Source organism: Aliidiomarina maris (genome assembly GCF_003987335.1).
Lineage (GTDB): Bacteria > Pseudomonadota > Gammaproteobacteria > Enterobacterales > Alteromonadaceae > Aliidiomarina > Aliidiomarina maris.
This window is the reverse complement of record NZ_PIPK01000004.1, coordinates 115,344-173,014: the sequence shown is the minus strand read 5'-3', so window position 1 is coordinate 173,014 and position 57,671 is coordinate 115,344. Positions and strand designations below refer to the sequence as shown.

Below are 57,671 nucleotides of genomic sequence, written 5' to 3'. Positions count from 1 at the left end.
ATCGCTATTGCCTGCTTGCTTATCATGCTCCGCATCTAGCACAAAACTATCGCCCGTACGCAGCACAACTGCTCCGTCGGTGAAGCGCGATACGCGAATTTTAGGCCCTTGCAAATCGCCTAAAATAGCAACATAACGGCCCTGTTTAGCCGCAAGTTCGCGCACTAAGTTGGCACGGTCAATGTGATCTTGCGCCACGCCATGGGAAAAATTTAAACGAACGGTGTTAGCACCCGCGGCGATTAAAGCGGATAAAACCTCTGGATTATCCGTTGCCGGACCTAAAGTTGTAACTATTTTGGTGCGTCGCAGCATGCGTTGAAGCTCCTTCAGTGGCTTGCTTGGTAGTTACTTAATGCTAACATACCTAGACGGATAACAGGTATGACAATGCTGTGAATGAGTCAGAAAGTTGTACCAAAATGTGTGGCAAATGAACGAGGTAGCTATGAGCGATGATATCTGGCGTGAGAAATTAAGTCCTGAGGCATATCGTGTGTTACGTCAAAAAGGCACTGAGCGGCCATTTTCTGGCGCACTGCTGGATGAAAATCGTGCCGGTATGTACCTGTGTGCGGGCTGCGGTGCTGAGCTGTTTTCCGCGGAAACTAAATTCGATGCCGGCTGTGGATGGCCAAGTTTTTACGCCTCGTTACCAGATACCATTGATTATAAAGAAGATACTAGTCATGGTATGCAGCGTGTTGAAATCCTCTGCAAACAGTGCGGAGGGCATTTAGGCCATGTATTTCCGGACGGGCCTGCGCCAACTGGTCAGCGCTATTGTGTAAATTCGGTGTCCATGCAATTTAAAGCGGCTAAAGACTGACAATAGCAGTAGAGCCAAAGCGTCAAATTAAGTACAATATGCAGCGATTTTTTCAACTCAAAGGGTTTTTGGAATGACTGAAGCGCATAACGACAGTACTTTGTCCAGCTGGGAAGAGCGTCAGGAATACGCTGAAATGATGCAGCCACTGATTGGCCGTCTATACCGCACCAAAGGTGTTGAGATTGTAGTGTACGGCCGCTCGCTGCTAAACGGTTCGACCATTGATATTATCAAGACTCACCGCTTAGTGCGTCAGCACGAAGGCAAGAAACTGCGTTTACGTGAAAGTTACCCTTTGCTAAAAGCGATGTCTGAAATGGAGTTGGCGCCTGCGCGTATCGACTTGGGCAAATTAGCTTTTAACTACCTGTTTAAAAACACCAACGATGACCAAAGCGTCGAAGAGTTCTTGCAGGCTGAACTTACCGATATCGTTGGTAAGCCAGATGACATCGAGCCACAAGACGTGGTGTTGTATGGTTTTGGTCGCATCGGTCGCTTACTTGCGCGCCTGATGATTGAGAAAAACGGAAAGAATAATAAACTGCGTTTACGTGCAATTGTAGTGCGCGGTGGCCGTGAGGGTGACCTTGAGAAACGCGCTAGCTTGTTACGTCGCGACTCAGTACATGGTCCGTTTAATGGTTCAATCACCGTGGACCATGAAGCACAGGCTATCAAAGCCAACGGTACCAAGATTCAAGTCATTTATTCTGATGGTCCAGACCAGGTGGATTACACCCAGTACGGTATTAAAGACGCCATCGTGGTAGATAACACAGGTATTTGGAAAGACGAAGATGGACTTGGTTTGCACCTTAAATCGAAAGGTGTGAAGAAAGTTCTATTGACCGCACCGGCCAAGGGCGACATTAAGAATATTGTGCACGGTGTCAACGACGCCGATATTCAGCCTGACGACCTCATCCTGTCGGCGGCAAGCTGCACAACCAATGCGATTACGCCGGTATTGAAAGCCGTACACGATAAGTACGAAATTCAAAGTGGTCATGTGGAAACTGTCCACGCTTACACCAATGACCAAAACCTAATTGATAACTATCACAAAGCCGACCGCCGTGGCCGCTCAGCGCCGTTAAACATGGTGTTAACCGAAACCGGTGCTGCTAAAGCTGTGGCGAAAGCCTTCCCTCAGTTGAAAGGTAAATTAACCGGCAATGCGATACGTGTACCTACGCCAAACGTGTCGATGGCAATCATGAACTTGAACATGGCACAGCCTTCGAGCAAAGAAGACATGAATAACTACTTGCGTGAAGTTGCGTTATTCTCGAATTTGCAAAACCAAGTCGACTACACAGCTTCAACTGAAATTGTGTCGTCTGACTTAGTCGGCAGCCGCTATGCCGGTATCGTTGATTCACAAGCTACTATTGTTGATGGCAACCGTGCGGTTCTGTACGTGTGGTATGACAATGAGTTTGGTTATAGCTGCCAGGTATTGCGTGTCGTTCAAGACATGGCAGGGCAAAAGCTAATCAGCTTGCCACAGTAAATACTGGTCTATGCAAAGCGCCCTGAATAGGGCGCTTTGTTGTTTTAGAGATTGCAATTCATAACATCGAATTGATGACAACAAAAAGGTATTCATATGTTTATTAGTAGTCATTTTGACAGCGGTAATATTGAAGTAGTGCGTGCTGAACAAGCTGATGATATCCGTTTGCGCATTCGTAAAGACAATCAATCAGATTTCTTCCAGTGGTTTCATTTTAAGTTGTTTTCGCAAGCTGATGTGACGCATCGCCTGATTATTGAAGGTGCGAATACAGCGGCCTACCCAGACGGCTGGAAAGGCTACCAAGCCATGGCAAGCTATGATCGTGAACATTGGTTTCGTGTCGATACCAGCTACGATGGCGAGAACCTTACGATTGAACATACCCTTGAGCAAGAAACTATCTACTTCGCGTATTTCGTACCGTACAGCTATGAGCGCCATTTAGATTTATTGCAAGCTGCGCAGCAATCAAGCTGGGTTGAGCAGGAAGTGTTAGGCCAGACCTTGGATGGTCGTGATATCACGGTATTGCGTGTGGGTGAGCCTGCTGAAGGCAAGAAAGTCATCTGGTTAACCGCGCGTCAGCACCCAGGCGAGAGTATGGCTGAATGGTTTATTGAAGGCGCTTTGCATCGTCTGCTCGATGACGATGACGGTGTTGCGCGCTTACTTCTCAATAAAGCCGTGTTCTATGTCGTGCCGAACATGAACCCAGACGGTAGCGTGCGCGGGCATTTACGTACCAATGCCGCAGGTGTGAACTTAAATCGTGAGTGGCAAACACCCAGCGTAGAGCAAAGCCCTGAAGTCTACTACGTGCGTGCCAAGATGCAGCAAACTGGCGTTGATATGTATTTAGATATACATGGCGACGAAGCGATTCCATACAACTTCGTAGCAGGCTGTGAAGGTAACCCTTCGTATTCAAAGCGGATTGAAACACTGGAAAATGCGTTTAAAACTGCTTTATTACAAGCCACACCTGAATTTCAAACCGAGTTTGGTTATGAATTAGACGCACCGGGCGAAGCAAATTTAACCGTGGCGTCTGCAAATGTAGGTGAGACCTTCGACTGCCTGGCGTTCACTGTTGAAATGCCGTTCAAAGATAACGATGGAATCGCACACCCTGAAACTGGTTGGTCAGACGTTCGCAGCCAGCAATTTGGCTACGATACGTTAGCTGCAATTCTCGCGGTGGTAGACAACTTGCGCTAGCATGTCAGCGCACTGCGCGGTATGCTCAACAACAAGTGCATTGAAATGCACAATTTAATAACAATTTATAATCATAAAAATCCAGGGGGCTACCTTGAACATCATCAATAACATGCTGGACTGGCTGGACAGTATACTGGGCGGAGCGTTTTACTTTCCGTTCTTGTTACTCGGCGTTGGTCTGTTTTTCACCATTTACCTGAAGTTTCCACAAATCCGATTTTTCGCCCATGGCTGGCGTGTTGTCACCGGGAAATTCGACCGCAGTCGTGACCCTGGTGATACCACCCACTTCCAAGCGCTGACGACAGCTCTGTCGGGTACTGTGGGTACAGGTAATATCGGTGGTGTTGCATTAGCATTGTTCTTAGGTGGCCCTGCAGCTTTATTCTGGATGTGGGCAACCGCGTTTTTCGGGATGACGACGAAGTTTGTCGAAGTCACGCTGTCACACAAATACCGGGTTAAAACCGAAGACGGCACCATGGCCGGTGGTCCGATGTACTATATGTCGCGCGGACTAAACATGAAGTGGTTGGCGGTTATTTTCGCACTTGCTACCGTTTTAAGTTCGTTTGGTACCGGTAACATGCCGCAAAGTAACAATATCGCGCAGGCGATGGAAGCGACATTCGGTATCCCTGGTATTTGGGTGGGTGGCATTTTAGCGATTTTGCTTGCCTTAGTTATTTTGGGCGGTATTCGTCGTATCGCGGCTGTAACGTCTAAGATTGTCCCACTGATGTCTGTGTTGTATGTATTAGGCGCGTTTGCGGTTATTTTCTACAACATTGAAAATATTATCCCTTCATTTGTCGCTATCTTTGCTGATGCATTTACTGGCACCGCAGCAGTGGGCGGTTTCGTCGGCGCAAGCTTTGCTTATGCATTTAACATGGGTGTTGCCCGTGGCTTATATTCGAACGAAGCAGGTCAAGGTTCGGCGGCAATTGCTCACGCATCGGCACGTACTAAAGAGCCAGCGGAAGAGGGCATGGTGTCGATTCTTGAACCATTTATCGACACCATTATTATCTGTACACTGACGGGTTTGGTTATTTTGGCGTCAGGCGTATGGTATGAGAAACATGAAAACCGTTTTGAGCGCGCTGATATGCGTATCATTTCTGGTATTTACGATGACCAAATTGACGCTGATCGCGCCGCATTGTCGCGCTACTTGAACAACCAGCGCAATGACATCGAAATATTTAGCGGTGAAATTACGGTGGTAAATGGTGCACCGGAGCCGGGCGATTACACTATCTTAAACGCACGTTCAGTAGCTGAAAATGTGCGCATTATGATTGGTGGCGATACCCCATATTCAGGCACGCTGGCGGTGCAAAATGGTCGCTTCACCCGCGACAACATTCAAGTATTTGGCGACTCATTGATTCACTCAGCGGCGCTAACTACGGTTGCGTTTACGCGCGGGTTCTTCGGTGACTTCGGCCAGTATATTGTTGCCGTTGGTTTGTTGATGTTCGCATTCTCAACCGCAATTGCATGGTCTTACTACGGTGACCGCGCGATGATGTACCTGGCAGGACCGCGTTCGGTGATGCCGTATCGGGTGTTGTACGTGGCTGGTTTCTTCGTGGCTGCCATTGCGGATACCACTTTGATTTGGAAGATTGCGGCTGTGGCTATCGTACTGATGACCTTACCAAACCTGCTTGGTATTATGTTGATGCGTAAAGAAATGAAAGAAACGGTCAACACTTACTGGGCGGAGAATCAGCACAAATTGCCAGATAGTAAAACGGACGATAAAAGCTAAGCAAACGTAAAGAAGCTTAAAATGTGCCACACTCTACCTTGAAAAAGCCTAGTGTGGCACAATATCGTTTTACTTAAGTGTGTGATGTATAGGTAAGTGAATGGCCATAGTAAGTTGTCCTAAATGCAACAAGAAAATGTCCGATAAAGCTGCGGTGTGTGCTCATTGCGGGTTTGTCGTAGATAGTCTTGATGCTGAGTCCTTAGAACGTAAAAGACGGCGCCGTAAAGCGGATCATATTCACAAACTTACCACGCATAGCATGCTCGCCATGTTAGTATTTGTGGCGGGTATTGCAGGCATATTTTTTTATCGTGATGAAGCGAGTGTGGACCCAAGCTGGCAATCTCAGGTGGCACTGGTTGTCACTGTGTTAGGTTTCGTTTGGTATATTATTAATCGTATGCGCATGATTGCCGCACGCCGCAAGTAGGCCGATTTACGCTAACATGTCATTCATTAGGTAGCAAAAGTAGTGATGCAAGCTGAACAACTCGTGCAGAATATGGATGAAGCTTTATATCTTCGTCTCAAGGATGCCGTTGAAACTGGGCGTTGGCCAGATGGTCAACCGTTAAGTGCGGAACAAAAAGAGCATAGTTTCACCCTGGTGATGCTCTATCAAGCTCGTAAGCTTGACCAAGACCAGCCATTCTCAATTGCCAAAGACGGTCAGTTTATTGTGAAAAGTAAAGCTGAACTGCGTCAGCAAAAATCCGCTTTGCGCGAGTCTCGCCGTGAGCAACAAATTCCAACCAAGGATATTTCATCTGATGAATAGTGATGATTTTGCGCGTGCAGCTGGTACGCCTACCGACTACGCGCTAATGAGCCAACAAGCCGAAGCCATCACCGCTGGCGAACCCAATTTGTATGCGAACTTGGCCAACCTATCAGCGCTGTTAAATGAGCATTTAGACCATATTAACTGGGTCGGATTTTATTTAACGACTGGCAACGACAATAACGAACTAGTGTTAGGTCCGTTCCAAGGCAAAGTTGCCTGCGTCCGAATTCCATTTGGCCGTGGTGTCTGTGGCACCGCCGCAAGCAGCCAACAAACGCAGTTAGTTGCCGATGTTCATGCATTCCCAGGCCACATTGCCTGCGACTCTGCAAGCAATAGTGAAATTGTGATTCCAATTGTAGTGAATGACCAAGTCGTCGCTGTGCTTGATATTGATAGCCCACAGCACAATCGTTTCAGCGAGCAAGACCAACAAGGGCTTGAGCGCCTTCTTCCGATGTTGCAGCAGCTGGGTTGGTCGTATGGAAAGTAATTTTCAAATTCACCCATATTTAGTCTCAGTCGCAGATATGGAAGAATTTGAGGACGAGGCTGAGTTGGCGGCAGATCAGCTCAACCTGATGCTTCACAATGCAGCAGAGCAAGCCTCAGCGCAGGATTGGTCTGAAGATCACATTGTGGAATTAATCGAAGAACTCTGTTTTATCTGGTTTCGGGAGCCATCATTAACTGAACTGGATAGTGACGAAATAGAAGATTATGTGTCGAGTGTCGTGCGGCGGATGGAGCAGCAGCGCGATGACGAGAACGACAACTTAAACGACGAGTAACAAGGTTTAGTCAATGGAAAACCAGCAAAATATCGAAAAATTGTCCACCAGCAAAGCGGTTATCGCTTACTTAGCTGAACAATTCCCAGCATGTTTCAGCGTTGAAGGTGAAGCGAAACCCTTGAAAATCGGCATTTTCGACGATTTGGCAAGCCGGTTAGCAGACGACCCTCAGGTCAGCAAAACACGCCTTCGCGGTGCTTTACGTCAGTACACTAATTCATGGCGCTACTTACGCTGTGTGACGCTCGGCGCACACCGCGTTGATCTAGACGGTGCTGAAGCCGGTATCGTAGAAGAGGACCATGCTCAGCACGCTGCAGAAACTTTGGCAGAATCGAAAGCCAAAGCCAATGAAAAGCGTAAGCTGCAAGCGAAAGATAAGCCTAAGCAGCAAGACAAAGCTGAGCGCCCACGCCGCTCAAACGCTAAAGCGAATGCCTCGGCAAAACGCAACCAAGCGCAACGTGTCGGCAAATCGACTGCGACGAAGGCACCAAAAGCTGAGGCCAAACCTGAGCTTAAGTTGGAACAATTAAGCAATTCAGGCGTCGAAGTAGGGCAGTCAGTTCATGTGAAGCTTGGTCAATCACCCGTTGCAGGTACTGTAACCGCGGTTGAGAAAGCTGACATTCAGGTGCAACTTGTATCAGGAATTACTGTGAAAGTGAAAGCCGAGAACTTATATACCGAAGCCTAGGAGTTATGCATGAGAAAGCCGTTATTAACTAGTTTGATTCTCAGTGCGCTATTCGTTGCCCCGATAAGTTCGGCGATTAGTCCAAATTATAGTCTGGAAGACCTGCCTAAGTTGGCTGCTGAGTCTCAACATGTAACGGCCAGTAAGCGTATCGCGTCTTATTTTACCCGCTACCATTATTCGCGGGTAGAATTGGACGAGGCGATGAGCGAGCAAATTTTTGACCGCTATTTCCAGCAACTCGACTACAACCGCATGTTTATGCTGCAGTCGGATGTCGACGAGTTTACCCAGTACAATCAACAGTTTCATACCTTTTTACTCGAAGGTAAGCTTGACGTAGCTTACGCCATCTATCAGCGCAGTCTTGAGCGTCGCTATCAGCGTTACGCCCATGCCTTAGCCTTGTTAGACGACGCAGAGTTTGATTTCGAGGTTGAAGGCGAACGCTTTTATTATGATCGCAGTGAAGAAGACTGGGCGACCTCGGAACAAGAGCTGGACGCCATGTGGGAACAGCGTATTAAGCATGACGCGCTGAATCTAGCATTAGCAGGTCGCGAGCAAGATGAGATTATCGAAAACCTTGAGCGCCGGTATCAAAGTGCGATTCAACGTTTGACCCAGTCGCAAAGTGAAGACGCGTTTGCCACCGTGATGAACGCGTTTGCTCGCAGTGTCGAAGCACATACCAGCTACTTGTCACCGCGTAATGCAGAGCGTTTTCAGCAAAACATGAACCTTCAACTCGAAGGCATTGGTGCGGTTTTGCAAGCGGAATATGACTATACCGTGATTCGCTCGCTTGTGCCGGGTGGGCCTGCTGATCAAAGTGGTCGCTTAGCGCCTGACGATCGCATTATTGCCGTTGCCCAGGGCGATAAAGAGTTTGTCGATGTGATAGGTTGGCGTCTTGACGACGTGGTCGACCTAATTACCGGCCCGAAGGGTAGTACCGTGCGCTTGCAAGTGTTGAAGGAAAGCCAAGGCTCAGGTGGCACGCCGGAAACCGTTGAGATTGTGCGCGATAAAGTTCGTCTTGAAGATCGTGAAGCTCGCGCAGAAGTCAAAGTACCGGATGAAGGTGCGTACGCAGGGCATCGAGTCGGTGTGATTGAGATCCCTGGTTTTTACAATAATCTGACTGCGGATGTGTTAAAGCTCGTTAATGAGTTAAAAGAAGACAACATTGAAGCATTGATCATTGATTTACGCGGCAATGGTGGCGGCTCATTAAGTGAATCTATCTATTTAACAGGTTTATTTATTGAAGAAGGTCCGGTCGTTCAAGTTCGTGACAGCAGCGGCCGTGTTGAAGTCAATCGCGACAGTGATGGGCGTGTATTTTATGAGGGTCCATTAACTGTGTTGGTTGATCGTTTCAGCGCTTCCGCCTCAGAGATTTTTGCAGCTGCGATTCAGGACTACAACCGCGGTATCGTGCTGGGCGAACAAACCTTTGGTAAAGGTACTGTGCAGCAGCACCGTGGTTTACAACGTCGCTTTGATTTCTACTCCAACCCATTGGGTAGCATCCAGTATACGATTGCGAAATTCTATCGTATCGACGGTGGTAGTACCCAGCACCGGGGTGTAGTACCGGACATTCTGTTCCCGTCAGCATTGGAGCCAGACGAATTTGGTGAAGCGCGCGCTGAAAATGCGTTACCTTGGGATCAAATCGATGCTGTGGAATATGAACGTTTTGAATGGCTTGGTGAAGATTTGCTGTCAACCTTGACAGAGCGCCACACTGTACGAATTGCTGATGACCCAGAGTTCGCATATGTGTATCAGGATATTGAGCGTTTCCGTGAGCGTCGTGACCGCAACTATGTGTCATTGGTGCAAAGTGAGCGTGAAGCTGAGTCTGACGCAGATACCGAACGTCGCTTACGTCGTATCAATGAGCGCTTGGCACGGGCGGGTAAGGAGCCGGTCGAAGCTGCGGAAGATGCCGATGAACGCTATCGTGAACCAGACCCGTACTTAGACGAAGCGTTGCGAATCACGTTGGATTTTGTCGCTGCACGTCAACAAGACTAGCGAAATACAGTAGTTCAATCATCAGGCCGACATATATTATGTCGGCCTTTTTTATAGGCTTTCGGCGTGAAATATGCTTTTATACTCTCTTTATTAAATACAGAGCGTCGCTGAACGTCCACGCCTCGAAATTAATCATAATAAGATATCACTATGACCTCACATACTGCGATTAGCAGCCGCTGGAGTACCCGTTTATCATTCATGCTAGCCGCGACAGGTGCCGCTGTTGGCCTCGGTAACATATGGAAATTTCCGTATATTATGGGCGAGAACGGTGGCGCAGCTTTCATTGTTATTTATCTGCTGTGTATCGTCGCCCTCGGCATTCCTATCTTTATCGCTGAGTTGCTGATTGGACGTCGCGGGCGTCACTCACCTGGCTATGCAGCGCGTCAACTTGCGGTTGAATCAAAACGTCACCCTGCATGGCAGCTAACGGGTTGGGTCACGATGTTTACCGGCTTCATGATCTTAACCTTTTACGTGGTGATTGCTGGCTGGGCCATGTCTTACGTATTTAAAAGTGCGCAAGGGATGTTTATTGATGCCAATCAGGCTGCGATTACCCAGTTGTATCGTGGCATGGCATCGTCATGGACCGAAATGATCATTTTTACCGCCTTTATTGTGTTAGCCACGGCTATAGTAGTGGGGAATGGGTTCAAGCAGGGGCTTGAGCGCACCGTTCGTTTTGCGATGCCCGTGATGCTACTTTTGCTAGTGGGCTTAGCGTTCTATTCGTCGGCAGTTGGCGATTTTGCACAAGCGGCGGACTTTATGTTTCGTCCTGATTTTAGCGAAGTGACCGCCACTACGGTACTAGTTGCCTTAGGCCATGCGTTCTTCACCCTCAGCTTAGCGTCCGGGGTCATGATGATGTACGGTGCATACCTTCCCGCCAGTACGTCCATTTTAAGTACCTCTGTATGGATAGCGATTGCTGATACCCTAGTGGCATTAATTGCTGGCTTGGTGATATTCCCGCTTGTGTTTGCTTATGGTTTAACCCCAGCAGAGGGACCTGGCCTGATTTTTCAAACTTTACCGTTAGCCTTTGCTAGCATGCCTTTAGGCGTGTTTATTGGTACTGTTTTTTTCATCATGCTATTGTTGGCGGCCTTCACGTCGGCGATTTCAATGGTGGAATCAATCGCTACCTTCGTGGTTGAACGCTTTGATATCAGCCGCTGGGCAGCAGCGCTTAGCACATGCGCAGTATTGTTTAGCTTAAGCTTGCTAACGGTGTTCTCGTTTGCGCAAGCGCCTTGGGCACAATTAGACGTTTATTTATTTGGTAAGCAATTGGATAATTGGTTTGATGTCATTGAGCACATCACATCCAACGTGTTGTTACCACTTGGGGGACTTGCCATCGCCCTGTTTGCGGGCTGGGCAGTGAAGACCCAGTTCATGCAGGCTGAACTTAACACCAGCGCACGAGCATTCAAAGTGTGGCAGTTTTTAGTGCGCTTTGTGGCCCCCGTCGCCATCACTCTGGTGTTTTTACAGTTAACCGGAATGCTTAGATTATAATTTAGGAATATTGCAACATGTCTAACACCACGAAAAGACCGTCATATTTACAGGCGGCGACACCCTTACTGGCATTGATTGTCATGCTGGCCAGTTCAGTCTACATTTTTGGCGCTGATTCGTCGTACGGCCCTAACCAAATCGCGCTGCTGATTGCCGCCGGTATTGCCACTATTATTGCCTTTGTGAATGGCTATCGTTGGGAAGAAGTCGAGGAGGGCATTACCAAAGGTATATCTGTAGCCCTTGGCGCAATTCTCATTATTTTGATGGTAGGTTCCTTAATTGGTACCTGGCTACTGTCCGGTATCGTGCCTACGCTAATTTATTTCGGTTTAGAGATTCTCAGCCCAACCTGGTTCTACGCTGCGAGTTGTTTAATTTGTGCCATTGTCGCGATTTCCATTGGCAGCTCTTGGACAACCGCAGCCACTATTGGTGTGGCATTGATTGGTGTGGCGACAGGGATGGAGCTTTCCCTTGCCATTACCGCCGGGGCCGTGGTATCTGGCGCTTATTTTGGTGACAAGATGTCGCCACTATCTGACACCACCAACTTAGCACCGGCAGTTTCCGGTACTGAGCTGTTTTCCCACATTCGTTACATGACGCTAACCGCCGTACCAGCCTTTGTCATTGCCCTGATTCTGTTCACGATTATTGGTTTTAGTAGCAGTAGTGCGGCGAACTTAGATAGCTTGCAGGTGATGCAGGACGAGCTGCAATCTATTTTCAATATTAATGTCTTCATGTTGATACCTTTGGCTGTGCTTTTCACCATGGCGGTGATGAAAAAGCCAGCATTACCGACGATTTTTGTCGGTGCGCTGTTAGGTGGCGCTTGGGCTTTAATTTTTCAGCCGGATGTCGTCGCGACGCTGGTACCTGAGCGTGCTGCGGGTAACTGGTTTGGACCAATCGCAGCGGTTTGGGTGGCACTCTTTGATGGCACCGTCGTTGCGACCGAAAACGCGGATCTTGAATCCTTACTTAGTGGCGGTGGTATGGTGTCGATGTTGAACACCGTATGGCTCATTGTGTCAGCGATGACATTTGGTGCAGTCATGGAGTGCACCGGACTGTTAAAGCAGCTATTGCGTGGGATGCTGAAGGTTATTCATTCAACCGGTCAGTTGATTACCGCAACCTTATTTACCTGTTTTGGCGTTAACGTGCTAACCGCCGACCAATATATGGCGATTGTTTTACCAGGCCGGATGTTTCGCGAAGAATACGCAAATAGAGACTTAGACCCTCGCGTGTTGTCGCGTACGTTAGAAGACAGCGGCACCATAACGTCCGCACTTATTCCTTGGAACACCTGTGGTGCCTACATGTTTGCGGTACTTGGCGTATTCCCGCTGACTTATGCACCGTTTGCATTCTTCCTGTATCTCACGCCACTCATTGCAATGATATACGCATTCACAAACTTTAAGATATTGCGATTAAGTGACAACCAAGACCGTAACGAGGCTTATTCATAATATGGCATTACCGCAAGCAAAGTACCGTAAAGACTATCAGCCGCCGGCATTTACCATCAGTCATGTCAGCCTTGATGTTGACTTAGATGACCATGCGACTCGGGTGGAAAGCGAGCTGCGCATCCAGCGCCAAGGGCAGCACAATCCGCCTTTGGAGCTTGACGGTGAGGGTCTCACGTTACTTAGCATTGCTTTAGATGGCCGCACTTTAGCAAGCGATGAATATCAGCTTGAAGGCGGTACATTGCGTATAGCAGATGTGCCTGAGCAATTTACATTGCAGATTGTCACCCAGATAGACCCAGCCAATAACAGTGCGCTGGAAGGGTTATATAAATCTGGTGGTGCGTATTGCACCCAGTGCGAAGCCGAGGGCTTCCGGCGCATCACTTACTATTTAGATCGCCCGGACGTGCTGGCGGTATTTACTACGACCGTGCGTGCACCGAAGCAAGGGTTCCCGCATTTGTTGTCGAACGGCAACCCGCAGCAGCGTGGTGATCTTGACGGCAACCGTCACTTTGTCACTTGGCACGATCCGCACCCGAAGCCGGCGTATTTGTTTGCACTCGTTGCAGGCGACTTTGACGTACTTGAAGATTCCTTTCAAACCAGTGAAGGGCGCGACGTTGCCCTGCAATTATTTGTTGATAAAGGCAACCTATCGCGCGCTGAATTTGCCATGCAAGCGCTGAAAGACTCAATGCGATGGGACGAAACACGATTTGGCTTGAGTTACGATTTAGATATTTACATGATCGTCGCCGTCGACTTTTTTAATATGGGTGCGATGGAGAACAAAGGGCTCAACATATTTAATGCCAAGTATGTATTGGCGGATGCCCGCACCGCGACGGACCAAGACTTCTTAGCGGTTGAATCTGTGATCGGTCACGAATATTTTCATAACTGGACGGGCAATCGGATTACGTGTCGAGACTGGTTCCAACTAAGCCTGAAAGAGGGGCTTACCGTATTTCGTGATCAGGAATTTAGTGGCGACATGTCGATGCGAGCAGTGCATCGAATTAATGATGTGCGGATTATGCGCACTCACCAGTTTGCCGAAGACGCAAGCCCGATGGCACACCCCATTCGCCCGGACAAAGTTATTGAAATGAATAACTTCTATACGGTGACTGTGTATAACAAAGGCGCCGAGGTGATTCGGATGCTGCATACACTACTCGGCGAGGAAGGTTTCCAACGTGGAATGCGCTTGTATGTTGAGCGTCATGACGGCCAAGCTGTCACTTGCGAAGACTTCGTTGCCGCGATGGAAGCGGCGAATGATACCGATTTAAGTCAGTTCCGCCGCTGGTATGAACAAGCAGGGACACCACGTGTGACGGTTAGTGACAGTTATGATGTTGAACGTCAGGAATATCGTTTACATTGTCAGCAACACACGCCTAAAACGCCGGGGCAGGCAGTGAAGAAGCCGTTTGTTATCCCCATGCGCAGCTTCTTTTATGATGCCCAAGGTGAGGTGATGACACTGCACAGTGATAGTTTGCAAAATGATGTACTGCAAATCACTCAGAACGAGCAAGAATTCGTGTTTTCTGGGGTCAGCGAGCGGCCAATTCCAGCACTTTTTGTAGGATTTTCCGCGCCGGTACGCATTGACTACCCATATACCGAAACTCAGCGCCTGCATTTATTGGCCCATAGTAGCGATGCGTTTATTGCTTGGGACAGCGCGCAACAGCTGTATGTAAAGGTAATTCAAGAAGCCATTAGTCAGCAGCGACCTGTCCAAATAAGTGATGCGTTTATTAGTGCACTGACCACACAGTTGCAAGATCATGAGACTGACCCAGCGCTACGCGCGCTGTTACTGCAATTACCAAGTGCTGAAGCAGTCGCTGGTGAGTATGAGCAAGTGGATATCGATGCCGTCGCGCAGGCGTGCGAGCAACTTAAACAGTTGCTCGCGTCACGCTTAGCACAGGTGTTAACTTTGTTATGGCAGGCAAATAAGTCGAATGGCGCGTATCAGTTTAATGCGCAGCATATTGCCCAACGCATGCTGGCCAATACGTGTTTAAATTACTTGGCATTGACCCCTAACGCCGAGTTAGATGCAGACTTAATGGCGCACTTTGGCGCTGATAATTTAACCGACCAACTTGCCGCGCTGCAGGCAGCTGTGCACTGCCAGCACCCGCTGGCTGACACCTTGATTGAACAGTTTAGCCAACAGTGGCAAGCACAGCCTTTAGTCATGGATAAATGGTTGGCAGTGCAGGCCAGTGCGCCAAGCGCGGACACACTTGATCGCGTGCAGGCACTGACTCAGCATCCAGCGTTCAATTACGCCAATCCAAATCGGGTGTATTCGTTGATAGCCACGTTCACACATAACTTAGCCGCCTTACACCGTAGTGATGGCGCAGGCTATCGCTGGCTGGCGGATGTGATTCAACAACTGAATCAAAGTAATCCGCAGGTAGCTTCACGCCTGTTGTCGTCGCTGCTGCAATGGAAGCGCCTGGATATTGACCGCCAAGTGTTGGTGAAAGCGCAGCTCGAGCGGTTACGTCAGACCCCGAAACTAGCCGCTGACTTGTTTGAAAAAGTGGAAAGTAGTTTGGCGGTCGAGAACGACTAACATGCGTCAACACAAATTCGCGTTGATTTTCAGTCCTGCCGAGCTTGAGCGGCATTATTATCGCGAAGGATTAAGCAATATTATGGTCACCACAGAGCAGGGCCTTCGAATTCAGTTGGCTCTGCGTCATTTCACTCCATTTATTTCCGACTGGGGTATTCGCGGTTATTTCCTGTTAACACTTGATGAACATAACCGCTTTATTTCTATGCAAAAAATTGCCGATATTTAAGCTTGCGTAAAAAGCTGTATAAGACTCGTCGCACCAGCTAATAAAGCATTGCAATTATGGGCATAACGTCCCAGAATACTTAAATATTGTACCTCCGTGACAAGTTAATTGGGTATGTGGAAATTTGTCACGGCTTTCACTCTCTGCTAGCTCACAAGGAAATTAGCATCATGGCGTTGGTCGACGGTCAACCTCCGGTACTCCTTGAAAAAGTCTCTGAAATTATTCGCAATAAAATGCCAGCTGAAACGGCAGACATCGTTGATATGTTTGCCAAACGGCTCTACCGCACTATCTCACCTGATGATTTAAAAAACCGTGATGAAAGTAATATGTACGGGGCTGTTGTCGGACTGTGGCATAGTTTTGCGAAGTATGTGTCCAATTCAAAAGCAACGATTAAGGTGTATAACCCTGAAGTCAGTAAGCATGGCTGGGAATCACCACACACCATCGTTGAAATAATCCAGACGGATATGCCGTTTATGGTGGATTCAGTGCGTATGGCCCTGAATCGTCATCACATCACCTCGCATTTATTACTGCACACGCCGCTAGCGCATAAGCGTGACAAGTCTGGGCGTGTGACTGAAATTCTGCCAGCAGGTAAAAGTGCCAAGAATACTCAAGTCGATACCGTGTTTTTGATTGAAATCGATCGCCAGAATAGCGAAAAGGAACTTACCAGCCTGAAACAAGAGCTTGTTTCGGTCATGGAAGAAGTGACTTTGGCAGTGTCCGATTGGCAACCTATGCGCACCAAACTTGAGCAGATTGCTGATGACTTAGAGTCACGCAATTACCCGGGTAGCAAAGCCGCGCTGGACGAGTCAAAACGCTTCTTAACCTGGTTAGCGCAAGATAACTTCACCTTGATGGGGTATCGCAGCTACCATGTTGAGCCAGTTAAAGGCGATTACCAACTGGTTCAAGAGAAGGGTACTAGCTTAGGTTTAATGAAAAATACTGAGGGCAAAGCGGCTCTTAAGTTTTCACATATGTCTGAAGATGCCCGCCGTATCGCCCTTGGTGCTGACGATTTACTGTTATTGACGAAAACCAATTCGCGTTCACGCGTGCACCGTCCTGCGCACTGCGACTATATTGGTATTAAGCGCTTTGACCAAGACGGCAATGTGATCGGTGAAGACCGTTTTGTTGGGCTTTACTCTGCGAGCTTCTACAACGACAGCGCGATGGATATTCCGTTGGTGAAGGACAAAATTCAGCGGGTATTGAAGAACTCCAAGTTCGCACCGGGTTCCCATGCTGCGAAAGCGTTGTTGAATATCATGCAAACATATCCGCGTGATGAGATTTTGCAAACCAGCGATAAAGACTTACTCAATATCGGCATGGGTGTACTGCAAATACAAGAGCGCGACATGACCCGTGCGTTCTTGCGTCGCGATATTTTTGGTCGTTTTATTACCGTTATGGTGTACGTCACGCGCGAGCGTTACAACACGCAATTGCGGGTCAAAACACAGTCTATCCTTGCCAAAACCTTAGGCAGTGACGAAGAAGTCGATTTTACCACTTTCTTTTCAGAATCTGCTTTGGCGCGTACCCAATACACGGTACGAGTGAAAGACAGCGAACAAGAAATTAACGTACAAGCATTAGAGGACAACTTAGTGGAAGCAGCTCGCTCCTGGGAAGATAACTTAGAGCGCGTTTTGATTAGCGCGCATGGTGAATCAAAAGCTCGTGAACTAACTCGCCGTTACGCCCAAGGCTTCCCACGCTCATATAAGGAAGAGGTGCTGCCTTCAGTCGCACTGGCGGACATTGCTCAGCTAGAACGTTTAGACGACGAACACAAACTGGGCATGCTGTTTTATCGCGCCCAAGAGGTTCAAGACGACTCCAACCACGTTAAACTTAAGCTCTTCCATAAAGACGAGCCGATCCATTTGTCTGACGTGTTACCGATGTTGGAAAACTTTGGCCTGCGCATTATTAACGAAAGCCCATATCAGATTAAGACCAACGACGGTCATGTGTTCTGGGTACTCGACTTCTTTATGCTGCATACCGCTGGCAAGCTTGATCTAGAGAAAAGTCGCGACAACTTCCAGGACGCATTCGCTAAAGTTTGGGACAGCCACTATGAAGACGACGGCTTTAACCGTCTCATTCTTGGCGCTGGCATGACCGGACGTGATGTCACTATTTTGCGTATGTTCGCCAAATACATGCGTCAAATCGGCGTGACGTTTAGCCAAGCATATATTGAAAGTACGTTCGCGCGTTACCCGGACATCGGTAAGTTACTGGTTAAAATGTTCTGCACTAAATTTGATCCGAAGATCAAATTCACTCAGAAGAAGCTGGATAACGTGGTCACTAAGATCCAAGCTGGTTTAGAAGATGTCAGCAGCTTAGATGACGACCGGATTATTTCACGTTACATGGATTTGATTGGTGCCGCACTGCGAACCAACTTCTTCCAAGTCAATGCTTTAGGTTTGGAGAAAGAATACATCTCAGTCAAGTTCATGCCTGAGAATATTCCAGATATGCCATTACCACTGCCGAAGTACGAAATTTTCGTCTATTCTCCACGCGTTGAAGGTGTTCACTTGCGCGGTGGCAAAGTGGCACGTGGTGGCTTGCGCTGGTCAGATCGCCGTGAAGATTTCCGTACCGAAGTGTTAGGGCTAGTTAAAGCGCAGCAAGTGAAGAACACTGTGATTGTGCCTGTCGGAGCCAAAGGCGGTTTCGTGTGTAAACAGTTACCGGAAGAACGTGAAGCATTCTTCGAAGAAGGTAAGAGCTGCTACCGTACTTTCATTCGCGCGCTGTTAGATATTACCGATAACATCATTGAGGGTGAAATTGTCCACCCAGAGAATGTGGTGCGTCACGACGACGACGACCCCTATTTGGTTGTTGCGGCAGACAAAGGCACAGCAACCTTCTCAGACATCGCCAACGGTATTGCGGCTGAATATAAGCACTGGCTGGGTGATGCATTCGCATCAGGTGGTTCAGTGGGCTATGACCACAAGAAAATGGGTATCACCGCACGTGGTGGTTGGGAATCAGTCAAGCGTCATTTCCGCGAAATGGGTGTTGACTGCCAGACCACTGACTTTACCTGCGTCGGTATCGGCGATATGGGTGGTGACGTATTTGGTAACGGCATGCTGTTGTCAAAGCACACCAAGCTGGTGGGTGCATTTAACCACATGCATATCTTTATTGACCCAGATCCAGATGCCGCTAAGTCATGGAAAGAGCGCGAGCGTTTATTCAACTTGCCACGTTCAAGTTGGGAAGATTACGATGCGAGCTTAATTAGCCAAGGCGGCGGTGTTTTCAAACGCTCCGCGAAGTCGATTGAACTTAGCCCAGAAATGAAGAAGCTGCTGGGTACACAGAAGAAATCTATGGCGCCGAACGACTTAATTAAGGCGCTATTGACCGCTGAAGTCGACCTGGTTTGGAACGGCGGTATCGGAACCTATGTAAAAGGTGCTAAAGAAACCGACACTGAAGTTGGTGACCGTGCGAATGACGCATTACGAGTCAATGGCCGTGACTTGCGCTGTAAGATCATTGGCGAGGGCGGTAACTTAGGTTTCACTCAGTTAGGCCGTATTGAGTACGCCAACAATAGTGGCCGCGTCAACACTGACTTTATTGATAACGTCGGTGGGGTAGATTGCTCGGACAACGAAGTTAACATTAAGATTTTGCTTAACGGGTTGATGAACCAAGGCAAGTTAACACGCGAACAACGTGATAAGTTGTTGTACCAAATGACCGATGAAGTGGCTGAGCTGGTTTTACACGACTGTAAGCGTCAAACCCAGTCAATTTCAATCACGGCATTACGTGGCCCAGATCAAATCAAGGAAATGCAGCGCTTTATTCACCAACTCGAGCGTGATGGCTTGTTGGACCGTGCCCTAGAGTTCTTGCCAGATGACGACGAGTTGGCTGAGCGTGTTGCATCAGGCAAGGGTTTAACACGCCCAGAGCTGGCTGTGCTGACTGCTTACGGCAAGATGGTGCTGAAAGAAGAGCTGTTGACTGACGAGATCACCGAAGACGAATTCCACGGCAAAGAGCTGTACAAGTCGTTCCCGCAGGTGTTACGTGATAAGTTCTCAGCGGATATGAAAGAGCATCCATTACGTGGCCAAATTATCGCAACCAAGCTAGCCAACAATATCGTTAACGATATGGGGCCAAACTTTGTCAGCCGTAAGATGGAAGCGACTGGTGCGACTGTCGCAGAAGTTGCTAACGCCTATGTGGTTGCGCGCGAAGTATTTGGTTGTGAGCGCATTTGGGCTCAAATCGAAGCACTGAATAACAAGGTACCAGCGAAAGTACAGAACGATGTATTGTTCCAAGTACGCCGTATGGTGCGCCGCGCGACGCGTTGGGTCCTGCGTCACCGTCGTCCGGAATTAAGCTCGATTCAGGCGCATATTGATTTTTACATGCCTGCGTTTGATGACTTACGCGCTAATGCATTGAGCTACATGAATGCGAAAGAAGCGGAAAATATTCAAAAGAATATTGATAAGCTAATCGAACAAGGTCTGCCGAAAGAACTAGCTCGCGAAGTTGGTACCTTAAGCACAGCATTCTCGGCACTTGATATTGCTGATGTGGCTGCTGAGCACAAAGGTCACGATGTCGCGCTGGTTGCGCAAATTTATTTCCGTCTGGGCGCGGGTATCGAGTTGCATTGGTTCTTAGACCAGGTCAACAGCCAGCCTGTTGCCAACCATTGGCAAGCACTGGCACGTGCGGCTTTCCGTGAAGAATTGGATTGGCAGCAACGTGCGTTGACGCAGACTGTGATTAAAATCAACGAAGACGGCAAAGATGCAGATGAATTATTGGCGCAATGGATGGAAGCCAATAGCCATGCTATCGACCGCTGGAAAGGCATCTTGGCAGACTTCCGTACGACGAAGAGCCATGAGTTTGCGAAGTTCTCAGTCGCGTTGCGTGAATTGATGCTGCTAAGTCACATTAGCGGTGCGCAAAAGTAATGGATTGGTATCCATGGGTTCGGCGTCAGCTGTTTAAGCTTGACGCCGAAGCGTCTCACGATTGGGCGCTGAAATGGTTAGCACGCATCGGGCACAGCCCGTTGCGTGCTTTTTTACATCAATCTGTCGCGGCTAAGCCAGTACAATGCATGGGATTGGAGTTTCCAAACCCTGTCGGATTAGCGGCTGGCTTAGATAAGAATGCAACCTGCATTGACGCATTTGCGCAAATGGGTTTTGGTTTTATTGAAGTCGGTACAGTGACGCCGAAAGCGCAGCCCGGCAACCCCAAGCCGCGAATGTTCCGTTTACCAGAACATCGGGCCATTATTAACCGCATGGGTTTTAATAATGACGGTGTAGATGGTTTAGTGGCGCGGGTTAAAGCCGCTAAATACCGAGGCATTCTCGGTATTAATTTAGGTAAGAACAAAGACACCCCTGAAACGGATGCGGTAAATGATTACCTCATCGGCATGGACAAAGTGTACGAAGTTGCCAGCTATATTACGATAAACATTTCATCACCAAACACACCTGGGCTGCGCAACTTACAGCATGGTGAGCATCTGGATGCATTGCTAAATGCGCTGAAACAGCGTCAGCAAGAATTGGCTGCGCGCTATGGTCGCTATGTACCTATCGCCGTCAAGATTGCACCAGACCTAAGTGCGCAAGAGGTGAACGACCTCGCAACGGCTTTTAATCGCCATGCCATAGATGGCGTCATCGCAACTAACACAACGTTGAGCCGTGATGCTGTCAACGGCCATGCCTGCGCTGATGAAGCAGGGGGGTTGAGTGGGGCGCCGGTAGCGCCTTTGAGTGTGAAAACCGTAGCAGCCCTGCGTCACGTATTAGCGCCTGAAATACCTATTATTGGTGTTGGCGGCATTGATAACGCAGCGCAAGCCCGTGCATTAGTTGAAGCAGGGGCGTCGTTAGTGCAAATTTACACAGGTTTTATATACCAAGGCCCGAAATTGGTGCGTGAAGTTGTTGACGCCTTGTAAGCTTTTGACCTAGGCTAAGGTATACTTTTTCATCAATATTAAGCAGGTTAGACAGGATGTCAGTCATTCATTGGGAGTGGCTATTCGATACTTCACGCCAGACTTTGCAAATCGCAATGGATGGCGTGCTATTGGATATCAGCTATCCCCGCCGCGCTCTGCAGCAGAATTTGCCGGCGCAAGCCGCATTTGATCTCGAAGACGCCAATCTATTTCAGCGCACTCGAGACTATTTGGAAGAACACTCTCCGCTCGGCGTCAACCAGCAATTGCAAGCTGCCATTCATATCACAGCGGCGGCGCGTTTCCTTAAGCCTAGCATGCCACAAAGCTGGCATTTTCGTTTTGGTGACGTTTTTGAGCCTTGGCCTCATACGCACATGCTGTGTAAGCTTGATTCAGGTTTAGCAGCCGGTGATTTTCTGATTGTTGAACAAAACGAACGCTCTTCGCTCTGCATGTTGCTAGACGACAACTTACGTTTGGCGCCCACCAAGGAGCTGAAGCGCTTCGAATGTATTCGGGTGATTAACGACCGTTCACAGCCCAGCCCACATCACCCCTTGCCTCAGCGTTGGCAGTCCGACTGGTCATCTTTGGCCTAAACCCAAGTTACAGCAGTGGGCTTAAGAAAAATACCAGACGCTCACGCAAACGCGCCAGTATCGAGCGTTTGTGCCAGCGCTCCGCGCAAATTGATTCACTTTGCTTTGAGTAACCGGCGACTAAATCACAGACTGCTCGGCAGCTTTGTGGATGAAATAGCGCTAAGCTGATTTCAAAGTTTAACTGCAAACTACGCGCGTCTAAGTTGACGCTGCCAAACAAAGCGAGTTGTTCATCAATAATAATCGCTTTGGTGTGTAGCAAGCCGCCGTTGTACATACGAATGTCTGCACCATGTTGCAGCAAGTCCTCATAGAAAGCTCGACTTGCCCAACTTACCAAGCGTGAATCATTGCGCCGTGGCACCACGATAGTCACTTTGACACCGCGACCAAGTGCCTGTAACAGCGCTTCGAAAATTGGCTCAGGCGGCACAAAGTAGGGCGTGCAGATAACAATCTCTTTGTCTGCCCGATAAATCGATACCAGCATGACTTCAGTAATGACTTCATGTCCTAAGCCTGGCCCTGATGGAATACTTGCCAGCCATTGTTGGTTGGGATGCTTATCTGTGTGTAGCCGCGTGGTATAGTGTTGCTCGGTTTCAACCTCCCAGTCCCATGCGAACACTTTGGCTAACCCAAGTGCAGCGGCGCCACGAAACCTAACCATTGCATCAATCCATTCACCAACATTGGCTTTACGATTGAAAAACTTGGGGTCCGCCATATTCATCGACCCGGTGTAGGCTATCTCATCGTCAATCACTACGACTTTTCGATGTAAACGAAGATCAGCGCGGCGCAAGGCTAAGCGCCAAGGCGACACGGGTAATGCATCAACAACTTCGATACCGGCTGCACGCAGCTGTTTATAACCTTGGCTGAAGAAGAAGCCCCAAGACCCTGCATCGTCAGCAAGGATCTTGATCGTCACGCCACGCTCTGCAGCGGCCACAAGTGCTTGTTCAACTTCATTCACTCGCCCCTGAGAATGCCAGATGTAGAACTCCATTAAGATAGTGCGCCGGGCATTGCGTATGTCCGCGATAATGGCATCAAAAATGTCGTCGGAGTCTTCGATTAACGTGAAGTCATAATAATTTAGAACCCCAATACCAAGTCGTGTATGCAACAACTGTTGAATAGCGACGGCTAATGGGGAGTCGGGTAGGGTGTCATTTTCGTTTTGTAGTGACTCGGTAAGACGTTTTAGATCACGCATATAAGGTTCGCGCATTGACTCTGATTTTTCTGCGCGTCGGTGACCGAGCTGAATTTCACCGAAAATAAAGTAGAGTAGAGCACCTAGCAGCGGCACCACGTAAATAATCAGTAGCCAAGCCAGCGTTGCACTTAAACTTTGACGCTTAAAAATGATCCTCAAGGTCACGCCGACAACGAATACCAGGTAAATGACAAATAATATATTGGATGAAATCATCTTAATTTGGGTCTACTTCTCTTATTGTTGCTTTGATTTTAGTCGCTTTGCTGGGAAAATCATCACTTAAACAGTATTTTAGCAAGTTTTCGTATTTAGGGCTTGCGCTTCATCAAGGGCATCAGTATAGTTCACGCCATCGGACGCGGGGTGGAGCAGTCTGGTAGCTCGTCGGGCTCATAACCCGAAGGTCGTAGGTTCGAATCCTGCCCCCGCAACCAATTCTTTTCTCTTTCCCGGTAAACTTCTTTCCCATGGTTCGCTATAATCGGCGCATCATTTCAAATCAAGAATCTACATGCTGAATTATTTCGCTACCTGCGCTAAAGGTTTAGAGTCTTTGCTATTCGAAGAACTGCAAAGTCTGGGTGCCAGTGACGTTAAACAAACGCTGGCAGGGTGCTATTTTCGTGGTGAACAACAAGTTGGCTATCGTGTCTGCTTGTGGTCAAGACTCGCAAGCCGCGTACTTCTGCAAATTGATAAACAACCAGTGCAAACCCGTGAAGAGTTGTTACAAGCTGCCACTGATATCGATTGGCCTAGCTTGTTTAGTGACCGCGCCACCTTTGCTGTGGACTTTCGTGGCACGAACCAATCCCTGAAGCACACTCAGTTTTCTGCCCGCGTGGTAAAAGATGGGGTGGTTGATCGCTTTCGCGAAGACCAACACGGTCGCCCAAATGTCGACCCAGACCAGCCCGACGTACGCATTAATGTCCGCCTTGCCAAAGATCATGCGTCATTCTACCTCGACTTAAGTGGTGAGAGCCTGCACAAACGTGGATACCGCGCGGAAAAAGGCGCGGCACCGTTGCGTGAAACCCTAGCTGCAGCAGTGGTGGAACGTAGTGGCATTGCCCAGTTGCTCGCAACAACAACGGACGAGCATAAAACCTTACTCGATTTATTTGCCGGTTCAGGTACTTTGCTGCTTGAAGCCGCTTTAGTGCTGACTGATAGAGCGCCCGGCTTAGCGCGTGAGCGTTGGGGTTTTGAAGGCTGGCGAGGACACCGTGAGAAAGTTTGGCAAGCCCTTAAGCAAGAAGCTATTGAACGCTTCGAGCATGGCCGTCAAAACTGTCAGGTTCGCTTAGTTGCCGTGGATATGGACGCGTCAGTGCTTCAAGCCGCGAAACACAACGCCAGCGTGTTGGAAGTTGAGCACTTATTCGAGTTTCACTGTGCCGACGCATTAGCGTTTGATGCCAGTGAGCTGCCGTCCGGGCTTATCATCAGTAACCCACCATATGGCGAACGCCTTGGGGACGAGCTAGGTGTATTATTAATGTTCCGCCAACTTGGCCAACGTTTACGCACCCATTACCAAGGCTGGCGGGTTGGTTTGTTGGCACCAGAAGAGGTGCTGCTTAAACGCCTTAAATTAACTAGCGATAAGAAATACAAACTGTTTAACGGTGCTATACCGGTGACGTTAGCCTTGTTTGATATTAACGAATCTCAAGTTGAGTTTACAAAAACTCATGATGATGCCGTGGCTAACCGTTTACGTAAAAACGCCCAGAAGCTTGGTAAATGGGCGCGCAAAGAAGGTGTCTCTTGTTACCGTTTATATGACGCTGATATTCCAGAGTACAATGCCGCGATTGATGTTTACGCCGACTATTTGGTCGTGCAAGAGTATGCTGCACCTAGCAACATTCCAGGTGGTGTGGCCGATGACCGCTTCTGGCATATTCTCGAGACCATTCCTGCAGTGTTACCCTTCGATGAACAGCATATGGTAGTCAAACAGCGTAAACGCCAGCAAGGTAAAGAGCAGTATGAAAAGCAAGATAACGAGCAAACCATAGAGTTTGAAGTCAGCGAATATAACGCCAAGTTCAAAGTTAACTTGTCGGACTATTTAGATACGGGCTTGTTTTTAGACCATCGTATCGTGCGCAAACATATTCAAAGCATCGCCGCTGGTAAACGCGTGCTGAATTTATTTGCTTATACAGGCACGGCGTCAGTGCATGCCGGGCTAGGTGGTGCAAGCCATATCACGACCGTCGATTTATCGCGCACCTACCTGAATTGGGCAAAAGATAACTTCCGCCTGAATCATTTAACTATCACCAAACATGACTTTATTCAGGCGGATTGCTTGAATTGGCTAGCTGATATGGCTGCCAGTCAAGCTGAGCAATGGGACTTGATATTCCTTGACCCACCAACGTTCTCTAATTCAAAGCGCATGGAGCAAAGCTTCGATGTGCAGCGTGATCACTTAACATTACTGCAGGATGCCGCCAGCTTGTTGGCACCGGGCGGCACTTTGGTATTTTCGACCAATAAACGCAAGTTTAAGATTGACCAGGCTGGCCTTACTGCTGCGGGATTAGTGGCCGAGGATAAAAGCGCGTGGTCGATTCCTGAAGATTTTAAGCGTAATAAGCATATTCATCAGTGTTGGTTTATTTCCCATGGCTGATTTTTACCTGTTAACGCGGCATCCATGTCCTTTATGTCAGCAAGCACTGGTGATGATTCATCAATGTGAACTGGAAGAGCCGATTAACTTGCATATGGTCGATATTGATGAGCAGCCATCGCTGCAGCAAGAATATGGTTGGCTGATACCCGTGTTGGTCCGAGACAAGGACGATGCTGAGTTGAAATGGCCGTTTGAACAAGCGACTTTGCTGGAGTTTTTACAAGCATGAGCACCTTATTGCAGTTAAAAGATGCGCAGTTAAGTTTTGGGTCTGACCCGATTTTAGACCACGCCGATTTCGCCATTGAAGATGGCGAGCGGGTGTGTATTGTCGGGCGTAACGGTGCTGGCAAATCGAGCTTAATGAAAGTGATCGATAAAGAAGTACTGCTCGATGGTGGTACTTTGAATATGAGCGGCATACGCGTTGCGCGTTTGCCGCAAGATCCGCCCGCTCAAGCCGATGTCAGCGTATACGATTATGTTGCTGAAGGATTGGCAGAAACCGGTGCGCTGCTCAAACGCTTTCATCAGTTAAGCCATCTTTTAGCGCAAGGTGACGAGTCGGTACTCAACGAATTTGGTACCGTACAGCAAGCCATTGATGCGCGTGACGGTTGGCAATTAAGCACCGCCATTGACCAAGTGTTGACGCGCTTAAAGCTAGACCCAGAAGCGACCTTAGCACAGCTGTCTGGCGGTTGGTTGCGTCGTGTTGCACTAGCGCGTGCGCTCGTTGTGCAGCCCCACGTATTATTGTTGGACGAGCCAACCAACCACTTGGACATCGACATGGTAGAGTGGCTTGAGCAGCAGCTACTTGATTTCCAAGGTGCGATAATTTTTATCAGTCACGACAGGGCGTTTATTCGTCATTTGGCGACCCGAATTGTTGACCTTGATCGCGGCAAGCTTGCCAGTTTTCCTGGTGACTACGATGCTTACTTGAGCCAGAAAGCCCATTTGCTGGAAGTTGAAGCGACGCAACGTGCGGAATTTGACAAGAAGTTAGCCCAAGAAGAAGCCTGGATTCGTCAAGGCGTCAAAGCCCGGCGCACACGCAATGAGGGACGCGTTCGCGCACTCGAGGATTTGCGTAAACAACGCGCAGCGCGACGTGAGTTACTTGGCAGCGCCAAACTCAACATTAGTGAAGGCAGTCGTTCTGGCAAAATTGTGTTTGCTGGAGAACAGGTCAATCTGAGCTTTGGTGACAAAGCGATTATTCGTAATTTAGACCTGACCATTCAGCGCGGCGATAAAATTGCATTGGTAGGGCCGAATGGCTGTGGTAAAAGTACGCTGATTAAGGTTATTTTACATCAGCTTGACCCCGATTCCGGCAAGGTGAAATATGGCACCAATATTAAAGTTGCCTATTTTGACCAGCATCGCGCAGCATTAGACCCTGAAAAATCAATCGCTGAGAACGTGGGTGATGGTAAGCAAGACGTTGTTCATCAAGGACGCCCGCGCCATATTCTGAGTTACTTGCAAGATTTTCTATTTTCACCACGCCAATCGCAAACCCCGGTGAAAGCCTTGTCCGGTGGAGAACGCAACCGCGCGTTATTGGCGAAATTATTCTTGCCAGAAAGTAATGTGCTGATTCTGGATGAGCCTACCAACGATCTCGATGTCGATACCTTAGAGCTGCTTGAACAGATAGTCAGTGACTACCAAGGCACAGTACTGTTGGTGAGCCACGACCGAGAATTTGTGGACAACACCGCCAGCAGTATTTTATTGTTCGAAGGTGATGGCGTAGTGAGCGAAATTGTCGGTGGATACGCCGATGTACAACACTATCTAAAGCATAGAAGCGCACAAGCGTCGGCCGCGATAAAAAAGCCTACGCCGGCAGGAACCAATTCAGGCGATCAGAAGTCTGAGCCCAAAGGTTCAGCCCAGCGTCCGAAAAAGTTATCATATAAACTGCAACGGGAGCTTGAGCAGCTGCCTAAAGATATTGAGTCGATGGAGGCTGAACTAGCGACATTACAGGTGCAAGTAAACAGCGCCGAGTTTTTTGCTAAGCCCCATGAACATACAGAACCAGTGTTAACCCGAGTGGCCGAACTTGAAGAAGCGCTCATGCTCGCACTTGAGCGTTGGGACGAACTGGAACAACAACAAGGTAATTGATCCGCATGCTAAAGAAGTATTCTGTAAGCGTACTAGCAGCTGCAGTGGCAGCATCTGTCAGTGTCACTGCAAATGCCAATGACGCACTTGAAGTGGTCGATTTAGGCACAGCACCTGGCGCCTATGTCACTTTCCCAGGCGGTATGAACGAACTTGGCGAAGCGGTCGTTGTGAACCGCGAGCTTTGGCAACAAAATATCCGCTATGACTTGTTAACCCAAGAAGTATTCGGTGAACTCGATTTTGACAACTTGACGGACGCGCAATACCGTTCGGTGCGTAACTTGTTGAATAACCCTCAGGGTTTTGCAGGTAATCCGGAGGTTCAAAAGTTAGCGACTCAAGTGAGTCATATCTTTGATGGCTCAGCTCGTTTTTTACTTGGTTTTGATGAGTTAGATGCAGAAACCAATGAATTTACGGATTCCGTCAATGTAGTCGCCAATGCGATTAACGATGCTGGATTCATTGTTGGCTCTGCGGGCGAAGCCTATCAACGCCGCGATACCACAGACCGCGAAGGCGAACCTGTGCGTTATTTCATGCGTGATAGTTACCCACGTGCTTTTGTATATCGTGAAGGCGAAGTCACGTTTTTACCTTCTGATCCCCTCGAAGGTGAAGAGGTATTCCAAGGCGGGACTGGTTCAGCATTTGCGATTAACCAAAACAATCAAATTGTCGGCCGCGCAGCTGTGGCAAATTCAGTTAACTTGAATGCTCGGTTAGTGATTTGCCAAACACCACCGGAAGAAGAGGGTGCCGCCAGCGCCGCCAATGAAGAACTTAATGTTTGCGTATGGCGTTTTTGGAACACCAATGAAGTGCTTAGCGTTGCCCAAGGCTCAAACCGCGCGCCTATCTTTATTGAACAAGCCCATCTTTGGCAATTAAATGATGATGCATCGGTTGAAGCTGTACGTTTAGGCGGTTTTGAACGCTTAACCACGATTACTAACCCTGAAGATGAAGACGATGTAACAGAGCAGCTCATTCCTCTACCGAGTCGTGCACTTGATATTAATAATCAAGGCATTGCGGTGGGTACTGCCCAGCGCGTGGTAGACTTTACCAATGCTAATGGTCAGGTATTTCCAAATATCACTGTGACCAGCTCAGTGGCTTTTCGCGATGGTGACATCATTCCGTTGCAGCAAGAGTTTCGTGCTCAAACCAGTGAAGCTACAGCGATTAACGACAATAACATTGCCGTGGGATACAGTATCCTGCCAGCCGGCTCAGCGTCTCGCTCACGCGCATATTGGGTTGATTTGAACAGTGACTCGCCGGAGATGGTATATCCAACCGGATTCTTTAATACCTCATCTTGGCGTCCAAGAGCAGTCAATAATCAAAATGTAATGGTTGGTCAGGCAGAAGTAACCGCTGAAATCGCACAACAACGTCGTACAGTCGGTTTCATGTATGATATTGATAGTAACGCAATCACTGACCTTAATACTTTACTGCCATGTAACAGCGGCTATCGGATTGTGGATGCGTATGACATCAATGACCGTGGCGAGATCCTCGCGCTTGCAACCACGAGCGTTGCAATACCGGTAGATGGTGAGGATGATGTGGCTGCACGCCTTCGCGCAGTGCGTTTGCAAGCAGGCTCTGGCTCTGCGTGTGGTGAAGGCGCCGGTGAAGACGTTGTGGAACGCAAGGGCGCGAGCGTGCACCCAATCGTCGCTGGTGTTATGGCGCTGTTTGCATTACTTATTACCAGACGTCGTATGAAACGCGCTTAATACGCCTATTTCGTCTATAAAAAAGGACGCCCAAATCAGACGCTTACGACAGCGCACCTGATTTGGGCGTTTTTTTTATTGAACTTTCATCTAAATGTCATTATCAATACATTATGACCTGCTGAGAAGCGCTCATTTTCAATTCGAAAATATGTTGCTAAAAAAAGAGGAAGTGACCATGAAAAGACAGAAAAGAGACCGTCTAGAAAGAGCACACTCACAAGGTTATAAAGCGGGGATTGGAGGGCGCTCAAAAGAGTATTGCCCGTATGCCCAAAGCGACGCACGGTCTCAGTGGCTCGGCGGTTGGCGCGATGCGATGGAAGCGCGCAACGAAGGTCTTTTTCGCTAGGTTAAATTCACCCGTGTTGGCCTGCTAGTAGAGCTGGTCACACCGTAAGTATCTAGCTAACTACTTATCAATTTCTTATAAAGACAAGCCCCACATCATGTGGGGCTTGTTGGTTGTAACTCTGGATATTACCAATTGGGTTTAAAACTTGCTGGTATCCGTAAAGAGGCCTACTTTGAGGTCTTTCGCAGTGTAAATAGTGCGGCCATCAACACGCACTTCACCGTCACCCATACCCATATATAAAGAACGTTTAATCACACGCTTCATATGAATATGGTAGGTAACTTTCTTGGCTGTTGGTAAAATCTGGCCGGTAAATTTCACTTCACCCACACCAAGTGCACGGCCACGACCTGGGCCACCCGAGCAAGCAAGGAAAAAGCCGAGTAACTGCCACATGGCATCTAAGCCCAAACAACCAGGCATCACTGGGTCGCCAGGGAAATGGCAATCAAAGAACCACAAATCTGAATGAATATCCAACTCAGCTTCGACGTAGCCTTTGCCATAGTCGCCCCCATCGTCGTCCATATGGGTTACACGATCCATCATTAGCATATTAGGTGCGGGTAGTTGCGAGTTACCTGGACCAAACATGTCACCACGACTACAAGCTAAAAGCTCCTCTTTTGTATAACTAGACTGTTTCATTCAGCACCAAAGGTTAAGAAAACTGGCGCTAACTTAGCGTACATGTGTACGCCTGACAACTCCGAACAGTTAACTTTTGCGCCAGAACTGCCACCAGGGTGTGCTGTCCTCATCGTCTTGAGCGAACCGAATACGGCGTTGAATACGCCCAAACAGCGTATTTTTATCAAAGCTTTCGACTTCGCCACATGGTGTATCCATCAGTAACTCAAAGGCCTCTTTCACGTGTTTGACGGTATAAATTTGAAATACACCAGCAGCAACCGCCTCAATCAACTCATTGGAAAGGTGTAAATTACATTGGTTCGAGTAGGGGATAATCACTCCTTGGCCGGGCTGAAAGCCGCGATGTTTACACAGCCGGAAAAAACCCTCGATTTTCTCATTAACGCCACCAATGGCTTGCACATTGCCAAATTGATCAATCGCGCCTGTCACCGCTAGGCTTTGATTAATAGGGCTACCCGATAATGCTGACACTAAACAGCACAGCTCAGCCATTGACGCAGAATCCCCGTCAACCTCATGATATGATTGCTCAAACACCAAAGTCGCCGATAGCGGCATTGGGTCTTTACCCGCAAACAAGTTAGCTAAATAAGCCATTAAGATCATCACACCTTTGGTGTGAATATTGCCGCTGAGCTCCGATTTGCGTTCAATATCGATAATATCGCCGTCACCATAGTGTACCGTCGCAGTTATTCTGGATGGCTCACCAAACTCACTTCCGCCCATAGTCACCACCGTTAAACCATTGATTTGACCAACGACTTCACCATGGGTATCAATTTTAACCTGTTCTTCAAGAATACCTTGGCGGCTTAGCTCAGCAAGGTAATGCTCGCGGCGGTGGTAGGCTTGGATAGCACTTTCAATATCAGACACCTCGATACGCTGATTGCGTGCTTGGGCGGCTATTGAGTCGGCTTCTTGCAACAGTTGCTGTAAACGAATGGTATCTAAACTTAGCTCATCTTGGTGCTCAGTGAAGCTTGACGAAATAGCCAATAACGCTTGCAACGCTTGCTCACTCAACGGGCGGTGCTCAGCGCGCTGCTGCAAGTATGCTAAGTATTTGAAATAGGCTGCGACAGAATGCTGCTTGGTGGAGAAGTGATCAGTGAAATCAGCCAAGTACGGAAATAAATTAGCAAAGTCAGCGTCCAAATCGCGTAACTGCGAGAGTAGGGCGCGGCTACCGGCTAAAATAACTTTGAGTTTAATCGGCACCGGTTGCGGTTGGTAGAACGTTGCTTGCTCGGGTACCGACCAGACAAACTCGCCGCGTTTTAAAATGTGCTTGAGTCGTTGCCAGTATTCACCTTGACGCAATAACTGTTCAGCATCAATGACTAAAGTGCCGCCATTGGCTTTTAATAACGCGCCTGGTTGAATCAGGTGAAGCTCACTGCTCACGGTACCGGCAATAGTTTGCACCCGGATTTGCCCAAATAGATCAACTTCAGATACGCGTGCGCAGTACCGCCATGCCACAGCGGGGGATTGTGTCACCACAATGTTTGCAAGTTCGTCACCAGGCAGCTCTGCAAATGGAATATCGCGAATGCGCTCTAAGTATCGTGTCAACGGGGGCCAGTTAAACTGCTCTTGTAGACTGTTTAAAAGTGGCGCACGATCGGCAGGTTCGGTATCCAGTAAGGCCCATAAACGCTCGATGATGGCTTTACTGCTGCCCGCTGGAAGGTGCATGCAAATGGGCTGAGCACCATCGTCAGGGTTCACTAAATACACCCAGTCATGCAAATCAGTGGTGTGCCATTGTTGGCGCTCGGCTATTACACTGAACACTTGCTCAACGTCCATACCGCTTGGCGTGACGGCAAATACGTGGGCATGGTGGCCACCAATATGTTGCACACGTGCTATGGCATCCAACGCCCGCTGTTGACCGACGAGAGGGTCACTCACATTGCTTGGTTGACGTTGTGCTAACCAGCTTGCAGCAGGGCTGCTTAATTGCTCAGGTAACAGACGTTGGGCGCCTTCCAAAACGGCAGGGTGATTCAGCATAGATGGGTGTTGGCTCACTGCGGATCCTTATCAATATCAAGTCAATGTATGATACGGCAAATTCGCAATCAGCTCCAAACCTTGCGCGCTTAAAATGACGATAAACAATTTGTGGTCTTTCTGCGTATCTACTATGTGTTACATCGCAGTAAGGTTTTGCTTAACAGACAGGGATTTAGCTACATGACGTATTCAGGTATTAAAACACTCACTCAGCGTTTGGTGTGCATCGGTGGATTATCATTGTTCGCTACCACGGCACATGCTGAATGGAGCTTAGGTGTTGCAGGTATTAGTTCCGACGGTAGTTTCCGCGGTATTGACCGCGACACCTTCGCTGTCCCCTTAATTGGCTACGAAGGCGAGCGCGTTTACTTTCGTGGCCTCGAAGCGGGCTATCGATTGAACCCACAGCCACGCAACACGCCGCCTGCGCAGCGTTCTCCCCATGAATGGGCGATTGTGGTTACCGCTGCGCCATTTCGATTCAGACCTAGTGACAGTGACGACGCGCAAATGCAATTGCTGGATAGCCGCAGCTTTAGCGCTGAATTAGCCATCGATTATAAATACAGAACGCCATTTGGTGTGGCTGATTTACGTGCTGGCCAAGATATTCGCGGCAACGGCCATAGGTTGTCGGGTAGCTATGCGTACCCGATATCAACTGACTTTCGGCGCTGGCAAGTAAGCCCAGCTGTTGGTGTCACGTACATTAGCAGCGGTTACACCGATTATTATTATGGTGTCAGTGCGCAAGAATCAATTCTAAGCGGCTTACCTGAATACAGCAGCCAAGATGCGTTCAATCCATTTGCGCGGGTTAGCGGTTATTATCGATTTAACGAGTCCTGGAGCATGTTCGGCGCGTTCACAGGCTCACGCTTATCCAGCAAGATAGCCAACAGCCCAATGGCGGAAGGACGCTATATAAATTCCGTAATATTGGCGGTGTCTTACACCTTCTAATATACATTCTGCGGTTTCGCATAATGCATATTATGTTAAATATGTTATATGTTTGGTTAAGCACCTTTGTTCAGGTTTACGTAAAGGTTTAATCACAATCAAGAAAAGTGACGTAGTCTTTAAATAATTAAAGAATTATAAGGAGCTGTTTTTTGAAACTGCTAACTACACTCGTCGTTGTGATAAGCCCAAGCCTATCCGCATCAGCAATTGCTGAAGTGTCTGATGATACGTTGTCTCAAGGTGTCGACCGCCTTGAACGCTTGCATAACATCGTGATCCTGCATCAAGGTGCCGTCGCTTTCGAATACCACAATCGCGGGCCTGCGCCTACGGAAGCTGCCAACATTAAGTCTGTGTCTAAATCTGTCATTTCACTCATAACCGGCATCGCGATTGATAAAGGTTATTTAAGTGGCTTAGACCAACCCATTAGTGACGTGCTCGGCGAGCACATGCCTGGCAATCCACCCGCTGATTTAAGCCAAATTACCATTGAACACTTACTGTCGATGCAGTCGGGCTTGCAGCGTACTTCAGGCCAGCATTATGGCACTTGGGTCAATAGCCCAAATTGGACTGAATACGCCCTCACCCGGCCAATGGTTGATGAGCCAGGTGGTGACATGCTGTATTCAACGGGTAACAGCCACATTCTCTCAGCCATATTGCAGGAACAAACCGGTAAGAACTTGTTTGAGTTAACCCGTGATTGGTTGGGCACGCCGCTGAATGTCAGAATTTATCCGTGGCAACAGGCGCCTGAAGGTGTCACCTTTGGTGGCAATGACATGATGATGTCAACGCATGCGTTAGCTTGGTTTGGTCAGTTGTATTTGGATAAAGGTATCGCCAACGGGCAGCGTGTGGTCAGTGAAAGCTGGATAGATGAAAGTTTTCGCCCGAGAACACAATCAGTATACACGGACGATCCGTACGGTTTAGGCTGGTTTTCCTACCAATTTGGCGATATTCAAGCATTTTATGGCAGAGGATACGGTGGACAGCTGATCTATGTTATCCCGCAATTGGATTTGAGCATAGCGATGACATCAAGCCCATACCCACCGTCAAATGGCCGTTATTTACAACGCCAACACCGCTATATAGAGGATACCGTATTGCCCTACTTCGCCGGAGCCACCAACTAGCCCCAGCGATACAGTAGGTTCTGTTACAGGTGGAATACACCGTCCAGGTAACTTTTTTCACCTTGCGCATCGCTGACGCATAATTTTGCGGTGGCAGGATGAATATGGCTGACGCCTTCAGTTGGCAAAGCCATTGGGCGCTTAAACATTACGTCCATCTGTTGCACTGGTTTGCCATAATGACGCTCAATATCGGCTTGGATGCGAGCAACAGAATACATGCCATGTATAATTGGCTGACTAAAGCCGAACCAGCGTGATAGCCACGGATGTAAGTGAATCGGGTTGTAATCACCAGATAAACGCGCATATCGACGCCCGCTAGCAGCATCTAAATGCCAGATATCCAATTGCTCCCATGCAGACAAATCAAGTTGTTCCTGAGCCAAACGTCGATTAGTCGGCGATTTACCACCACTACCAACTTGATAGGTACTTTCACAACGCAAAATACTATGGTCATTTTGCAAAAACTCCACCACGTACAATAAGCGCACACGCTTACGAGTACCAGCACGAGGTGGAATTTGAATGTCGACTTTGAGTGTTAGCGGCAATTCTGCCTGATACGGCATGATCCATTGCATTTTGTTGGCGACATGCACCATACCCAAAATCGGCCACGGAAAGCGTTTGTCTAACATCATGGCCAAATGAGCTCGCTGTGCAATCAGGTAGAAAAAGGTTAACGGATATTCGCTAACTAAACCTACAAATTGCTGTTTATAAGCGCGAAGTACATCAACGTCGATGGATTCAACCGCAAAATGACCTTGAATATTTTCCAGCGCGTCATCCACTTTGCCGTTACGGGCAACAGTAGGGACGGCTTTTGCCAACATACCAGGTAAGGCGGGCAACAAGGAAGGCTGAGACACCATGATGTCCTCGGAATGCTGCATGAACTGAACTCCTTTCAATATAGACTGCTTTTCGCGCCGCCGCTATATTACCAAATTGGCTAGCGCATAGCTTATTATTTTGTACTGGTATGTGCTCTGAGGATACAATCGAGTAGGAGGAGGCCTCACGGCCTCCGTCCTCTCACACCACCGGGCATACGTGTATGGACTCCTCCTCTATTGCAAGCACTTTGTTTGATCGAAGCAAAGGTACGACTGCCTACGTGTATCCGGTCTCATTAATGATGCCGTTGCAAGGCATCGGACCCTGATGGGCTATTCGCGCACTGGCTCCCAATTGGCTCCACGAGCTCAAGGCTCTCCGCATGCAAAGGGTTTTTCCAGTGCCGGTTCGACCTGTTCGCCATCAATCAAAGTGCCACGCAATCGTGGTGAGTTATGACTCCTGTTTAACGCTTTGTTTTGTTGCTATCTACAATCGAACACTCAAGCCGCTGCCAGAGCTTCGTCATAATCAACTTTCTTGTAAATTAAAGCCCAAGCAATACGAGCTGTTTTGTTGGCTAAAGCGACCACCGCCACATTGGTGTGTTTCCTGGAAGCTAGGCCTTTTAACCAGCGACTCAGGCCATCTTCTTTGTTGGTCGCATGTCGCAATACTGCTCTTGCCCCATGCACCAGTAATTTGCGTAAATAGCTGTCACCCCGTTTGCTAATGCCCAATAGTCGATCGCTGCCACCAGTACTATGTTGTCTGGGCGTCAATCCCAGAGAGGCTGCAAAATCACGGCCTTTTTTAAAGGCTTTTCCATCGCCAAGTGCTCCTGAAAGGGCGCTGGCAATTAAGGGACCAACACCGCGCAGTGTCATTAAACGCTTAGCAACCGGATCACATTGAACGCTCTCACGGATTTGTTCATCCAGCTTTTGAACACGACCATCAAGATAGCGAAGGTCTTCTGCGAGATCGCTCAGCAATTGCCGGAAAGGATAAGTGAGACCATTTTCTGCATCTTCTAACCAGTTGGGCAGGGCAAGTCTCAGCTGATGAATGCCAATAGGAGCAATAATGCCGTATTCACCGACCAATCCACGAATTTGGTTAGCCTTGGCCGTGCGCTGAGCAACCAGTTCTTCCCGAATGCGATGCATGGCCTGGATATCCTGCTGCTCAACCGATTTTGGGGTGACAAAGCGCATGTTGGGGCGACTCATGGCTTCACAGATGGCCTCAGCATCAACACGGTCATTCTTGTTACTTTTGACATAGGGTTTAACAAATTGAGCGGCAATCAACCGAACCCGATAACCACGCTTTTGCAACTCACGCGCCCAGTGATGAGAAGAGGCACAGGCCTCCATGCCGATTTCAGCACCGGCAGGTGCTTTATTACTGATAGCATCCAGCCATTTGCTGCGTGAATATTTTCCTTGCCAGCAGGTTTTACCCTGACGATCTGCGCCATGAACATGAAAGACAGACTTTGCAATATCAACACCGACACGGATAATGGTCATCTGGACTTCTCCTCATAGTTGTGATGGTTTTTAACCTACTCACCATTTTGGCACATCGATGCCGGTTAGGTGAGGAAGAGTCCATCCCATTGGTTCCGTACCACGGCGGTTCATAGGTTACATTTGAGCTGATGGTAGCTGTCCATCAGCGATATCAAGCCCAGTCTATCAAACAACTTCTTCGGTAATGCCTGATTCATGTGCGACGCACCTGCGTTCCACCATGAGCCGCGCCCATTGGTGGTACTCAGGACTGCACGTTTCTCGGCAATACCGAGCCGCATCAACATCCGCGCACGAGTTAATCCCCGTTTCCATTGTCGCCAGAGTATCTTCCTTAAATGGCGACGAAGCCAGCCATCCAGTTCATTGAAGATGCCTTTGGCGTCTGCGTGGTGGAAGTAGTTTATCCAGCCACGCAGTTTGGGTGCGAGTTCGTTCACCGTTCTGCGGATGCTCCAGCCTTTAGCCATTCGCAGTAGCGCTTTGATGTTGCCTTTAAGGCGTTTCACGCTCTTATCAGCAACTTTGAGTCGGATGTTATAGTTCCGACTACACACCGTGTAGCCAAGGAAGCTGCGCTTCCAAGGCCTGTCGGCCGCACTCTTTTCACGATTGACCTGAAGCTTCAGGCGCTGTACGCATGGGATGCCCAGCATCCGCATGCCTCCGCCGGGCTTGGGTATCTCTACCTTACGCACCGGTTGTGGTCGATAGCTGCCCTCCAGCAGTTGTTGTTTGATATGCTGCCAGTGGGTTTGCAGATAGCCTTTCAACGCATCTGTGGTCACACCGTCTACCCCCGGTGCGCCTTTGTTCCGGCCCACTCGTTGATAAGCTTGCAGCATATTTGACCGTTCAGTTATCGCTGACATTACGTCCATATCAGCCCCGCTCGGAGTTGCTCTTGTTGATGCCGTGAAGCACTGCACAACCTGACCGTCCCGCGCAGGCTTCTGGCCTTGCGGTTTGGGTCGGGTGAGCATATCGCTCTTGCTGTGGTATGTAACATCATCGAATCAACAGGCTCCGATTCATAACCTATGTTCAGCCCTTCAGCTAGCGGTGACCAGCCTACTACGGCCTCGGCTGACTTCTGCTGCTCCATCCTGATACCTCACAGCATCAGTAGCTTTAAGCAAAGCAACAGACCTCCCAGGGTAATGCGCGTGACCTTCCCACTTATGCCTGGCGCACAAATAAAAAGCCAGCTTGCGCTGGCTTTAGTTAGAATTTACGCGATGAAGCAAGTGCTTAACGTGCTGAGTAATCCGTTGGGATAATCACTGTGTCGATTGCGTGAATCACGCCATTGCTCGCTTCGATATCTGCATACGTGACCGTGGCTGTATCAACCATCACAGTACCGTAGCTTGCCACGACACGAACTGGCCCACCTAAGGTGTCAATCGTGGTTTCATCTGACGGTACGTCTTCCGCCATGATTTTGTCACCTACCACGTGATAGCTTAACACTGCACGCAACTGATCGGTGTCATCTAAAAGCGCTTCGAGTGCGCCTTCAGGTAACGCGTCAAACGCATCGTTAGTAGGTGCAAATACGGTATATTCACCGTCTTTGTCCAATGCATCCTGCATACCGGCGGCTTCCAATGCCGTGACTAACGTAGAAAAACGATCATCTTCTTTCGCCAAACTAACAATGTCTTTCTTGTCATTATCATAACCGCCGCCGTGGTTGTGTGCTAATGCTGAGAAAGACACTGAAGCTGCGACTAATGCTGCAATACTTGAAATACCTAATGTACGTTTGTTTAACATGGTAATACCCTCTCATCGTTGATTCACCATGTTATACGCTAGGCGCTTTCAAAACGGATGCGGCCTTTACACCTTACTTACATTCACCTACAAGCCGTCTATCTCGGTGCGGCCTGTAATAAGATATCGGCAACGCCGTCACCTAAGTGCGTGCGCAGGTGTTGTTCATATCGTGACGTGGTGAGGTAACCACTCTCAGCTGCAAAAAAGGCGGTCATCAGTGTGCCCCAATCATTGGTGTGCGGCATAATAATACCAAACTGCTCGCCGTCTAAGTTAAATTCTGGATGATGCTTAATGGCCGTGCCCTGCTCTACTGCGCGGTAATAATTATACGCGTCAATGTAGCTGTAATGCCCACTTACCACACCATCAATCACGGCTTGATTGGTGTTCACCCGTGCAAGTTGACGATTTGGCTGATGGGTATCACGCAACTCGCGAATTCTTACTTCATGTAAGGTGCCGGCGAATGCTAACGGCTCTAAAGCTTCTGCCACACTGGCAAACATCTCAGGTGACGTGATCGTCTCGATGTCATTTGGGGTAATTAAAACCGCCACATTGTATAAATAAGGCGGTGAAAACTGCAGTTCGCTGCGACGCTCTTGGGTAATAGTTACATTACCCAAACCAAACACACCACCTTGCGCATGACTGACACGGGCGTACATGTTTGACCAATCCTCATCGGCGACAAAATTTAAGTTCATTTGAATGCCATGATGGCGCTCAAACCAAGCTTCAAAATCACGCATGATTTCAACCGCTACACCCGTCAGTTCCTCGTTCTCATTCAGGTAGGCAAATCCTGGAGCTGGTACATAAATCACTTTTAAGTCCGCAACGAGCTCACTTTGCGCTTGCGCGAACGTGGTTGCGGCATCAACGTCAGGGGTATCGTGCGCTGCACCCTCATCGGAGCATGCACTCAAGGAAATGGCGGCGCAGCCGATAGCGATAAGATATTGTATATTTTTTGTTTGCATTCTGTGTTCCTGACAATAAAGTAAATGAGACGACACTATCCGAGCCGTTACCTGCGAGCATGAACGAGGACAATAACGGTAGTGGCCACCTAATGCACACTAGACTAACAAAAATATCTGTCTGCCGGTAAACAAACTAGCTACCGTAGAATAATTAGGAGAATAGTATATGGCATGGTTAGCAAAAATGACGATTAGCCAACGATTACTGACACTACTTGCGATTGCGGCTGGAGGAACCGCGTTAATGGTTCTATTTATGTTGGTGAGTTTACGCAGCATGATTATTGATGCTGAACGCGCCAAGCTCGATGCACTCAACGATTCTGCAATTACCATCGTTGCGGATTACTACCAGCGCTTTCGTAGTGGGCAAATGAGTGAAGAAGCCGCACAACAAGGTGCCATAGCTCGCCTGGATGGCATTCGCTATGAAGGCAATGAATATATGTTCACCTTAAATCGCGACGGTGTGCTGATTCAACATCCATTCTCTGGCCAGCGCGGACGCAATGTGGTCGGTTTTACAGATCCTCAAGGCACCCCCTTATTTCAGCTCATGTTAGAGCGCACCGAATCTGACACCCGGGCAACCGTTGAGTATATGTGGGAGCTGCCCGGTAGTAGTGAACTAGTGCCCAAGATTACCCGTGTCATTCGCTTTGATAACTGGAACTGGGTGATTGGCAGTGGCGTCTATTTGAATGATGTCTCCAGTCAATTGCTCACCCAGTTTTGGCGCTTAGCGCTGTTTGCTACCGCACTGTCAATTCCGCTTCTTATTGTATTTGTGGTCATTATCCGCTCAATCGTACGACCGCTTAGGCACACCATCGCCGCATTACATGACATTGCGGAAGGCGAAGGCGACCTCACCCATCGTTTAGACGCTACTGGGCGCGATGAAATATCCCAGTTAGGTGCCAGCTTTAACAATTTTGTCAGCAAAATTAGAAAGCTCGTCATTGCGGTGCAGGAAAGCGCCCAGCACGAACAAGAAGCAGCCCAGCGTCTAAACCAGCTGACCGACACCAGTGCAGGGCTCAGCGGGCAACTACAGACGCAAACCAATTCGGTGGCGACGGCCATTACCGAACTTTCCGCCTCGGCATCGGAAGTGGCAAACCATGCCCGCGACGCAGCAGATTCAGCCAATCAAGCGGACGAAGAAGCTAAACGCTCAGCGACCATTGTGCACCAGACAGTGGCTCACGTAGAAGACTTAACCAAGCAACTGGAGCGTGCTTCACAGCAAGCCCAAAACTTGCAACAAGGCTCAGACAAAATTGGTAACATTTTGAATGTTATCGTGACGATTGCAGAGCAAACCAACCTACTGGCGTTAAATGCCGCGATTGAAGCGGCGCGTGCTGGTGAGGCGGGCCGCGGTTTTGCCGTTGTTGCTGACGAAGTGCGCACATTAGCCACACGCACGCAAGATTCAACCAAAGAAATAAGTCAGTTGGTGGAAAGCATTCAGCAGGCGATTAGCCAAGTATCCGCGGTGATTTATAGTGTGCAAGAAGCCTCAACAACCACCCGCGACGAAACCGTACAGGCCGAATCTGCGATTGCCAACATACGTAACTCGGTTGCAGATATTTCAGCGATGAATTTGCAGATTGCCAATGCCACAGACGAACAAAGTCGCGTCACCATGGAGGTCAACGAGAGCGTCTCTGACATTAGTGATTTGACCAATGATAATGAGCGCAATAATGGCTCACTCATTGAGTTAAGCCGCGCATTGAGTGAGAGTAGTCAAGATTTGGCGAAGCTGGTTAGTCAATTTAAAACCGATTAATTATTGGGAATATACGACTGGAACAAAATGTCTTTTTGCTCCAGCTGTTCGCTATCAGCCCCATGAATGCTGAGGCGTAACTGCCAAATCATATATGGGTCGGTACAGGCCCCTAACATAATCTGAGTGCGCCAGGTCGTTGCATCTACTTGGCGCCACTGAACGGGTAAACGGCCCATGTACATGCTTACCCCTCGAATTTCAGCCGATAATTGTTCAATTTCCTGATCACTTTGCAGAAAAACTTCAACGCCACGCTCAATCGGCATCTCTGGGTCGCTCGCTGAGAGCCAAAATGTCTGTTCACCCAGAGTAAAGCTACAGTACTCATTATTTTTTTGCGGATGTTGGCAGATAGGATTTTTGCTAAAATCGCCAACGTCAGGATGGCAGGCTGAAATAATTATGATGAACGGGCACAGCAATAGCGCACGAGAAATCGCTATACATGCGACTCGAACATGGTGCTGAAACATATTTGCAACGCTATTGTTCATATACTGTCCCGCTTATTGATGGAAATCATTATTTCGGCTCCTTGCGCTATATTTTCGCACATAAAAACCGTAATATGGTGCTGTTTTTCAACGGTATCGGACTATTAAGTGATGAGCCAGACTATTCCACAACATAACGACTACAATTTAAAGGTGGTTAAACAGTTCGCTGTGATGACCATTATTTGGGGGATTGTAGGCATGGCCGTAGGTGTGCTGATTGCAGCACAGTTAGTATGGCCTGCCCTCAATTTTGACATTCCTTATCTGACGTACTCGCGCTTACGGCCACTGCACACTAACGCAGTGATCTTTGCGTTTGGTACCAGCGCCCTGTTCGCAACTGCGTACTACGTAGTACAGAAAACCTGTCAAGTCCGTCTATTCTCGGACAAACTTGCCGCGTTTACGTTCTGGGGTTGGCAAACGGTTATCGTCTTAGCGGTGATAACGCTGCCGTTAGGTATGACAACCAGCAAAGAATACGCAGAGCTCGAGTGGCCAATTTCGATTCTTATCGCAATTGTTTGGATCGCGTTCATTATCGTATTTTTCGGTACGTTAGCCATCCGACGCACTTCGCACATTTACGTAGCGAACTGGTTTTATGGTGCCTTTATTATTGCCGTAGCCATGCTGCATATCGGTAATAACTTAGCGGTGCCAGTGTCGTTCACTAAATCATACTCAATTTACTCTGGTGCCGTCGATGCCATGATGCAATGGTGGTATGGACACAATGCGGTCGGCTTCTTATTGACCGCGGGCTTCCTGGGTATGATGTATTATTTCGTACCAAAACAAGCTGAGCGCCCGGTATATTCGTATCGCTTGTCGGTGGTCCACTTCTGGGCATTGATTTCAATCTACATCTGGGCGGGCCCGCATCACCTTCACTACACAGCATTACCTGACTGGGCACAGTCTGTCGGCATGGTGATGTCAGTGGTTCTGTTCGTACCTTCCTGGGGCGGCATGATCAACGGTATTATGACCTTGTCAGGTGCTTGGCATAAATTACGCACCGACCCTGTGTTGCGCTTCCTGATCGTGTCTTTGTCATTCTATGGCATGTCGACGTTCGAAGGCCCAATGATGGCGATCAAGTCGGTCAACGCATTGTCTCACTACACTGACTGGACTATCGGCCACGTTCACTCTGGTGCACTGGGTTGGGTCGCAATGATCAGTATCGGCGCTATCTATCATTTGATTCCGGTGTTGTTCGAACGCGAGCGTATGTACAGTATTAAGCTGATTAACACCCACTTCTGGTTACACACAATTGGTGTGGTGTTGTATATCGTAGCGATGTGGATTTCAGGCGTAACTCAAGGTTTGATGTGGCGCGCGGTCAACGCTGACGGCACACTTACCTATAGCTTTGTTGAAAGCTTAGAGGCCTCGTATCCGTTCTACTTCGTGCGCTTCGTAGGTGGGTTGTTTGTAGTCGCAGGTATGCTGCTTATGGCTTACAACACCTATAAAACTATTCGCAGTGATAAAGTTCGCCCAAGCGAGCCACTGCCAGCGGCGCAATCAGTTTAAGGAGTCACTGAGTCATGAAGAAAAATAGACATGAGTTAGTTGAGAAGCACGTTGGTTGGTTCGCGGTGCTGTCAATCATCGCGATTTCTATCGGTGGCTTGGTTGAGATCACTCCCCTGCTGTTCCAACAGCAGGTGAATGAGCCGGTCAAAAACTTGCGTCCGTATACCGCATTAGAGCTCGAAGGTCGTGATATCTACATTCGCGAAGGTTGCGTTGGTTGTCATAGTCAGATGATCCGCCCTTTCCGGGCTGAAACAGAGCGCTATGGTCACTATTCGGTAGCCGGTGAATCAGTTTGGGAACACCCATTTTTATGGGGCTCTAAGCGGACTGGTCCTGACTTGGCTCGCGTGGGTGGTCGTTATTCCGATGAGTGGCACTACGTTCACTTAATGGACCCACGTGCGGTAGTACCAGAATCGAATATGCCGGCCTACCCTTGGTTAGCTGAGCGTACATTAGACGGTCGTTTAACTGCGCGTAAAATGGAAACCTTCCGTCGATTTGGCGTGCCTTACACCGACGAAGACATTGCCAATGCACAAGAAGACGTAGCTGGACGGACTGAAATGGAAGCGTTAATTGCTTACTTACAATCACTTGGCCATGCTTTGAGGTAGTGACTATGGATGGAGCAACGTTTAACGCATATTACACGCTGTTAGTGTTCGCAGTAATCATCATCGTGATTATCTGGGCATACAGCGGCCGCAATAAAGCTAAGTTTGATCATGACGCCAACTCGATTTTCGAGGAAGACAAACAAGTAAAAGGCAAAGATCAAGACCAGAAACGGGAGTCAAAGAGCGATGAGTAGCTTCTGGAGTGGATGGATAATTGTTCTAACCTTGGGCCATTTAATAGCACTGATTGTGTTACTCAAGTGGAACATGAAGAACTACACCGATGTAGAAGAAGGCGAGAGCATGGGCCATGAGTTCGACGGTATTACCGAACTCAACCACCCACTACCGAAATGGTGGACGTACTTATTCTGGATCTGTCTTGGTTGGGCATTCTTGTACTTAGCCTTCTACCCGGGTTTGGGTAATTTTCAGGGGCTACTTGGTTGGTCGAGTTCAAACCAGCATGTGCTCTCGCTGGAAGACTCGGAGCGTCAGACCCAACAAGCTTTGGAAGAAGGCCGTTTAGTCCAGTATGTGCGTGAACGCGCTCGTGCTGACGAAGTGTATGGCCCACTATTTGCCAGTTATGCAAACCAAACCATTGAAGAAATTGCCCAGGACAGCGATGCATTACGAGTTGGCCAACGCCTGTTTTTACAAAACTGTGCGCAATGCCATGGTTCGGATGCACGCGGCGGTATCGGCTTCCCGAATCTGACCGACGGTGTCTTCAACTGGGGCGGCAGCCCAGCAGATATTAAGCACACACTGATGCAAGGTCGCGTTGCTGAAATGCCAGCGTTTGCAGACCAATTAGGTGAGCAAGGTATTCGTGAAATGGCGGCTTATGTGTTGAGTCTAAGTGGTCGTAATGTCGATCGCGACTTAGCTCGCGCTGGCGAAGCAAACTTTGTCACCTGTGCCGCATGCCATGGTATGAATGGTAAAGGTAACCCTGCTTTGGGTGCTCCTGACTTGACCAATAACGTTTGGCTGTACGGTGGCTCGCAACGTGCTATCGAAGAAACCTTGCGGCATGGTCGTAACGGTGTGATGCCACGTTGGGATAGCATTTTAGGTGAAGACAAGGTGCAGATTTTGTCTGGCTATATATATAGCTTAAACAACTAGTTAAGTACCTAACTTACATGGAAGTTAAGTCAACAGGGCCCCTTTTGGGGCCTTGTGTTCATCAAGAAGCCAAGTGTGCTAAAGGTTTAGCCTTTGTTTCACTATGGTTGTAGTCAAAAGAGGTAGTCGTAGATGCAAGCTCAAGTTCAAGATAACGCCCCATGGTATAAGCACTTCTGGGTTTGGTGGCTGATTGGTGCCAAAGTAGCGGTTATTTCTGCGTGTGTCGCAACTGCGATCCTGATCTATAACAACCCAACTTCTATGGTGGTTGATGACTACTACAACGAAGGGCGTGCAATTAACCTGCAGCTCAATCGTGAAGCCAGAGCGATAGAATTAGGCATTGCGTTTGAAGCCTTTTTTAATGGCGATGAGCTGGCGTTTCGATTTACTGAGTTTGAGCCTGAACAACGCACAGCACTGCATGTCGTGCTGTACCACCCCACCCTGGACGCCAAAGATATCGACTTACGTGTACCCCACGCCGGCGATGGTTGGTATCGCACCACGTTACCGCGTGAAATAAGTGGTCATTGGCGTATTATTATCGAACCTTACGACCAAACTTGGCGCGTTGCGCATAATTTTCAGTTGCCGCACGTCGATGCGCTGCTGCTAGAGCCAGTGAACTACGGAATATAGTTCACTTATGGCGAGTTCAGCGATACGCTCAGTGGCTCCCGAAGCCTGTTTTCATTGCCATCAGCCAATTCCGCGCGGTATTAACCTCCACGTTGATGTCGAGGGCGAGTCTCAGCCGATGTGTTGCTACGGTTGTCAAACTGTGGCACAAACCATTGTTGAACAAGGCCTTACCCACTTTTATCGTTTTCGTCAGGTCGATGCGGACGGCGTGCCGCAAGCTTTGGTGCCTGATGCCTTGCAAACGCTCAACGAGCAAGTTAAGAGCTACGACGACCCTGATATTCAGCGTGAATTTGTGCGCAGTGATGACAATGCAAACCGCAAAGAAGTCACTCTGGCGGTTGATGGCATGACGTGCGCGGCTTGTGCCTGGCTCATTGAACGCCAATTACTCGGGCTGACTGGCGTGCAGCATGTAGTGGTCAATGCCACCACTGATCGGGTGAATGTTAAATGGCAGCCCAGCGCGCTGAAGCTGAGCGACATCATTGCTGCGATTCATCAAATTGGTTATCGCGCCCTTCCCTTTCAGCAAGCTGACCTTGAGCAAACTTTCGAAAAGAAGCGCCGCAGTTATATTTTACGCTTAGGCATTGCGGGGCTGGCCTCAATGCAGACCATGATGGTCGCATTTGGGCTGTATTATGACGACATTGATGACATGCATCGGCTGTACTTTTGGTGGGTATCGTTATTATTCACCGCGCCGGTGATCGTGTATAGCTGTCAGCCATTTTTTGCTAATGCTATCCGTGCGTTACGAGCACGAACCGTGAACATGGACGTGCCCGTTTCTCTCGCCATGTTACTCGCTTTTGTTGCGAGTTTTTACGCGACTATTTTTGATACCGGCGAAATCTACTATGAATGTGTCTCCATGTTTGCATTCTTACTACTCTGCGGCCGCTATTTAGAGTTGCTAGCAAAGCATCGTGCGATTGCCAATGCAGCCAACTTAATGAAACTAATTCCCGCCATTGCAGAACGTCGCAATATAGATGACGATAACAGCGATTCCGATACTTGGCAGCAAGTCATGGTTAAGTATTTGCAGGTAGATGATGTCATTCGGGTTAAGCCCGGCGACCCAATTCCCGTTGATGGCGTACTGCTCAGTGCCAAGGCGTGGGCAGATGAAGCTTTGTTAACAGGTGAAAGTCGCCCTGTAGCTAAAGCTGAAGGCGACGAGGTGTACGCTGGTACAATTAACCAAGAATCCCCGATTGAATTACGCGTAACAGGCACCCATCAAGACACCTTGCTATCCAGCATTGTCTCATTGCAAGACACCGCCATGGAGCAAAAACCAAAATTTGCGCGCTTAGCCGATATCGTTGGGCGTTACTTTGTGGTTGGCACCCTGCTAGTTGCGAGCATCACTTTTACGAGTTGGATGTTTTTGTCGCCAGAGGACGCATTTTGGATAACCCTTGCGGTACTTGTCGCCACATGTCCTTGTGCACTCGGACTAGCGGCGCCAACGGCCATGTCAGGTGCAATCAACCGCTTAAATCGTGGCGGCATTTTACTGAAAAACGCGGCTATTTTAGAGCTGCTGCCCAACATAAAAACACTGTGCTTGGATAAAACTGGGACGCTCACCCAAGGTCGTTTTAATATAGTCAATCACTGGTTTAGTGAGGGTACCTCAGCGCACTTAAACGCCGAGCAAGTGATGCAATTGGCAGCCAGTATTGAGCAGTATTCCGAGCATCCCCTGGCCCGCCCATTTCAGCAACAGTCGGCGGCAACCCTGCCGGTGACTCAGGTTGATAATCAGCCAGGCGCAGGTTTGACGGCTTTTTACCAAGAACAAGATTACCGTATCGGTAGTCTCGATTTTATCCGTCAGTGGCATCCAGGCGCAGACTCACCATTACCCCACGCGAATGTGTTTTTGGCTGACCGTGGCGGTATTATCGCGGCTTTTCAGGTGGATGACGAGCTGCGCGCTGACGCTCAAGCCATGGTGGACTGGTTTAAACGTCAGAATATTGATGTCGTCATGCTGACCGGTGACAACCACGCACGCGCTCAAGCACTTGCTAACACTTTGGGTATTGAGCATGTGCATGCTCAACTGAAACCGGCGGATAAGTTGGAGATTGTCCAGCAACTGCAGCAGCACGCGCCTGTGATGATGGTGGGTGACGGCATTAATGACGCGCCAGTGCTTGCTCAAGCCGACGCGTCACTTACGTTCGCTTCAGGGACTGAGCTAGCGCAAGCCGGGAGTGATGGCGTGATACTGAATGGACGCTTGAATGCACTGCAGCGTTTATTCGATGCAGGTCATTTAACCCGCCGTATTATTCGTCAGAACTTCACTTGGGCGTTAGGTTACAATGCGGTTATCTTGCCTATGGCTGTGACCGGTCACGTCGGCCCGTTATGGGCTATGCTTGGCATGTCAGCCAGCTCGCTGATTGTGGTGAGCAACTCACTGCGTTTATTACGCAAGCCACGCGGAGGCTAATATGGAGATTTTGCATATCGCGGTTCCCGCAGCCATTTTATTAGTCGCATTTGCGATTGCGATATTTTGGTGGGCGGTAAAGCACGGTCAGTTTGATGACCTTGAACGTCAAGGTATGAACATTTTACTCGACGAAGAACCACGTAAAAAGAAATCCCAGCACGCTAAAGACGTCGATAAAGACGAAGCTGATAAAGCGAATACGCCTGATGCATAACCTTGACTGGCTGGCGGCGCTGGTTATGGGGCTAGCTGGCAGCGGTCATTGCTTAGCCATGTGCGGTGGGCTCGCTGGGGCGATGGGATACAGTCAGAACGGTTGGCGTTTACTGATGTATAATCTTGGCCGCCTGACGTCCTATACCATAGCGGGAGGTATCGTTGGCGCCGCAGTGCTCGCAACTACAACTATCCACCAAGATGGCTTAATTTGGTTACGTCTTGTCGCTGGTATCATGATGGTATTACTCGGGCTGTATATTACCCGAGTTTGGATGGTATTAACGTTTCTTGAACGCATTGGCGCCATTCTGTGGCGCCGCTTGCAACCGCTCACCCGCCATTTTCCACCCAATGCGTCCACGCACAAACTATTTATTGCAGGCATGTTGTGGGGCTGGTTACCTTGCGGCCTGGTGTATAGCGCGCTGGCTTGGGCCGCATTGAGCGGTTCTCCACTTAGCGGCGCCGCCACCATGTTGGCATTTGGCGTAGGCACCCTGCCCTCGATGTTGATCTTAGGCTTGTTTAGCCGCAAACTAAGCCAATTCGTGCGCACTTCTGGTTTTCGTTGGGTCGCAGGAATACTCATGATAGGCTACGGAATAGTGACCGCAGCTATCGCCGTTCAGCAATTATGAACATGAATGCTGCTGGATACGCCTTTACCCCAATAAAACTTGCTTAAATTACTTGTTGTCGCTGAAGGAACGGATATGTCAGAACGTGCATGGAATAATAATATTAATTGCCAAAACTGTAGCATTAGCCAATTATGCTTGCCGTATACGTTAGACAATTTATCACTTGATAAATTAGATGACATTATCGAGCGCAAGCGACCCTATCGTAAAGGCGAGCAACTATTTCAAGCGGGTCAGCCTCTTAAAGCCTTATATGCGGTGCGCTCTGGTAGCTTTAAAAGCTTTACTGTCAGTAATGACGGTGACGCTCAAATTACCGCGTTTCACCTGCCTGGTGATTTAATTGGCTTTGATTCTATCCATAGTCCAACCTACACCTCGTTCGCGGAGTCGTTGGAAACCTCCATGGTCTGTGAGATTCCTTTTCAAAGTTTAGAAAAGTTAAGCGACCAATTGCCATTATTGAGACGTCAGGTAATGCGCTTAATGAGCTCAGAAATCAGTGCCGACAAGCAAATGCTGTCATTGCTAAACAACAAAAATGCCGAGCAGCGCTTAGCGACCTTCCTGTTAGATTTTTCTGAACGCTTTAAAAGCCGCGGTCTGTCTAGCAAAGAATTTCGCCTCAGTATGACCCGCGCTGAAGTCGGTAACTTTTTAGGGCTGACCGTTGAAACCGTCAGTCGATTACTGAGTAAACTGCACAAATCAGGTGTTATCCAAGTAGATGGTAAATTTATTCTGCTGCAGCAAATCGATGCACTACAACAGCTAGCCGGCGTGCAATTACGTAGCTGTTTAACTCCCTAGCAAACTGGCTGCAGCTACACTATGCTTATAACGAGTTATATACCGTCGGAGGCATTATGTATCAGCGCTTATTGGTTGTTTTAGACCCGCATCAAGAACAGCAAAATGCGTTGGCGCGCGCTATACGCTTAGCCAGAATGGAGCAAGCCTCGCTCACCTTGTTCGTGTCTATCTATGATTTTTCTTACGAAATGACCACCATGTTATCGGGTCAGGAGCGTGAGAATATGCGCGCCGCGTTAGTTGAAGAGCGTAAAGCTTGGGTTGATGAATTACTGACCCAGTATGATACCCGCCACTTAAGCATCGATATCCAAGTGGTCTGGCATCACCGCCCGTTTGAAGCCATCATCAAATGCTGCATTCAAGGTCAGCATGATTTGCTTATCAAAGGCACGCGGCGTCACGATAAATTGCAAAGCGTATTATTTACACCCACCGATTGGCATTTATTGCGCAAAGCGCCTTGCCCAGTGCTTTTAGTCAAAGAACATGAATGGCCACCCAACGGTCAAATCATTGCGGCGGTTAATGCCGGTGCCGAAGACAGTGCGCACCAGTCCCTCAACCAACGTATCCTAACCGCAGCTGACCATATGGCGCAGCAGCTTACCGCTGAACTGCATGTCATCAATTGCTACCCAAGTGCACCACTCAATATGGCGATTGAAATTCCTGAATTCGATACCAGTGACTACCAAGCTAACGTTCGCACGTACCATGCTGAATCGCTTTCGAAGCTTGCCAATGAGAGGAATCTGTCCCACCACCACCTGCATGTCAAAGAAGGTCTAGCCGAGGATCAGATTCCAGCGCTTGCCCAAGACATTGACGCTGAGCTCGTGGTAATAGGCACTATTGGCCGAACCGGGTTTACTGCAGCGCTGCTTGGCAATACGGCTGAGCATGTCATTGAGCAACTTAACTGTGACGTGTTAGCAATTAAGCCGGAAGGATTTACTTCACCAGTAAATTAATCACGGATACAGGGTGAGTAAATTGTCAGTGGCACTTGAGCTAGGTATACTAGCGCCCATTTTGAGTTAACGCAGGCATTGGGTGCACCATGTCCACTGAAGCAAAGCAGCAATATAGTATCAACAAACTGGAAAAGCGGATTCGCCGCCAGACCGGTCAAGCAGTCGGCGACTTCGGTATGATTGAAGACGGCGATAAGGTGATGGTGTGCTTGTCAGGTGGTAAGGACAGCTACACCCTGTTAACTACTTTGCAGTATTTGCAGAAAGTGGCGCCTATTCAATTCTCTATTGTGGCAGTCAACCTCGATCAAAAGCAACCTGGCTTTCCAGAGCACGTGCTGCCTGAGTATCTGGATAAGCTTGGCGTTGACTATAAAATAGTTGAAGAAAATACCTACGCAATTGTGAAAGAAAAAGTGCCAGAAGGTAAAACAACCTGCGCACTATGCTCGCGCTTACGTCGTGGTATTTTATATCGCACGGCCAAAGAGCTGGGGGCGACGAAAATTGCTCTTGGGCATCATCGTGATGATATGCTGGAAACTCTGTTTTTAAATATGTTTCATGGCGGTTCGCTGAAATCTATGCCGCCTAAGTTGGTCAGCGATAACGGCGAGCATGTGGTGATTCGCCCACTTGCGTATGTCAAAGAAAAAGACATTGAGCGTTACGCTCAAGCCCAAGGCTACCCTATCATTCCGTGCAATTTATGCGGCTCGCAGGAAAACCTGCAGCGTAAGCAAATTAAAGAAATGCTGCGTCAGTGGGATAGACAATATCCAGGCCGAATTGAGAGCATGTTTAAAGCCTTAACGAACGTGGTGCCATCGCATTTGGCGGACCCAACATTATTCGACTTCGCTCAAGCCAGCGCAACCGCCCAAACGCATGGCGACACCGCGTTTGACCAGCCTACTTTGCCAGGGTCGCACTCGTTTCAAACTGAAGACGAAGACGCTGAGCAAATTCAGGTGATTCAGGTAGCGAATGCGTGATAACTGGCGCTGCCTGATCAAAAAAGCCGACTCTCAGAGTCGGCTTTTTTGCTATTCAGTGCAGGCTAGGTAGACTTAAATACCGACATCTAACCAAGCACTCTGTACTTCTTCAATAATCGGCTGGTTGATGCGGATCATTTGGTTCAGCTCGTCGATATAATCCTGACCACGCTCTGAATAACTCATTAAGCCCGCAGTAATGGTGTCTGAACTCACGCGATCATCCATTTGGCGCTCTTCTAATCGCATGGCCCGTAGTTCTTGATAAGCAAAGTGGGTATTTAAATTACGCACAAACGCAACCACCGACGCTTCCATACTCTCAAAGCGGCGGACTTCGTAAACTTGGCCGTCTGGGCGTGCTGCAGGCACGATTCCACAGCCTTCGGTCCAACACCATTGGCCAAAGAAATTCAGGCCTTCACGTGCAAAACGCGATGTCCCCCAACCTGACTCATTCGCAGCCTGAATCAGAACCACGGTTTCTGGCACGATATCGACACGGCGCGCTAACACTTGAAAGCGCTGTTGCATGGAATCGGCATCGACACGGTAATAGTCGGCCAAGCGCGAAATCCAATCCCGCTCTTCACGCGATAAAGTCTCGCCAGCACGGTATTTGTCATGCAAGGTAGCCAACATCTCGCGCTGGGCTAAAATGCGTTGATTGGTTTCTTCAATTGCTGGTAGCAAGTACGCGAAAAATTCACGCTTGCGTTCGTTGACGTCATAGATCTCAGCAAAATCAGGTACGTCCTGAGTTCGGGTTGATAACCTGCGATAAATAGCGGGCAAATCTTGCTGCTGTTGACGGCTGTTTTTCTTTAAAGCAACGGCCTTACCGCGCTCACTGGTGTAGCCAGTAGCGGCATCGTATGCTTCGAATTGTACGAATGGCACAGCCAGAGCTGCTGCCACTGCGATAGCTGAAAGACTTCTGACAACTAACTTCATGCACTATCCTCGTTGGATTAATCACCGTTAGTATACCCTAGTTTGCTTTACAATTCACCTATCGCAATTTATCGACCATTCAGCGCGCTTTATGCGTCCCAGCGACCATTGTCATCCGGCTTTTGTGCTTGAGGCTGATGAGTTGATTCACTATTGATTTGCATGTCGTCCGCGTCGCTATCAATGGCGATACCAAATACATCGCGATACATGATGCCCTTGACGTTATAGAACATCGGCACGATAAAAATCCATGCTAAACCGAAGGTAAACAGGCCCAGTAAAAATAGCGCAAACATAATCGCATAGACCAACAAGAATGAAGCAAAACGTTTGATCACAGCGATAAACGAGCAGCGAATCGCTTCTATCGGAGATAACCGATATTCGGCAGCCAAAGGTACTGCCATCGACAAGGTAACTGCAACGAACCCAAGCACCGCTAAACTCAGTATGGTAGGCAGTACGCCAGCTACCAACTGATTGATTATCTGTGTGATAAGCGCGATAAGAATAAAATTGAATGGTTGGCGAACAAAACGAAACACATCGGATACCTGAGTACGCTTACCCACGGCATGCATCATGCCCATGACATGAACCGCTGCAAAAAGTGGTGGCACCACCAAGGTTTGTACCAGCATCACCACCATCACAGTGCGCGAGTCTTCGATATCGGGGGCGCCGACAAATAGTTGCAATGCCAGCAGCAGCACCACAAAAAATACCGCAAGGGCCAGCACCACGGCGCCAACGATTGAAGCAAAGGTTGATTTCGTGGTGTTGAATGCTTCTTTCAAAACGTCTACAGGATTGAACTGATGATTGTCTTGAAGTGCTCGCTCAAGACTTCCACCCACGCGCTGCTGCTCTTTCATGTATACTTACCACCTAAATGTCATTCAGCCTCAATGTTTGCGTGTATAGTAACTCAGACACGCACATTAATGCTACGTCCGAGGCGTTTAGCCAATCGAACCGAGAGAATGTTTACCCGATGAAAACCACTCGCACAGCACGCCGTTCGCAGCAGCCGAGCAAATCCATGCGCCGCCCTCGCCCAAGTCAGCCACGGCTCATTGCATTTAATAAGCCGTTTAATGTGCTGAGCCAATTCAGTGGTGAAGTAAATGATCGCACATTGAAAGATTACATTGATGTGCCCGACGTTTACCCCGCTGGTCGCTTAGATAAAGACAGCGAGGGGCTACTACTGCTGACCAACGACGGGCGTTTGCAGGCGAAGATTGCAGACCCTGCGCACAAAATGCCAAAGACTTACTTTGTGTTGGTAGAGCGCGAACCTGATGAAGCCGCGCTCAATGCTTTGCGCCGAGGCGTGACTTTAAAAGATGGACCAACGCGACCAGCCTTGGTCGAACAAGTCGAACCACCAGACTGGTTGTGGCCACGCGAACCTGCCGTGCGAGTGCGTAAGCATATTACCGATGTCTGGCTGAAACTGACCATTACCGAAGGCCGAAATCGACAAGTACGCCGAATGACAGCGCACGTTGGCCACCCTACTTTACGTTTAATTCGCTATCAAATTGGCGATATTTGTTTGCATAACTTGGCGCCTGGTCATTATCAGGATGTGAAGTTCAACGTCGCTAAGTAAGTGCAGTGCTTGCCTTGAAACGTGGCAAGCCTAAGCTAAAAGTGATAGAATCCGCGCGGTATATTTAAGGGCTATTGCATCGGTAAGTGTGCAACAAAAAGGTGGTTACGAACGTGCAAGAACATCGAGATCCTTCCCAAATTAAAGTCATCGTTGGTATGTCCGGCGGTGTTGACTCGTCTGTATCGGCGTATTTGCTGCAGCAGCAGGGTTATCAGGTCGAAGGCCTGTTTATGAAAAACTGGGAAGAAGACGACACTGATGAATATTGCGCCGCTGCAACTGACCTAGCGGATGCCGAAGCGGTATGCAAAAAATTAGGTATTGAGTTGCACACCGTCAACTTCGCCGCTGAATACTGGGACAATGTGTTTGAATACTTTTTGCAAGAGTATAAAGCTGGGCGCACCCCGAACCCAGATATCATGTGTAACAAAGAAATTAAGTTTAAAGCGTTTCTAGAATTCGCTGCTGAGGCATTAGGCGCAGATTACATAGCGACTGGGCATTATTGCCAGCGCCGTTTTAATGGCAGCACGTGGGAGCTTATTCGCGGTTTAGACGATAACAAAGACCAAAGTTATTTTTTATATACCCTTTCCCATGAGCATATTGCGCAAACGTTATTTCCTGTTGGCCATTTACCGAAGCCTGAAGTGCGTAAAATCGCCGAAGCGCAGGATCTTGTCACCCATGACAAAAAAGATTCCACCGGTATTTGCTTTATTGGCGAGCGCAAATTCAAAGACTTTTTACAGCAATACTTACCCGCCCAGCCAGGCGACATCGTGAGTGTGGATGGCACCGTGTTAGGTAGCCATCAAGGCTTGATGTATCACACATTAGGGCAACGCAAAGGCCTGCACATTGGCGGGCTTGCTGATGCCAGCGAAGATCCTTGGTACGTGGTAGACAAAGACGTTGCCGCCAACCAGTTGGTCGTCGCGCAAGGCAAAAACCATCCACGCTTGTTTTCACGGGGCTTAATTGCCAAGCAACTACATTGGGTTGCACGCGAAGCATTGCACGAAGGTCTCGCATGTACAGTGAAAACCCGTTATCGCCAACAAGATATCCCGTGCCAAATCAAAGTGATTGATCAAGACACCATTGAAGTAATGTTCGATGCGCCAGTGGCTGCGGTTACCCCAGGCCAGTCGGCGGTATTTTATAGCGGCGACGTATGTTTAGGTGGTGGTATTATTGACGCGCGTATTACTGATCACGAGGTCGCATTATGAGCCAAGTGGCAGTCAACCTTTGGCACCAACGCATGCTGGCATTTGCCGGCATGTGTTTAGCGTCGGTCTGTGCCCAGCAATTGGCCCGCCGTGGTCAAGTCACCCCGCATGACGCCAGCGATGTACTATTTGATTCTCTACTTATTCTAGACGCAGCTCAAACCGAAGATATTTATCAGCCGCTTTCTGCACTAGTGCCTGGGCTCAAGGTTTTACTGCGTCAATTAGATGCACCCGGTGACAAGGACGTCGAGCAAACCCGTTACGTGATTGGCATGCTGCAACTTGAGCGCCGCCTAGCCAAACAACCTCAGGCAATGCAGCGCCTGGGCGAGGCAATGAATCAAATTAAACGTCAACGCGACGAGTTCAATTTCACGGCCAGTGATGTTATTGCCAATATGGCTGGCGTGTACTCCGACATTATTAGTCCGCTAGGGCCGCGCATACAAATCCAAGGCAATCCTGAACACTTACGTCAAACCAGCGTGCAAAATCGGATTCGCGCGGTGCTATTGGCAGGTATTCGAAGTGCGGTGCTATGGCGCCAGTTAGGCGGTAAACGCCGCCAAGTGATTTTTAACCGCCGCCAGATGCTACTTGCGACCAAGGAATTACTCCACGCGATCGGCCAGTTACCTGAACCCAATGAATCGACCGACGCATAACACGAATAACTTTTGATTATCCTTTAACCATGGAGCCCTGCTCATGCAACTTTCTGCGCTTACAGCGATTTCCCCCGTTGACGGCCGTTATGGCAGCAAAACCGATGCCTTACGCCCTATTTTTAGCGAATTTGGCTTAATTAAGTATCGCGTTGAAGTTGAGGTACGTTGGTTGCAAATGCTGGCGAATGTCGAAGGCATTCAAGAAGTACCTGCATTGAGCGATCAAGCCAATCAGCGTTTAGACGCGATTGTGGCAGATTTTGATGAGCAGCATGCTGCGCGCATTAAAGAGATTGAGCGCACCACCAACCACGACGTGAAAGCTGTTGAATACTTTTTGAAAGAGCAAATTGCTGACAACGCTGAGCTGCATCAGGTCACTGAATTTATTCACTTCGCGTGTACCTCAGAAGATATCAATAACCTGTCACACGCACTCATGCTGCGCGCGGCGCGCGATGAAGCCGTGCTGCCTTTGCTCAATGAATTGCTGGATAAAGTGACAGCCTTGGCGAAGTCAC

Annotated in this window: 52 protein-coding genes and 1 tRNA gene (2 of these 53 cut by a window edge); 41 read left to right on the top strand and 12 right to left on the bottom strand. The window is 48.6% G+C overall.

Going from position 1 to position 57,671, the window contains the following annotated elements; genetic code table 11:
* Window positions 1-315, bottom strand: partial view of a pyruvate kinase gene (gene pyk, locus CWE07_RS06325; protein WP_111569043.1) — the start only. 1,122 nt of this gene lie to the left of the window's left edge; only the first 315 of its 1,437 coding nucleotides appear in the window; the start codon lies at window positions 313-315; its stop codon lies beyond the left edge, outside the window.
* Between the two features lie 133 nt (window positions 316-448).
* Here pyk and msrB point away from each other — a divergent pair, with 133 nt between their 5' ends.
* The 17 genes from msrB to CWE07_RS06240 all read left to right on the top strand — a co-directional run bounded on the left by msrB (window position 449) and on the right by CWE07_RS06240 (window position 22,184).
* Window positions 449-829: a peptide-methionine (R)-S-oxide reductase MsrB gene (gene msrB, locus CWE07_RS06320; protein WP_220084687.1), complete on the top strand. Its 381-nt coding sequence runs from the start codon at window positions 449-451 to the stop codon at window positions 827-829.
* A 73-nt stretch (window positions 830-902) separates the two neighbouring features.
* Window positions 903-2,348 (top strand): glyceraldehyde-3-phosphate dehydrogenase, encoded by a 1,446-nt coding sequence (locus CWE07_RS06315; protein ID WP_111569042.1) that lies wholly within the window; start codon window positions 903-905, stop codon window positions 2,346-2,348.
* 96 nt (window positions 2,349-2,444) lie between these two features.
* The gene (locus CWE07_RS06310) at window positions 2,445-3,572 is read left to right on the top strand and encodes a M14 family metallopeptidase (protein WP_111569041.1); all 1,128 of its coding nucleotides are present in this window, start codon (window positions 2,445-2,447) and stop codon (window positions 3,570-3,572) included.
* Window positions 3,573-3,666: 94 nt separating this feature from the next.
* Window positions 3,667-5,355 carry an alanine/glycine:cation symporter family protein gene (locus CWE07_RS06305; RefSeq protein ID WP_476723714.1) on the top strand — a complete coding sequence of 563 codons (1,689 nt, stop codon included), beginning with the start codon at window positions 3,667-3,669 and terminating at the stop codon, window positions 5,353-5,355.
* 100 nt (window positions 5,356-5,455) lie between these two features.
* A complete protein-coding gene (locus CWE07_RS06300) occupies window positions 5,456-5,788 on the top strand; it encodes a zinc ribbon domain-containing protein (protein WP_126818984.1) in 333 nt (110 codons plus the stop codon).
* A 45-nt stretch (window positions 5,789-5,833) separates the two neighbouring features.
* Entirely contained in the window at window positions 5,834-6,136 is a 303-nt protein-coding gene (locus tag CWE07_RS06295) for a YeaC family protein (RefSeq protein ID WP_111569039.1), read from the top strand.
* Window positions 6,129-6,635, top strand: coding sequence for a GAF domain-containing protein (locus tag CWE07_RS06290; protein ID WP_111569038.1), 507 nt, complete (start codon window positions 6,129-6,131; stop codon window positions 6,633-6,635). Before CWE07_RS06295 ends, CWE07_RS06290 begins: the two co-directional genes overlap by 8 nt.
* Window positions 6,625-6,933, top strand: coding sequence for a hypothetical protein (locus tag CWE07_RS06285; protein ID WP_111569037.1), 309 nt, complete (start codon window positions 6,625-6,627; stop codon window positions 6,931-6,933). The genes CWE07_RS06290 and CWE07_RS06285 overlap by 11 nt, the downstream gene beginning before the upstream one ends.
* A gap of 13 nt (window positions 6,934-6,946) precedes the next feature.
* Window positions 6,947-7,633, top strand: a complete 687-nt coding sequence (proQ, locus tag CWE07_RS06280) for an RNA chaperone ProQ (protein WP_111569036.1) — start codon at window positions 6,947-6,949, stop codon at window positions 7,631-7,633.
* A 9-nt stretch (window positions 7,634-7,642) separates the two neighbouring features.
* Window positions 7,643-9,679, top strand: coding sequence for a carboxy terminal-processing peptidase (gene prc / locus CWE07_RS06275; RefSeq protein ID WP_111569035.1), 2,037 nt, complete (start codon window positions 7,643-7,645; stop codon window positions 9,677-9,679).
* A gap of 153 nt (window positions 9,680-9,832) precedes the next feature.
* Window positions 9,833-11,215, top strand: a complete 1,383-nt coding sequence (locus CWE07_RS06270) for a sodium-dependent transporter (RefSeq protein ID WP_111569034.1) — start codon at window positions 9,833-9,835, stop codon at window positions 11,213-11,215.
* A 17-nt stretch (window positions 11,216-11,232) separates the two neighbouring features.
* Complete coding sequence (gene nhaC / locus CWE07_RS06265) at window positions 11,233-12,702, top strand: Na+/H+ antiporter NhaC (protein WP_111569033.1); 1,470 nt, start codon at window positions 11,233-11,235, stop codon at window positions 12,700-12,702.
* 1 nt (window position 12,703) lies between these two features.
* The gene (pepN, locus tag CWE07_RS06260; RefSeq protein ID WP_111569032.1) at window positions 12,704-15,316 is read left to right on the top strand and encodes an aminopeptidase N; all 2,613 of its coding nucleotides are present in this window, start codon (window positions 12,704-12,706) and stop codon (window positions 15,314-15,316) included.
* A gap of 1 nt (window position 15,317) precedes the next feature.
* Entirely contained in the window at window positions 15,318-15,548 is a 231-nt protein-coding gene (locus CWE07_RS06255) for a DUF2835 family protein (protein WP_111569031.1), read from the top strand.
* Window positions 15,549-15,718: 170 nt separating this feature from the next.
* Window positions 15,719-20,566, top strand: a complete 4,848-nt coding sequence (locus CWE07_RS06250) for an NAD-glutamate dehydrogenase (RefSeq protein WP_111569030.1) — start codon at window positions 15,719-15,721, stop codon at window positions 20,564-20,566.
* A complete protein-coding gene (locus CWE07_RS06245) occupies window positions 20,566-21,579 on the top strand; it encodes a quinone-dependent dihydroorotate dehydrogenase (RefSeq protein ID WP_111569029.1) in 1,014 nt (337 codons plus the stop codon). The genes CWE07_RS06250 and CWE07_RS06245 overlap by 1 nt, the downstream gene beginning before the upstream one ends.
* A gap of 56 nt (window positions 21,580-21,635) precedes the next feature.
* Window positions 21,636-22,184: a cell division protein ZapC domain-containing protein gene (locus tag CWE07_RS06240; protein WP_111569028.1), complete on the top strand. Its 549-nt coding sequence runs from the start codon at window positions 21,636-21,638 to the stop codon at window positions 22,182-22,184.
* A 7-nt stretch (window positions 22,185-22,191) separates the two neighbouring features.
* Here the strand turns inward: CWE07_RS06240 and cls are convergent, their stop codons facing one another.
* On the bottom strand, window positions 22,192-23,628 hold the full coding sequence (gene cls / locus CWE07_RS06235) for a cardiolipin synthase (protein WP_111569027.1): 1,437 nt from the start codon (window positions 23,626-23,628) through the stop codon (window positions 22,192-22,194).
* A gap of 144 nt (window positions 23,629-23,772) precedes the next feature.
* On the opposite strand from cls, the gene CWE07_RS06230 reads away from it, so the two are divergent.
* The 6 genes from CWE07_RS06230 to rmf all read left to right on the top strand — a co-directional run bounded on the left by CWE07_RS06230 (window position 23,773) and on the right by rmf (window position 30,319).
* A tRNA-Met gene (locus CWE07_RS06230) sits at window positions 23,773-23,849 on the top strand.
* A gap of 77 nt (window positions 23,850-23,926) precedes the next feature.
* Window positions 23,927-26,065: a bifunctional 23S rRNA (guanine(2069)-N(7))-methyltransferase RlmK/23S rRNA (guanine(2445)-N(2))-methyltransferase RlmL gene (gene rlmKL, locus CWE07_RS06225; RefSeq protein ID WP_111569026.1), complete on the top strand. Its 2,139-nt coding sequence runs from the start codon at window positions 23,927-23,929 to the stop codon at window positions 26,063-26,065.
* The gene (locus CWE07_RS06220) at window positions 26,058-26,297 is read left to right on the top strand and encodes a glutaredoxin family protein (protein WP_111569025.1); all 240 of its coding nucleotides are present in this window, start codon (window positions 26,058-26,060) and stop codon (window positions 26,295-26,297) included. Before rlmKL ends, CWE07_RS06220 begins: the two co-directional genes overlap by 8 nt.
* Window positions 26,294-28,213, top strand: coding sequence for an ATP-binding cassette ATPase Uup (gene uup / locus CWE07_RS06215; RefSeq protein WP_111569024.1), 1,920 nt, complete (start codon window positions 26,294-26,296; stop codon window positions 28,211-28,213). The genes CWE07_RS06220 and uup overlap by 4 nt, the downstream gene beginning before the upstream one ends.
* A 5-nt stretch (window positions 28,214-28,218) precedes the next feature.
* Window positions 28,219-29,967 carry a DUF3466 family protein gene (locus CWE07_RS06210; RefSeq protein WP_111569023.1) on the top strand — a complete coding sequence of 583 codons (1,749 nt, stop codon included), beginning with the start codon at window positions 28,219-28,221 and terminating at the stop codon, window positions 29,965-29,967.
* Window positions 29,968-30,145: 178 nt separating this feature from the next.
* On the top strand, window positions 30,146-30,319 hold the full coding sequence (gene rmf / locus CWE07_RS06205) for a ribosome modulation factor (RefSeq protein ID WP_111569022.1): 174 nt from the start codon (window positions 30,146-30,148) through the stop codon (window positions 30,317-30,319).
* A 141-nt stretch (window positions 30,320-30,460) separates the two neighbouring features.
* On the opposite strand, the gene fabA is transcribed toward rmf, so the two are convergent.
* The gene (gene fabA / locus CWE07_RS06200) at window positions 30,461-30,973 is read right to left on the bottom strand and encodes a 3-hydroxyacyl-[acyl-carrier-protein] dehydratase FabA (protein WP_111569021.1); all 513 of its coding nucleotides are present in this window, start codon (window positions 30,971-30,973) and stop codon (window positions 30,461-30,463) included.
* Window positions 30,974-31,042: 69 nt separating this feature from the next.
* Complete coding sequence (locus tag CWE07_RS06195) at window positions 31,043-33,025, bottom strand: Lon protease family protein (RefSeq protein ID WP_126818983.1); 1,983 nt, start codon at window positions 33,023-33,025, stop codon at window positions 31,043-31,045.
* 165 nt (window positions 33,026-33,190) lie between these two features.
* Here CWE07_RS06195 and CWE07_RS06190 point away from each other — a divergent pair, with 165 nt between their 5' ends.
* Together CWE07_RS06190 and CWE07_RS06185 are read left to right on the top strand one after the other, a co-directional pair.
* Window positions 33,191-33,976 carry a MipA/OmpV family protein gene (locus CWE07_RS06190; protein WP_111569019.1) on the top strand — a complete coding sequence of 262 codons (786 nt, stop codon included), beginning with the start codon at window positions 33,191-33,193 and terminating at the stop codon, window positions 33,974-33,976.
* Between the two features lie 152 nt (window positions 33,977-34,128).
* Window positions 34,129-35,127: a serine hydrolase domain-containing protein gene (locus CWE07_RS06185; RefSeq protein WP_157983231.1), complete on the top strand. Its 999-nt coding sequence runs from the start codon at window positions 34,129-34,131 to the stop codon at window positions 35,125-35,127.
* A gap of 23 nt (window positions 35,128-35,150) precedes the next feature.
* Here the strand turns inward: CWE07_RS06185 and CWE07_RS06180 are convergent, their stop codons facing one another.
* The 5 genes from CWE07_RS06180 to CWE07_RS06160 all read right to left on the bottom strand — a co-directional run bounded on the left by CWE07_RS06180 (window position 35,151) and on the right by CWE07_RS06160 (window position 40,279).
* Window positions 35,151-36,029, bottom strand: coding sequence for a MaoC/PaaZ C-terminal domain-containing protein (locus tag CWE07_RS06180; protein ID WP_111569017.1), 879 nt, complete (start codon window positions 36,027-36,029; stop codon window positions 35,151-35,153).
* A gap of 447 nt (window positions 36,030-36,476) precedes the next feature.
* Window positions 36,477-37,508, bottom strand: coding sequence for an IS110 family RNA-guided transposase (locus CWE07_RS06175; protein ID WP_111569016.1), 1,032 nt, complete (start codon window positions 37,506-37,508; stop codon window positions 36,477-36,479).
* A 110-nt stretch (window positions 37,509-37,618) separates the two neighbouring features.
* On the bottom strand, window positions 37,619-38,392 hold the full coding sequence (locus CWE07_RS06170; protein WP_198679888.1) for a group II intron maturase-specific domain-containing protein: 774 nt from the start codon (window positions 38,390-38,392) through the stop codon (window positions 37,619-37,621).
* Between the two features lie 370 nt (window positions 38,393-38,762).
* Complete coding sequence (locus CWE07_RS06165; RefSeq protein WP_111569014.1) at window positions 38,763-39,290, bottom strand: fasciclin domain-containing protein; 528 nt, start codon at window positions 39,288-39,290, stop codon at window positions 38,763-38,765.
* Between the two features lie 98 nt (window positions 39,291-39,388).
* A complete protein-coding gene (locus CWE07_RS06160; protein WP_111569013.1) occupies window positions 39,389-40,279 on the bottom strand; it encodes a substrate-binding periplasmic protein in 891 nt (296 codons plus the stop codon).
* Between the two features lie 169 nt (window positions 40,280-40,448).
* On the opposite strand from CWE07_RS06160, the gene CWE07_RS06155 reads away from it, so the two are divergent.
* Window positions 40,449-42,083 carry a methyl-accepting chemotaxis protein gene (locus tag CWE07_RS06155; RefSeq protein WP_111569012.1) on the top strand — a complete coding sequence of 545 codons (1,635 nt, stop codon included), beginning with the start codon at window positions 40,449-40,451 and terminating at the stop codon, window positions 42,081-42,083.
* Here the strand turns inward: CWE07_RS06155 and CWE07_RS06150 are convergent.
* Complete coding sequence (locus CWE07_RS06150; RefSeq protein ID WP_111569011.1) at window positions 42,080-42,580, bottom strand: hypothetical protein; 501 nt, start codon at window positions 42,578-42,580, stop codon at window positions 42,080-42,082. The two genes, CWE07_RS06155 and CWE07_RS06150, sit on opposite strands and share 4 nt — an antisense overlap.
* A gap of 111 nt (window positions 42,581-42,691) precedes the next feature.
* Between CWE07_RS06150 and ccoN the strand changes: the two genes are divergently transcribed.
* From ccoN to ttcA, 11 genes are all read left to right on the top strand, one after another.
* Window positions 42,692-44,128: a cytochrome-c oxidase, cbb3-type subunit I gene (gene ccoN / locus CWE07_RS06145; protein ID WP_111569010.1), complete on the top strand. Its 1,437-nt coding sequence runs from the start codon at window positions 42,692-42,694 to the stop codon at window positions 44,126-44,128.
* Between the two features lie 14 nt (window positions 44,129-44,142).
* Window positions 44,143-44,751, top strand: coding sequence for a cytochrome-c oxidase, cbb3-type subunit II (ccoO, locus tag CWE07_RS06140; protein ID WP_111569009.1), 609 nt, complete (start codon window positions 44,143-44,145; stop codon window positions 44,749-44,751).
* A 5-nt stretch (window positions 44,752-44,756) separates the two neighbouring features.
* Complete coding sequence (locus CWE07_RS06135) at window positions 44,757-44,948, top strand: cbb3-type cytochrome oxidase subunit 3 (protein ID WP_111569008.1); 192 nt, start codon at window positions 44,757-44,759, stop codon at window positions 44,946-44,948.
* The gene (gene ccoP, locus CWE07_RS06130; protein WP_111569007.1) at window positions 44,941-45,888 is read left to right on the top strand and encodes a cytochrome-c oxidase, cbb3-type subunit III; all 948 of its coding nucleotides are present in this window, start codon (window positions 44,941-44,943) and stop codon (window positions 45,886-45,888) included. Before CWE07_RS06135 ends, ccoP begins: the two co-directional genes overlap by 8 nt.
* Window positions 45,889-46,020: 132 nt before the next feature.
* A complete protein-coding gene (locus CWE07_RS06125; RefSeq protein ID WP_111569006.1) occupies window positions 46,021-46,533 on the top strand; it encodes a FixH family protein in 513 nt (170 codons plus the stop codon).
* A gap of 7 nt (window positions 46,534-46,540) precedes the next feature.
* Complete coding sequence (locus CWE07_RS06120) at window positions 46,541-49,012, top strand: heavy metal translocating P-type ATPase (protein WP_111569005.1); 2,472 nt, start codon at window positions 46,541-46,543, stop codon at window positions 49,010-49,012.
* A 1-nt stretch (window position 49,013) separates the two neighbouring features.
* Window positions 49,014-49,229, top strand: a complete 216-nt coding sequence (gene ccoS, locus CWE07_RS06115) for a cbb3-type cytochrome oxidase assembly protein CcoS (RefSeq protein ID WP_111569004.1) — start codon at window positions 49,014-49,016, stop codon at window positions 49,227-49,229.
* Window positions 49,222-49,872: a sulfite exporter TauE/SafE family protein gene (locus CWE07_RS06110; protein WP_111569003.1), complete on the top strand. Its 651-nt coding sequence runs from the start codon at window positions 49,222-49,224 to the stop codon at window positions 49,870-49,872. Before ccoS ends, CWE07_RS06110 begins: the two co-directional genes overlap by 8 nt.
* Window positions 49,873-49,947: 75 nt before the next feature.
* Window positions 49,948-50,685, top strand: a complete 738-nt coding sequence (gene fnr / locus CWE07_RS06105; protein ID WP_111569002.1) for a fumarate/nitrate reduction transcriptional regulator Fnr — start codon at window positions 49,948-49,950, stop codon at window positions 50,683-50,685.
* Window positions 50,686-50,741: 56 nt separating this feature from the next.
* Window positions 50,742-51,662, top strand: a complete 921-nt coding sequence (gene uspE, locus CWE07_RS06100; protein ID WP_111569001.1) for a universal stress protein UspE — start codon at window positions 50,742-50,744, stop codon at window positions 51,660-51,662.
* An 89-nt stretch (window positions 51,663-51,751) separates the two neighbouring features.
* The gene (gene ttcA / locus CWE07_RS06095) at window positions 51,752-52,660 is read left to right on the top strand and encodes a tRNA 2-thiocytidine(32) synthetase TtcA (protein WP_111569000.1); all 909 of its coding nucleotides are present in this window, start codon (window positions 51,752-51,754) and stop codon (window positions 52,658-52,660) included.
* A gap of 75 nt (window positions 52,661-52,735) precedes the next feature.
* On the opposite strand, the gene CWE07_RS06090 is transcribed toward ttcA, so the two are convergent.
* Together CWE07_RS06090 and CWE07_RS06085 are read right to left on the bottom strand one after the other, a co-directional pair.
* A complete protein-coding gene (locus tag CWE07_RS06090; RefSeq protein WP_111568999.1) occupies window positions 52,736-53,617 on the bottom strand; it encodes a glucosaminidase domain-containing protein in 882 nt (293 codons plus the stop codon).
* An 89-nt stretch (window positions 53,618-53,706) separates the two neighbouring features.
* Window positions 53,707-54,495: a hypothetical protein gene (locus CWE07_RS06085; protein WP_111568998.1), complete on the bottom strand. Its 789-nt coding sequence runs from the start codon at window positions 54,493-54,495 to the stop codon at window positions 53,707-53,709.
* 119 nt (window positions 54,496-54,614) lie between these two features.
* On the opposite strand from CWE07_RS06085, the gene CWE07_RS06080 reads away from it, so the two are divergent.
* The 4 genes from CWE07_RS06080 to purB form a co-directional block, all read left to right on the top strand.
* Window positions 54,615-55,238 (top strand): pseudouridine synthase, encoded by a 624-nt coding sequence (locus CWE07_RS06080; RefSeq protein WP_111568997.1) that lies wholly within the window; start codon window positions 54,615-54,617, stop codon window positions 55,236-55,238.
* A 113-nt stretch (window positions 55,239-55,351) separates the two neighbouring features.
* Entirely contained in the window at window positions 55,352-56,479 is a 1,128-nt protein-coding gene (gene mnmA / locus CWE07_RS06075; RefSeq protein ID WP_275541009.1) for a tRNA 2-thiouridine(34) synthase MnmA, read from the top strand.
* Complete coding sequence (gene hflD / locus CWE07_RS06070) at window positions 56,476-57,147, top strand: high frequency lysogenization protein HflD (RefSeq protein ID WP_111568996.1); 672 nt, start codon at window positions 56,476-56,478, stop codon at window positions 57,145-57,147. The genes mnmA and hflD overlap by 4 nt, the downstream gene beginning before the upstream one ends.
* A 43-nt stretch (window positions 57,148-57,190) precedes the next feature.
* Window positions 57,191-57,671, top strand: partial view of an adenylosuccinate lyase gene (gene purB, locus CWE07_RS06065; protein WP_111568995.1) — the start only. It continues 911 nt past the right edge of the window; only the first 481 of its 1,392 coding nucleotides appear in the window; its start codon is at window positions 57,191-57,193; its stop codon lies off the right edge, out of view.

What these genes read in the sequence shown, in the direction of transcription:
- msrB (WP_220084687.1), top strand. Translation starts at nt 449, where the DNA reads ATGAGCGATGATATCTGGCGTGAGAAATTAAGTCCTGAGGCATATCGT.
- CWE07_RS06315 (WP_111569042.1), top strand. Translation starts at nt 903, where the DNA reads ATGACTGAAGCGCATAACGACAGTACTTTGTCCAGCTGGGAAGAGCGT.
- CWE07_RS06310 (WP_111569041.1), top strand. Translation starts at nt 2,445, where the DNA reads ATGTTTATTAGTAGTCATTTTGACAGCGGTAATATTGAAGTAGTGCGT.
- CWE07_RS06300 (WP_126818984.1), top strand. Translation starts at nt 5,456, where the DNA reads ATGGCCATAGTAAGTTGTCCTAAATGCAACAAGAAAATGTCCGATAAA.
- CWE07_RS06295 (WP_111569039.1), top strand. Translation starts at nt 5,834, where the DNA reads ATGCAAGCTGAACAACTCGTGCAGAATATGGATGAAGCTTTATATCTT.
- CWE07_RS06290 (WP_111569038.1), top strand. Translation starts at nt 6,129, where the DNA reads ATGAATAGTGATGATTTTGCGCGTGCAGCTGGTACGCCTACCGACTAC.
- CWE07_RS06285 (WP_111569037.1), top strand. Translation starts at nt 6,625, where the DNA reads ATGGAAAGTAATTTTCAAATTCACCCATATTTAGTCTCAGTCGCAGAT.
- proQ (WP_111569036.1), top strand. Translation starts at nt 6,947, where the DNA reads ATGGAAAACCAGCAAAATATCGAAAAATTGTCCACCAGCAAAGCGGTT.
- prc (WP_111569035.1), top strand. Translation starts at nt 7,643, where the DNA reads ATGAGAAAGCCGTTATTAACTAGTTTGATTCTCAGTGCGCTATTCGTT.
- CWE07_RS06270 (WP_111569034.1), top strand. Translation starts at nt 9,833, where the DNA reads ATGACCTCACATACTGCGATTAGCAGCCGCTGGAGTACCCGTTTATCA.
- nhaC (WP_111569033.1), top strand. Translation starts at nt 11,233, where the DNA reads ATGTCTAACACCACGAAAAGACCGTCATATTTACAGGCGGCGACACCC.
- pepN (WP_111569032.1), top strand. Translation starts at nt 12,704, where the DNA reads ATGGCATTACCGCAAGCAAAGTACCGTAAAGACTATCAGCCGCCGGCA.
- CWE07_RS06255 (WP_111569031.1), top strand. Translation starts at nt 15,318, where the DNA reads ATGCGTCAACACAAATTCGCGTTGATTTTCAGTCCTGCCGAGCTTGAG.
- CWE07_RS06250 (WP_111569030.1), top strand. Translation starts at nt 15,719, where the DNA reads ATGGCGTTGGTCGACGGTCAACCTCCGGTACTCCTTGAAAAAGTCTCT.
- CWE07_RS06245 (WP_111569029.1), top strand. Translation starts at nt 20,566, where the DNA reads ATGGATTGGTATCCATGGGTTCGGCGTCAGCTGTTTAAGCTTGACGCC.
- CWE07_RS06240 (WP_111569028.1), top strand. Translation starts at nt 21,636, where the DNA reads ATGTCAGTCATTCATTGGGAGTGGCTATTCGATACTTCACGCCAGACT.
- cls (WP_111569027.1), bottom strand. Translation starts at nt 23,628, where the DNA reads ATGATTTCATCCAATATATTATTTGTCATTTACCTGGTATTCGTTGTC.
- rlmKL (WP_111569026.1), top strand. Translation starts at nt 23,927, where the DNA reads ATGCTGAATTATTTCGCTACCTGCGCTAAAGGTTTAGAGTCTTTGCTA.
- CWE07_RS06220 (WP_111569025.1), top strand. Translation starts at nt 26,058, where the DNA reads ATGGCTGATTTTTACCTGTTAACGCGGCATCCATGTCCTTTATGTCAG.
- uup (WP_111569024.1), top strand. Translation starts at nt 26,294, where the DNA reads ATGAGCACCTTATTGCAGTTAAAAGATGCGCAGTTAAGTTTTGGGTCT.
- CWE07_RS06210 (WP_111569023.1), top strand. Translation starts at nt 28,219, where the DNA reads ATGCTAAAGAAGTATTCTGTAAGCGTACTAGCAGCTGCAGTGGCAGCA.
- rmf (WP_111569022.1), top strand. Translation starts at nt 30,146, where the DNA reads ATGAAAAGACAGAAAAGAGACCGTCTAGAAAGAGCACACTCACAAGGT.
- fabA (WP_111569021.1), bottom strand. Translation starts at nt 30,973, where the DNA reads ATGAAACAGTCTAGTTATACAAAAGAGGAGCTTTTAGCTTGTAGTCGT.
- CWE07_RS06190 (WP_111569019.1), top strand. Translation starts at nt 33,191, where the DNA reads ATGACGTATTCAGGTATTAAAACACTCACTCAGCGTTTGGTGTGCATC.
- CWE07_RS06180 (WP_111569017.1), bottom strand. Translation starts at nt 36,029, where the DNA reads ATGCAGCATTCCGAGGACATCATGGTGTCTCAGCCTTCCTTGTTGCCC.
- CWE07_RS06175 (WP_111569016.1), bottom strand. Translation starts at nt 37,508, where the DNA reads ATGACCATTATCCGTGTCGGTGTTGATATTGCAAAGTCTGTCTTTCAT.
- CWE07_RS06170 (WP_198679888.1), bottom strand. Translation starts at nt 38,392, where the DNA reads ATGGACGTAATGTCAGCGATAACTGAACGGTCAAATATGCTGCAAGCT.
- CWE07_RS06165 (WP_111569014.1), bottom strand. Translation starts at nt 39,290, where the DNA reads ATGTTAAACAAACGTACATTAGGTATTTCAAGTATTGCAGCATTAGTC.
- CWE07_RS06160 (WP_111569013.1), bottom strand. Translation starts at nt 40,279, where the DNA reads ATGCAAACAAAAAATATACAATATCTTATCGCTATCGGCTGCGCCGCC.
- CWE07_RS06155 (WP_111569012.1), top strand. Translation starts at nt 40,449, where the DNA reads ATGGCATGGTTAGCAAAAATGACGATTAGCCAACGATTACTGACACTA.
- CWE07_RS06150 (WP_111569011.1), bottom strand. Translation starts at nt 42,580, where the DNA reads ATGAACAATAGCGTTGCAAATATGTTTCAGCACCATGTTCGAGTCGCA.
- ccoN (WP_111569010.1), top strand. Translation starts at nt 42,692, where the DNA reads ATGAGCCAGACTATTCCACAACATAACGACTACAATTTAAAGGTGGTT.
- ccoO (WP_111569009.1), top strand. Translation starts at nt 44,143, where the DNA reads ATGAAGAAAAATAGACATGAGTTAGTTGAGAAGCACGTTGGTTGGTTC.
- CWE07_RS06135 (WP_111569008.1), top strand. Translation starts at nt 44,757, where the DNA reads ATGGATGGAGCAACGTTTAACGCATATTACACGCTGTTAGTGTTCGCA.
- ccoP (WP_111569007.1), top strand. Translation starts at nt 44,941, where the DNA reads ATGAGTAGCTTCTGGAGTGGATGGATAATTGTTCTAACCTTGGGCCAT.
- CWE07_RS06125 (WP_111569006.1), top strand. Translation starts at nt 46,021, where the DNA reads ATGCAAGCTCAAGTTCAAGATAACGCCCCATGGTATAAGCACTTCTGG.
- CWE07_RS06120 (WP_111569005.1), top strand. Translation starts at nt 46,541, where the DNA reads ATGGCGAGTTCAGCGATACGCTCAGTGGCTCCCGAAGCCTGTTTTCAT.
- ccoS (WP_111569004.1), top strand. Translation starts at nt 49,014, where the DNA reads ATGGAGATTTTGCATATCGCGGTTCCCGCAGCCATTTTATTAGTCGCA.
- CWE07_RS06110 (WP_111569003.1), top strand. Translation starts at nt 49,222, where the DNA reads ATGCATAACCTTGACTGGCTGGCGGCGCTGGTTATGGGGCTAGCTGGC.
- fnr (WP_111569002.1), top strand. Translation starts at nt 49,948, where the DNA reads ATGTCAGAACGTGCATGGAATAATAATATTAATTGCCAAAACTGTAGC.
- uspE (WP_111569001.1), top strand. Translation starts at nt 50,742, where the DNA reads ATGTATCAGCGCTTATTGGTTGTTTTAGACCCGCATCAAGAACAGCAA.
- ttcA (WP_111569000.1), top strand. Translation starts at nt 51,752, where the DNA reads ATGTCCACTGAAGCAAAGCAGCAATATAGTATCAACAAACTGGAAAAG.
- CWE07_RS06090 (WP_111568999.1), bottom strand. Translation starts at nt 53,617, where the DNA reads ATGAAGTTAGTTGTCAGAAGTCTTTCAGCTATCGCAGTGGCAGCAGCT.
- CWE07_RS06085 (WP_111568998.1), bottom strand. Translation starts at nt 54,495, where the DNA reads ATGAAAGAGCAGCAGCGCGTGGGTGGAAGTCTTGAGCGAGCACTTCAA.
- CWE07_RS06080 (WP_111568997.1), top strand. Translation starts at nt 54,615, where the DNA reads ATGAAAACCACTCGCACAGCACGCCGTTCGCAGCAGCCGAGCAAATCC.
- hflD (WP_111568996.1), top strand. Translation starts at nt 56,476, where the DNA reads ATGAGCCAAGTGGCAGTCAACCTTTGGCACCAACGCATGCTGGCATTT.